General features: G+C 39.8%; 61 protein-coding genes, 1 tRNA gene, 1 pseudogene and 1 other annotated feature. Of the genes and pseudogenes, 40 read left to right on the top strand and 23 right to left on the bottom strand.

The window, feature by feature from the left end; genetic code table 11:
- Positions 1–86 precede the first annotated feature (86 nt).
- The 12 genes from glp to V6C71_21205 all read left to right on the top strand — a co-directional run bounded on the left by glp (position 87) and on the right by V6C71_21205 (position 7,070).
- Positions 87–1,319, top strand: coding sequence for a gephyrin-like molybdotransferase Glp (gene glp / locus V6C71_21260; protein ID HEY9770988.1), 1,233 nt, complete (start codon positions 87–89; stop codon positions 1,317–1,319).
- A 398-nt stretch (positions 1,320–1,717) separates the two neighbouring features.
- Positions 1,718–2,290, top strand: coding sequence for a retropepsin-like aspartic protease (locus V6C71_21255; GenBank protein HEY9770987.1), 573 nt, complete (start codon positions 1,718–1,720; stop codon positions 2,288–2,290).
- A 130-nt stretch (positions 2,291–2,420) separates the two neighbouring features.
- Complete coding sequence (gene rplS, locus V6C71_21250) at positions 2,421–2,834, top strand: 50S ribosomal protein L19 (protein ID HEY9770986.1); 414 nt, start codon at positions 2,421–2,423, stop codon at positions 2,832–2,834.
- A 74-nt stretch (positions 2,835–2,908) separates the two neighbouring features.
- Positions 2,909–2,981: transfer RNA gene (locus V6C71_21245), tRNA-Trp, on the top strand.
- A gap of 256 nt (positions 2,982–3,237) precedes the next feature.
- The gene (gene secE, locus V6C71_21240; GenBank protein HEY9770985.1) at positions 3,238–3,474 is read left to right on the top strand and encodes a preprotein translocase subunit SecE; all 237 of its coding nucleotides are present in this window, start codon (positions 3,238–3,240) and stop codon (positions 3,472–3,474) included.
- A 2-nt stretch (positions 3,475–3,476) separates the two neighbouring features.
- Positions 3,477–4,118 (top strand): transcription termination/antitermination protein NusG, encoded by a 642-nt coding sequence (gene nusG / locus V6C71_21235; protein HEY9770984.1) that lies wholly within the window; start codon positions 3,477–3,479, stop codon positions 4,116–4,118.
- A 2-nt stretch (positions 4,119–4,120) separates the two neighbouring features.
- Entirely contained in the window at positions 4,121–4,546 is a 426-nt protein-coding gene (gene rplK, locus V6C71_21230) for a 50S ribosomal protein L11 (GenBank protein ID HEY9770983.1), read from the top strand.
- An 85-nt stretch (positions 4,547–4,631) separates the two neighbouring features.
- Positions 4,632–5,351 (top strand): 50S ribosomal protein L1, encoded by a 720-nt coding sequence (gene rplA, locus V6C71_21225; protein HEY9770982.1) that lies wholly within the window; start codon positions 4,632–4,634, stop codon positions 5,349–5,351.
- Between the two features lie 32 nt (positions 5,352–5,383).
- Positions 5,384–5,545, top strand: a sequence feature (ribosomal protein L10 leader region).
- 37 nt (positions 5,546–5,582) lie between these two features.
- A complete protein-coding gene (rplJ, locus tag V6C71_21220) occupies positions 5,583–6,107 on the top strand; it encodes a 50S ribosomal protein L10 (GenBank protein ID HEY9770981.1) in 525 nt (174 codons plus the stop codon).
- A 60-nt stretch (positions 6,108–6,167) separates the two neighbouring features.
- Complete coding sequence (gene rplL, locus V6C71_21215; GenBank protein HEY9770980.1) at positions 6,168–6,548, top strand: 50S ribosomal protein L7/L12; 381 nt, start codon at positions 6,168–6,170, stop codon at positions 6,546–6,548.
- Positions 6,549–6,651: 103 nt separating this feature from the next.
- Positions 6,652–6,852, top strand: a complete 201-nt coding sequence (locus V6C71_21210; protein ID HEY9770979.1) for a type II toxin-antitoxin system HicA family toxin — start codon at positions 6,652–6,654, stop codon at positions 6,850–6,852.
- Positions 6,849–7,070, top strand: coding sequence for a hypothetical protein (locus V6C71_21205; protein ID HEY9770978.1), 222 nt, complete (start codon positions 6,849–6,851; stop codon positions 7,068–7,070). Before V6C71_21210 ends, V6C71_21205 begins: the two co-directional genes overlap by 4 nt.
- Positions 7,071–7,138: 68 nt before the next feature.
- On the opposite strand, the gene V6C71_21200 is transcribed toward V6C71_21205, so the two are convergent.
- Positions 7,139–9,835, bottom strand: a complete 2,697-nt coding sequence (locus V6C71_21200; protein HEY9770977.1) for a DNA methyltransferase — start codon at positions 9,833–9,835, stop codon at positions 7,139–7,141.
- A gap of 172 nt (positions 9,836–10,007) precedes the next feature.
- A complete protein-coding gene (locus tag V6C71_21195; protein ID HEY9770976.1) occupies positions 10,008–11,786 on the bottom strand; it encodes a fatty acyl-AMP ligase in 1,779 nt (592 codons plus the stop codon).
- Between the two features lie 208 nt (positions 11,787–11,994).
- Between V6C71_21195 and V6C71_21190 the strand changes: the two genes are divergently transcribed.
- On the top strand, positions 11,995–13,176 hold the full coding sequence (locus tag V6C71_21190) for a class I SAM-dependent methyltransferase (GenBank protein HEY9770975.1): 1,182 nt from the start codon (positions 11,995–11,997) through the stop codon (positions 13,174–13,176).
- A 273-nt stretch (positions 13,177–13,449) separates the two neighbouring features.
- Here V6C71_21190 and amt read toward each other — a convergent pair whose 3' ends face one another.
- The 3 genes from amt to V6C71_21175 all read right to left on the bottom strand — a co-directional run bounded on the left by amt (position 13,450) and on the right by V6C71_21175 (position 17,804).
- Positions 13,450–14,934, bottom strand: coding sequence for an ammonium transporter (gene amt, locus V6C71_21185; protein HEY9770974.1), 1,485 nt, complete (start codon positions 14,932–14,934; stop codon positions 13,450–13,452).
- Between the two features lie 481 nt (positions 14,935–15,415).
- Positions 15,416–15,565: a hypothetical protein gene (locus tag V6C71_21180; GenBank protein ID HEY9770973.1), complete on the bottom strand. Its 150-nt coding sequence runs from the start codon at positions 15,563–15,565 to the stop codon at positions 15,416–15,418.
- A 64-nt stretch (positions 15,566–15,629) separates the two neighbouring features.
- A complete protein-coding gene (locus tag V6C71_21175) occupies positions 15,630–17,804 on the bottom strand; it encodes a glutamine synthetase III (GenBank protein HEY9770972.1) in 2,175 nt (724 codons plus the stop codon).
- Positions 17,805–18,324: 520 nt separating this feature from the next.
- Between V6C71_21175 and apcB the strand changes: the two genes are divergently transcribed.
- The 3 genes from apcB (at position 18,325) to groL (ending at position 21,385) form a co-directional block, all read left to right on the top strand.
- A complete protein-coding gene (gene apcB / locus V6C71_21170; GenBank protein HEY9770971.1) occupies positions 18,325–18,834 on the top strand; it encodes an allophycocyanin subunit beta in 510 nt (169 codons plus the stop codon).
- A 467-nt stretch (positions 18,835–19,301) separates the two neighbouring features.
- Positions 19,302–19,613 (top strand): co-chaperone GroES, encoded by a 312-nt coding sequence (groES, locus tag V6C71_21165; GenBank protein ID HEY9770970.1) that lies wholly within the window; start codon positions 19,302–19,304, stop codon positions 19,611–19,613.
- A gap of 143 nt (positions 19,614–19,756) precedes the next feature.
- Entirely contained in the window at positions 19,757–21,385 is a 1,629-nt protein-coding gene (gene groL / locus V6C71_21160; protein ID HEY9770969.1) for a chaperonin GroEL, read from the top strand.
- A gap of 117 nt (positions 21,386–21,502) precedes the next feature.
- Here the strand turns inward: groL and V6C71_21155 are convergent, their stop codons facing one another.
- Complete coding sequence (locus tag V6C71_21155) at positions 21,503–21,661, bottom strand: hypothetical protein (protein HEY9770968.1); 159 nt, start codon at positions 21,659–21,661, stop codon at positions 21,503–21,505.
- Positions 21,662–21,665: 4 nt separating this feature from the next.
- Here V6C71_21155 and V6C71_21150 point away from each other — a divergent pair, with 4 nt between their 5' ends.
- Together V6C71_21150 and V6C71_21145 are read left to right on the top strand one after the other, a co-directional pair.
- A complete protein-coding gene (locus V6C71_21150; GenBank protein ID HEY9770967.1) occupies positions 21,666–22,394 on the top strand; it encodes a Bax inhibitor-1 family protein in 729 nt (242 codons plus the stop codon).
- 286 nt (positions 22,395–22,680) lie between these two features.
- Entirely contained in the window at positions 22,681–22,848 is a 168-nt protein-coding gene (locus V6C71_21145; protein HEY9770966.1) for a hypothetical protein, read from the top strand.
- Positions 22,849–22,988: 140 nt separating this feature from the next.
- Here the strand turns inward: V6C71_21145 and V6C71_21140 are convergent, their stop codons facing one another.
- Positions 22,989–23,540: an NUDIX hydrolase gene (locus tag V6C71_21140; GenBank protein HEY9770965.1), complete on the bottom strand. Its 552-nt coding sequence runs from the start codon at positions 23,538–23,540 to the stop codon at positions 22,989–22,991.
- A gap of 192 nt (positions 23,541–23,732) precedes the next feature.
- Between V6C71_21140 and V6C71_21135 the strand changes: the two genes are divergently transcribed.
- Together V6C71_21135 and V6C71_21130 are read left to right on the top strand one after the other, a co-directional pair.
- Complete coding sequence (locus tag V6C71_21135) at positions 23,733–24,080, top strand: translation initiation factor (protein HEY9770964.1); 348 nt, start codon at positions 23,733–23,735, stop codon at positions 24,078–24,080.
- A 157-nt stretch (positions 24,081–24,237) separates the two neighbouring features.
- Entirely contained in the window at positions 24,238–25,755 is a 1,518-nt protein-coding gene (locus tag V6C71_21130; GenBank protein ID HEY9770963.1) for a BamA/TamA family outer membrane protein, read from the top strand.
- 131 nt (positions 25,756–25,886) lie between these two features.
- Here V6C71_21130 and V6C71_21125 read toward each other — a convergent pair whose 3' ends face one another.
- Positions 25,887–26,651, bottom strand: a complete 765-nt coding sequence (locus tag V6C71_21125; GenBank protein ID HEY9770962.1) for a DUF2232 domain-containing protein — start codon at positions 26,649–26,651, stop codon at positions 25,887–25,889.
- Between the two features lie 107 nt (positions 26,652–26,758).
- Positions 26,759–27,466, bottom strand: a complete 708-nt coding sequence (locus V6C71_21120; protein HEY9770961.1) for a Crp/Fnr family transcriptional regulator — start codon at positions 27,464–27,466, stop codon at positions 26,759–26,761.
- A gap of 455 nt (positions 27,467–27,921) precedes the next feature.
- Between V6C71_21120 and V6C71_21115 the strand changes: the two genes are divergently transcribed.
- Both V6C71_21115 and pgsA read left to right on the top strand, forming a co-directional pair.
- A complete protein-coding gene (locus V6C71_21115) occupies positions 27,922–28,596 on the top strand; it encodes a sugar transferase (protein ID HEY9770960.1) in 675 nt (224 codons plus the stop codon).
- A 64-nt stretch (positions 28,597–28,660) separates the two neighbouring features.
- Positions 28,661–29,209, top strand: coding sequence for a CDP-diacylglycerol--glycerol-3-phosphate 3-phosphatidyltransferase (gene pgsA, locus V6C71_21110; GenBank protein ID HEY9770959.1), 549 nt, complete (start codon positions 28,661–28,663; stop codon positions 29,207–29,209).
- Here the strand turns inward: pgsA and V6C71_21105 are convergent.
- On the bottom strand, positions 29,158–30,090 hold the full coding sequence (locus V6C71_21105; GenBank protein HEY9770958.1) for an NAD-dependent epimerase/dehydratase family protein: 933 nt from the start codon (positions 30,088–30,090) through the stop codon (positions 29,158–29,160). The genes pgsA and V6C71_21105 overlap by 52 nt on opposite strands.
- A 120-nt stretch (positions 30,091–30,210) precedes the next feature.
- Between V6C71_21105 and V6C71_21100 the strand changes: the two genes are divergently transcribed.
- From V6C71_21100 to V6C71_21090, 3 genes are all read left to right on the top strand, one after another.
- Entirely contained in the window at positions 30,211–30,645 is a 435-nt protein-coding gene (locus V6C71_21100; protein ID HEY9770957.1) for a GFA family protein, read from the top strand.
- A 183-nt stretch (positions 30,646–30,828) separates the two neighbouring features.
- Entirely contained in the window at positions 30,829–32,451 is a 1,623-nt protein-coding gene (gene prfC / locus V6C71_21095) for a peptide chain release factor 3 (GenBank protein ID HEY9770956.1), read from the top strand.
- 125 nt (positions 32,452–32,576) lie between these two features.
- Positions 32,577–33,707 (top strand): geranylgeranyl reductase family protein, encoded by a 1,131-nt coding sequence (locus tag V6C71_21090; GenBank protein HEY9770955.1) that lies wholly within the window; start codon positions 32,577–32,579, stop codon positions 33,705–33,707.
- 357 nt (positions 33,708–34,064) lie between these two features.
- Here V6C71_21090 and V6C71_21085 read toward each other — a convergent pair whose 3' ends face one another.
- The gene (locus tag V6C71_21085) at positions 34,065–34,520 is read right to left on the bottom strand and encodes a GNAT family N-acetyltransferase (protein ID HEY9770954.1); all 456 of its coding nucleotides are present in this window, start codon (positions 34,518–34,520) and stop codon (positions 34,065–34,067) included.
- Positions 34,521–34,585: 65 nt separating this feature from the next.
- Positions 34,586–35,194, bottom strand: coding sequence for an HAD family hydrolase (locus V6C71_21080; protein ID HEY9770953.1), 609 nt, complete (start codon positions 35,192–35,194; stop codon positions 34,586–34,588).
- Between the two features lie 158 nt (positions 35,195–35,352).
- Between V6C71_21080 and V6C71_21075 the strand changes: the two genes are divergently transcribed.
- A complete protein-coding gene (locus V6C71_21075; GenBank protein ID HEY9770952.1) occupies positions 35,353–35,514 on the top strand; it encodes a hypothetical protein in 162 nt (53 codons plus the stop codon).
- Between the two features lie 84 nt (positions 35,515–35,598).
- Here the strand turns inward: V6C71_21075 and V6C71_21070 are convergent, their stop codons facing one another.
- Entirely contained in the window at positions 35,599–36,462 is an 864-nt protein-coding gene (locus V6C71_21070; GenBank protein ID HEY9770951.1) for a shikimate dehydrogenase, read from the bottom strand.
- Between the two features lie 424 nt (positions 36,463–36,886).
- Between V6C71_21070 and V6C71_21065 the strand changes: the two genes are divergently transcribed.
- The 3 genes from V6C71_21065 (at position 36,887) to V6C71_21055 (ending at position 40,770) form a co-directional block, all read left to right on the top strand.
- On the top strand, positions 36,887–39,133 hold the full coding sequence (locus V6C71_21065) for a glycoside hydrolase (protein HEY9770950.1): 2,247 nt from the start codon (positions 36,887–36,889) through the stop codon (positions 39,131–39,133).
- A 126-nt stretch (positions 39,134–39,259) separates the two neighbouring features.
- Positions 39,260–40,339 carry an ATP-dependent 6-phosphofructokinase gene (locus V6C71_21060; protein ID HEY9770949.1) on the top strand — a complete coding sequence of 360 codons (1,080 nt, stop codon included), beginning with the start codon at positions 39,260–39,262 and terminating at the stop codon, positions 40,337–40,339.
- A 131-nt stretch (positions 40,340–40,470) separates the two neighbouring features.
- Positions 40,471–40,770, top strand: a complete 300-nt coding sequence (locus V6C71_21055) for a DUF262 domain-containing protein (GenBank protein ID HEY9770948.1) — start codon at positions 40,471–40,473, stop codon at positions 40,768–40,770.
- A gap of 52 nt (positions 40,771–40,822) precedes the next feature.
- Here the strand turns inward: V6C71_21055 and V6C71_21050 are convergent.
- Positions 40,823–41,071, bottom strand: a pseudogene (locus tag V6C71_21050) (DUF2164 domain-containing protein).
- Between the two features lie 257 nt (positions 41,072–41,328).
- Here V6C71_21050 and V6C71_21045 point away from each other — a divergent pair.
- Entirely contained in the window at positions 41,329–41,463 is a 135-nt protein-coding gene (locus V6C71_21045; protein HEY9770947.1) for a type II toxin-antitoxin system HicB family antitoxin, read from the top strand.
- Positions 41,464–41,569: 106 nt separating this feature from the next.
- Here the strand turns inward: V6C71_21045 and V6C71_21040 are convergent, their stop codons facing one another.
- Positions 41,570–42,184, bottom strand: a complete 615-nt coding sequence (locus V6C71_21040; protein ID HEY9770946.1) for a hypothetical protein — start codon at positions 42,182–42,184, stop codon at positions 41,570–41,572.
- A gap of 151 nt (positions 42,185–42,335) precedes the next feature.
- Positions 42,336–42,461 (bottom strand): hypothetical protein, encoded by a 126-nt coding sequence (locus V6C71_21035; GenBank protein HEY9770945.1) that lies wholly within the window; start codon positions 42,459–42,461, stop codon positions 42,336–42,338.
- 513 nt (positions 42,462–42,974) lie between these two features.
- Between V6C71_21035 and V6C71_21030 the strand changes: the two genes are divergently transcribed.
- Positions 42,975–44,033: a hypothetical protein gene (locus tag V6C71_21030; GenBank protein ID HEY9770944.1), complete on the top strand. Its 1,059-nt coding sequence runs from the start codon at positions 42,975–42,977 to the stop codon at positions 44,031–44,033.
- 41 nt (positions 44,034–44,074) lie between these two features.
- Here the strand turns inward: V6C71_21030 and V6C71_21025 are convergent, their stop codons facing one another.
- From V6C71_21025 to V6C71_21010, 4 genes are read right to left on the bottom strand one after another with little or no spacing between them, the layout of a single operon-like run.
- On the bottom strand, positions 44,075–44,836 hold the full coding sequence (locus tag V6C71_21025; GenBank protein HEY9770943.1) for a hypothetical protein: 762 nt from the start codon (positions 44,834–44,836) through the stop codon (positions 44,075–44,077).
- Between the two features lie 12 nt (positions 44,837–44,848).
- Positions 44,849–46,303, bottom strand: a complete 1,455-nt coding sequence (locus V6C71_21020) for an Ig-like domain-containing protein (protein ID HEY9770942.1) — start codon at positions 46,301–46,303, stop codon at positions 44,849–44,851.
- Positions 46,304–46,307: 4 nt separating this feature from the next.
- Positions 46,308–47,168, bottom strand: a complete 861-nt coding sequence (locus tag V6C71_21015; GenBank protein HEY9770941.1) for a TIGR03943 family protein — start codon at positions 47,166–47,168, stop codon at positions 46,308–46,310.
- Between the two features lies 1 nt (position 47,169).
- Positions 47,170–48,177: a permease gene (locus V6C71_21010; protein ID HEY9770940.1), complete on the bottom strand. Its 1,008-nt coding sequence runs from the start codon at positions 48,175–48,177 to the stop codon at positions 47,170–47,172.
- Positions 48,178–48,395: 218 nt separating this feature from the next.
- Here V6C71_21010 and V6C71_21005 point away from each other — a divergent pair, with 218 nt between their 5' ends.
- The 6 genes from V6C71_21005 (at position 48,396) to V6C71_20980 (ending at position 52,905) form a co-directional block, all read left to right on the top strand.
- A complete protein-coding gene (locus V6C71_21005) occupies positions 48,396–48,743 on the top strand; it encodes a YtxH domain-containing protein (GenBank protein HEY9770939.1) in 348 nt (115 codons plus the stop codon).
- Positions 48,744–48,775: 32 nt separating this feature from the next.
- Positions 48,776–49,192: a DUF948 domain-containing protein gene (locus V6C71_21000; protein HEY9770938.1), complete on the top strand. Its 417-nt coding sequence runs from the start codon at positions 48,776–48,778 to the stop codon at positions 49,190–49,192.
- A gap of 258 nt (positions 49,193–49,450) precedes the next feature.
- Positions 49,451–50,257, top strand: a complete 807-nt coding sequence (locus tag V6C71_20995) for a TPM domain-containing protein (GenBank protein HEY9770937.1) — start codon at positions 49,451–49,453, stop codon at positions 50,255–50,257.
- Between the two features lie 162 nt (positions 50,258–50,419).
- Positions 50,420–51,097, top strand: coding sequence for a class I SAM-dependent methyltransferase (locus V6C71_20990; protein ID HEY9770936.1), 678 nt, complete (start codon positions 50,420–50,422; stop codon positions 51,095–51,097).
- A 113-nt stretch (positions 51,098–51,210) separates the two neighbouring features.
- The gene (locus V6C71_20985; protein ID HEY9770935.1) at positions 51,211–52,191 is read left to right on the top strand and encodes a GntR family transcriptional regulator; all 981 of its coding nucleotides are present in this window, start codon (positions 51,211–51,213) and stop codon (positions 52,189–52,191) included.
- A 21-nt stretch (positions 52,192–52,212) separates the two neighbouring features.
- A complete protein-coding gene (locus V6C71_20980; protein HEY9770934.1) occupies positions 52,213–52,905 on the top strand; it encodes a lecithin retinol acyltransferase family protein in 693 nt (230 codons plus the stop codon).
- Here the strand turns inward: V6C71_20980 and V6C71_20975 are convergent.
- Positions 52,902–53,570, bottom strand: coding sequence for a DUF2834 domain-containing protein (locus V6C71_20975; GenBank protein ID HEY9770933.1), 669 nt, complete (start codon positions 53,568–53,570; stop codon positions 52,902–52,904). The two genes, V6C71_20980 and V6C71_20975, sit on opposite strands and share 4 nt — an antisense overlap.
- Before the next feature lie 113 nt (positions 53,571–53,683).
- Complete coding sequence (locus V6C71_20970) at positions 53,684–55,288, bottom strand: Ppx/GppA phosphatase family protein (GenBank protein HEY9770932.1); 1,605 nt, start codon at positions 55,286–55,288, stop codon at positions 53,684–53,686.
- Between the two features lie 225 nt (positions 55,289–55,513).
- Here V6C71_20970 and V6C71_20965 point away from each other — a divergent pair, with 225 nt between their 5' ends.
- From V6C71_20965 to V6C71_20955, 3 genes are all read left to right on the top strand, one after another.
- On the top strand, positions 55,514–56,395 hold the full coding sequence (locus V6C71_20965) for a 4-hydroxybenzoate solanesyltransferase (protein HEY9770931.1): 882 nt from the start codon (positions 55,514–55,516) through the stop codon (positions 56,393–56,395).
- A 91-nt stretch (positions 56,396–56,486) separates the two neighbouring features.
- Positions 56,487–56,624: a photosystem II reaction center protein K gene (locus V6C71_20960; protein HEY9770930.1), complete on the top strand. Its 138-nt coding sequence runs from the start codon at positions 56,487–56,489 to the stop codon at positions 56,622–56,624.
- A gap of 169 nt (positions 56,625–56,793) precedes the next feature.
- Entirely contained in the window at positions 56,794–57,147 is a 354-nt protein-coding gene (locus V6C71_20955; GenBank protein ID HEY9770929.1) for a DUF4870 domain-containing protein, read from the top strand.
- A 331-nt stretch (positions 57,148–57,478) separates the two neighbouring features.
- Here the strand turns inward: V6C71_20955 and V6C71_20950 are convergent.
- A partial coding sequence (locus V6C71_20950) for a photosystem II q(b) protein (GenBank protein HEY9770928.1) occupies positions 57,479–57,671 on the bottom strand: 193 nt, incomplete at its 5' end.

Here is a 57,671-nt window from a genome sequence, read left to right as displayed (position 1 = left end):
AGTAATTAGCTCAATATCTCAATAATATTGTTGTCAAGTTGCCAACCTTAAACGAAAAGCCTTGATTTATCATCAATTGTTTGCCAATGTTGTCAGTAAGTGAAGCCGAAGGAATCATTCTAAGTTTAGTTAGAGGTTTAGATTCTAACCAAGATACGGAAACAATTAATTTAGAAGCTGCAAACGGACGTATTTTAGCCCAGCCTGTTACGGGTAAACTAGATTTTCCCCATTGGGATAATTCGGCAATGGATGGTTATGCAGTTTGCTACGGGGATGTTCAAGGCTGTAATGCGACCAATCCGATTACTTTAAATGTAATAACCGAAATTGCGGCTGGCGAGCGCCCAAAAACTAAGATTGAACCAGGACAAGCAGCCCGCATCTTTACTGGGGCAATGCTGCCAGACGGTGCAGATACTATCGTAATTCAGGAAAATACCCAAAGAGAGGGCGATCGAGTTACCATCCTCTGTGCACCTGAACCGAAAGAGTTTGTTAGACACCAGGGAGCTTTTTATCAAGCAGGAACACCATTATTGGCAGCAGGAATCACCATTGGTGCGTCAGAAATTGCCGTATTAGCTACCGCTCAATGTAGCCAACTTGTGGTTTATCGTCGTCCCCGCGTCGCAATTTTATCTACAGGAGATGAATTAGTCACTCCCGAACAACTACTGCAACCAGGACAGATAGTTGATTCCAATCAGTATGCCCTCGCTAGCTTTGTGACTGACAATAGAGGGATTCCTTTAAAGTTAGGTATTGTTCGCGATCGCCCAGAAGAATTAAAAAAAGCGATCGCTCAAGCAATTCAGTCAGCCGATTTGGTCTTATCTACTGGCGGGGTATCCGTCGGTGACTATGACTACGTAGATCGCATCTTGGCAGAATTAGGCGGTACGCTTCACATTCGTAGCGTGGCGGTAAAGCCAGGTAAACCCTTAACCGTTGCCACTTTTAATCATAATCATAATTGTCTGTATTTCGGTATCCCAGGAAATCCTGTATCGGCATTAGTTAGCTGCTGGCGTTTTGTCCAGCCTGCATTAAGAAAGTTATCAGGACAGCAAAACTATCTACCCCGTTTGGTTAATGCTATTACCTGTCATGACTTAAAAGCTGCGGGAAGACGGGAAACCTATCTCTGGGGACAACTGCATTTAGTAGATGGTAAATATGAATTTGCTCTGGCTGGAGGTAGTCATAGTTCGGGTAATTTAATCAATTTGGCGCAAACTAATGGTCTAGCGATCGTACCTGTCGGTCAGAAATTGATTGCCGAAGGCGAAGAAGTTAAGGTCATGTTGACCGATTAGCTACAAACATTTTCATTGATCTGCTTGACGAGAAGGCAATAACAAAATTCTATTGTGTTGATTATGCTCTAAACGATAACCATAGTTGGCAAGAAAAATTTCATATTTAAATTTGCCAAAAAGCAAGCTGATATCAAATTAATAATTTTTTTAGTATTTTGAAGCTAAATAAGTTTGGCAAGTCACATATTCATCAACGTTGATATAGAGTAAATAATCTCTCAACTAATTATCTAAATTAAGCAGTATAAAATCTTCGACTACTGGTCAATTGATTAAGTGATCTCCATCTCTAAGAGCATTAACAGAAAAAGATAAGCTAGCTAATAACTCTCATTCTAAAAATAGCTATACATTAGCCAATTGAGCATAATAACTAGTTTTATCTATATTTTTAAATGAAAAAAATATTTAATATCCTCTTGTGGACAGTAATATTTAATTCTTTAGCTACCGCAACTTTGGCACAAAACCATTCGTCCTGCTATATGTTGGATGCCGATGGTAGCTCTATAGATTTAGGTCATCTTTGTCAAAATAATGCTTCTAGAACCAATCGTTCTAGCCAAGATATTCCAGATCAAAACCAATTTCGCGGACAACCTGAAGTTCAAATTGTTCCAATTAAAAGCAGACGTTCTGGTATTCCTATTATCGATGTTAAGTTCAATGGTCAGTATACTTTCGAGATGATGTTAGATACAGGCGCAAGTGGCGTAGTCATTACCGAACAGATGGCAAAAACGCTAAAAGTTAATCATAGCGAAACTGTTTGGGTATCTACTCCTAGTAGTAATTATTTTCAAATGCCTGCGGGTTACATATACTCGATTGGGGTGGGCAAACTTACTCAAAAAAATACCCACGTAATTACTTCGCCTTCAATGGATATGGGATTACTTGGACAAAGCTTTTTCAGTCAATATGACGTAACGATCAAAAGTGATGTTGTTGAATTTAGAGAAAGATAAACAAAAAAATAGAATTGATGAGGTTGCCTAGTTTCTTCAATTTCTCTCGCTTTTTATTCTGTTCAAATTTTCTCTTCACAGATACTGTAAAAAAAGCTATCATGGTAAATCGTGAGTTTTTATACTAGCCATGAATGCTGAAGCAATTATACGTTCGATAGAATCAGAACATCTCAAGTCTGATATACCTAATATTTATGTCGGAGACACTGTAGAAGTAGGAGTCAGAATTACCGAGGGAAATAAAGAGCGAGTTCAACCCTATAAAGGTACAGTAATCGCTAAACAAAACGGCGGTATCAGTGAAACGATTACGGTTCGCAAAATATTTCAAGGAGTCGGAGTAGAAAGAGTATTTTTACTTCATTCTCCGATGATTGACAAAATAAAAGTCGAGCGTCGCGGAAAAGTACGTCGCGCCAAGCTATATTATTTGCGCGATCGCATTGGTAAAGCAACTAGAATTAAACAGCGATTTGACCGCCCAATTGAAGGTCAAGTTAAAAAGTCCGCCAAAGGTTCTGCCAAAAAAGCCGAAGCCTAGAATATATATAGTAAAAAAAACGCTAATGGGGTATAATTGGGAGGCTTTGACTTAAAAGAAGTTAAAGCGAATATGCGTCTTTAGTTCAGTTGGTAGAACGTCGGTCTCCAAAACCGGATGTCGGGGGTTCAAGTCCTCCAAGGCGCGTCAGCTAAAAAGCGCCATCGATTTGCGGTATTAAACTGCTTTATTGATTGTTAACTAATCATTTACTTAATAATTAGTTAAGAGTTAAGCTTAATATATATATAGTCATCAGCAAATCTATGCTTGATTGCAAGCAGGATAATTCAAGCAGTAGGAGTAGTCGAGATTTGATTATTTGATATTGCTTGTAGTTGATCTTTTAAATGACAGTAAAATCTAGATTAGAAATAGCGAATACTCTCGCGAGGCAATAGTTTTGGCTAAAAAAGATATAGTAAAAAAAGAAACCCCCGCTACGAAAGAAGCAGCAGGTGGCAACGGCGCAGCTGAGTTTGCAATTCAAACCAAAGAAGAATTAGGGAAGGTTGTCTGGCCTTCTCGCCAACAATTAATCAGTGAGTCCGTAGCCGTAATTTTGATGGTTATACTAGTATCTACAATTATCTATCTAATTGATCAATTCTTTGCTTGGGGGGCAGGAAAGGTATTTTAGTTATGACCAACACCGCAGATCTACCAGAAGATAATAATCAGCAACCAGAAGAAGAAGTCAAGGTAAACGTAAAAACCAAAGGTAATCCTCGCTGGTATGCCGTACAGGTAGCTTCAGGATGTGAGAAGCGTGTCAAGACCGATCTCGATATGCGAATTCAGACCTTAGAAATAAGCGATCGCGTAATGCAGGTACAGATTCCGCAAACCCCAAGCGTTAAAATTCGCAAAGATGGCTCACGCTATACCAGCGATGAAAAAGTCTTTCCTGGCTATGTTTTAGTCAAGATGCTAATGGATGATGATGCTTGGCAGGTCGTCAAAAACACCCCTAATGTGATTAACTTTGTAGGGGCCGAACAAAAACGCCGTTACGGTCGAGGCAGGGGTCATGTTAAGCCACTTCCTCTATCTCGCTCCGAAGTTGAGCGCATCTTCAAGCAGTCTGAAGAACAAGAGCCAATCGTCAAAATCGATATGGAAATTGGCGATAAAATTGCTGTCCTTTCTGGTCCATTTAAGGAGTTTGAAGGGGAAGTAATCGAAGTCAGCCCAGAAAGAAGTAAGCTTAAAGCCTTATTATCTATTTTTGGGCGAGATACTCCAGTAGAATTGGAGTTTAATCAAGTTGAAAAACAAAACTAAAGATGCCTAGAAAAGTTGTAGCCTTAATTAAATTAGCTTTACCTGCGGGAAAAGCTAACCCTGCACCTCCTGTAGGCCCAGCTTTGGGTCAACATGGTGTAAACATCATGGCATTTTGTAAAGAATACAATGCCAAAACAGCAGATAAAGTAGGACTAGTAATTCCTGTAGAAATTTCGGTTTTTGAAGACAGAAGTTTTACTTTTATCCTAAAAACACCTCCTGCATCAGTCTTAATTAAAAAGGCGGCAGGAATTGATAAAGGCTCAAGTGAACCTAATAAGCAAAAGCTCGCGACCATAACTCAAGAGCAGCTTAAAGAAATTGCTCAAACCAAACTACCCGATCTTAATGCTAATGACATTGAGGCAGCAATGAAAATTGTGGCGGGTACGGCGAAAAATATGGGTGTAGCGATCGCTGACTAACCTTTTCGAGAACACTGAAAATTTTTACTACACATTTTACTGGGGAGAAGCAAACCACTTCGCTAATTACCCAAGGAGAAAAATAATGGCAAAGAAAATGTCTCGCCGAATGCGCGAGCTAGTTAAAAAAGTAGAGGAAAATAAGGTCTATCAGCCTGATGAGGCAATGACCCTTTTGAAAGAAACGGCTACAGCAAAATTTGATGAAACCGCCGAAGCTCATATCAAGCTGGGTATCGATCCTAAGTATACTGACCAACAGTTAAGAACTACCGTTAGCTTACCCAAAGGTACGGGACAAACGGTTAGAGTAGCGGTAATCGCTCGCGGTGAACAAGTCAAAGAAGCCGAAGAAGCTGGAGCAGAAATTTATGGTTCAGAAGAGCTAATTGAAGATATCCAAAAAGGGATGATGGATTTTGATATCTTGATTGCTACTCCTGACATGATGCCCAAAGTAGCTAGACTTGGTCGTGTTTTAGGACCAAAAGGCTTGATGCCCTCGCCTAAAGGGGGAACTGTTACCACAGACCTACAGTCAGCAGTCGAAGCGTTTAAAGCTGGTAAATTAGAATTTAGAGCCGACAAAACGGGCATCGTTCATGTTATGTTTGGTAAGGCATCTTTTTCGGTGGAAGATTTATTAGCAAATCTTAAAGCTTTACAAGAAACCATTGACCGTAACCGCCCTAGTGGTGCAAAAGGTCGTTACTGGCGTACTGTATATGTTTCCGCTTCTATGGGTCCATCAATTCAGATTGATGCTAGTGCTTTACAAGATCTAAATTTGGCGAGCGCAGCCTAAACAATCTCACAAAACACTACAAGTAAATATTAAATATTAAACGACTAGTACCAAAGACAGCGGGCGCGTTAATTCGCTTAATTTCCTGCCGAGGTCAATGTCTATTAGATTTATGCTCTAGTTCTCTAGCTGAGAACAGTCATGAATACGGTAGCAACCTCTGGCAATAAGCTGGAGGTTTTGTCGTTTATGCGATCCAAAAGATCTCAAATACCAAGGAGGTGACAGAGGATGGGGAGAACCCTCGCCAACAAAAAAGAAATAGTAGCCGAACTAAAAGATAGCTTAAGCGACACTCAGTTAGCTTTTGTAATTAACTATGAAGGGTTATCGGTGGCAGAGATTACTGAACTACGTAATCGTTTGCGTCCTATTGGTGCTACCTGCAAGATTACCAAGAACACCCTGATGAACATTGCCATTGATGGTGATGAAAATTGGCAGCCAATGCAGGAATTCTTGAATGATGCTGCTGCTTTTCTCTTAACTGGAGAGGAAATAGGCGCAGCGGTAAAAGCCTATAAAGGATTCCAGAAGGACACCAAAAAAACCGAGTTACGCGGTGGCGTAATGGAAGGTCGCGCTTTAACTAAAGAACAGGTTGAAGCTTTAGGCGACTTGCCTACCAAAGATGAGCTATATGCCAAAATCGCTGGCTCAATTAATGCCTTGGCTACCAAGTTAGCTGTGGGTGTTAAAGAGATTCCTACCAGTCTGGCTAGAGGCATCAAAGCGGTTTCGGAGAAAGAAGAGTAAACATCTTTCTGAAACTATTTACAATACAACTAATTATTAATTGATCACGGAGTAAAGTATATGTCTGCTGCAACTGATGAAATTCTCGAAAAGTTGAAAACTCTAAGTCTTTTAGAGGCTTCTGAACTAGTTTCTCAAATTGAAGAAACCTTTGGTGTAAGTGCTGCTGCTACTGCTGGCGTAGCTATGGCTGCCCCTGCTGCTGCTGCTGAAGCTGAGGAAGAAAAAACTGAATTTGATGTAGTTCTTGAAGAAGTACCCAAAGATAAGAAAATTGCCATTCTTAAAGTTGTTCGTACCATCACTGGCTTGGGTCTAAAAGAAGCTAAAGAAATGGTTGAATCGACACCTAAAGCTCTTAAAGAAGGTGTACCTAAAGAAGACGCTGAAGACACTAAGAAAAAACTGGAAGAAGCTGGTGCAAAAGTTACTGTTAAGTAATTGGTTAATTTAAGTTTAATTATTTAGGGATGTTCTAATGAACATCTCTTTTTTGTTGCTAAATTATTATTGTTAAAATGAAAATTACTCTATCACTATTTAAATGCCCAAGAAAGTTAGAGAGTTAATTAAAGATTTGAAAAAAGCTGGTTTTTCTGAGATGGTGGGTGGAAAAGGCTCACATCGAAAATTTACTCATGTTAACTATCCTGGTGCTGTAACTATCAGTGGTAAATTAGGAAATGATGCTAAAACATATCAAGAAAAGCAAGTTAAACAAGCGATAGAGATAGTTAAATCATGAAAGTAAGCGATCGATATCATAAATGGATCGAATGGAGTGCAGAAGATCGGGTTTATATTGGAAAATGTCCTGATTTAATCACAGGAATACATGGAGATGACCCAGTAAAACTTTATAGTGAACTATGCGAAGTAGTAGAAGAAGTTATTCAGCATTTTGAAGCAGAAGGCAGAATACTTCCTCCCTCTCGCACTCGCCCCATGCAAGAAATTATTTAGTAATTAAGTAATTTTTGACTACATATTTATTTAGATGATTCTGCGCCAATAATTTTTTCTCCTCGTTTTTATTTGGCTGCTAATTCCAAATTCAACTCTAAAAGTTTTGCCAGAATATCATCATCAGGTTTGAAGTTATAAGCCTGCATAACTAATTTATCTAGTTCTTTATGTAGCTGATAAAGTTTACTGGCTGGTTCATGAAAGTATTCGTTATAAAGTTTAGTAATACCCCATTGTTTCTTGGACATTTGTTGTGTTCTGTATTCGTGTAATTCAACAGTTTTGTTATGAATTTGTTCGACGATTGTTTTCGTAGGGGCGTTTCGCGAAACGCCCCTACCCGAACCGCTCCTACAGGGATTTTGTGGGAAAGGAAAGGTTTCAAAACAAGTCGTATTTGTATATCGGGTTCTATCTTCTAAAGTAGAACTCTGCGCTTTTACCCAAAGACGATGAATATTTGAATTTAAAATGCCCAAAATGTAATAATCATCTGAAGCAATAACCATGTTTGCTTCACAAGGTAAAATTGAAACATCAACAGGACTAAAAACCGTATATTTAGTAACTTTAGGAATAGCAAAATAACAAGATAAGCTCGTTAATGCTTTTCTCATTGCTGGTCTTTTTTCACCATATTGCCGCCAATTTACTCTTCTGGCTTTTCGGCGATTTAAATCCCTTTCTGGTTTAACTTTTTCTTTCACTCTTTGAAAAGGTAATTTATAATCACAAGCTTCTTCAATAGACATATCATTAAAATCAATTACCCAATCCTTTGGTAGATGTAAATTAATCAAACTTTTTCCATCTAACATTGGATTTAAAACATATTGATTTTTATGCTCTTTATTTATCCACTCTTTAGCTTCTGCCTCTGAAACGATAAATCCTTTTCCAGATAATTCACAAGCTTGAAATGAATAATTTTTATTTGCTTTTAATTGTTTAGCAAAATTTACCGCAATTTCAGTTTTTAAAGATGTAGAAATTCTCTCGACAGGTAAATCGTCTAAAAATAATTTTTCTGGCTGTTGTTTTGACCAATTAACAATACTAACGTGAACATTAGCTTCACCCGACCAAACTTGAGAAGAAATAGCTTCATGAATATAACCACCATGTTCTACAACATAATCTAAACTCGCTTTACGACTGGTGTTTTGAGAAACAGAATTAGTTCCAACTAAGCCAGCCCTACCATTTGTATTTAAATTATCATTAGCTTTTCTGAACCAATATGTACAAAAATCAACTTGACCTTTTACTTCTTTGAATTGTCCATATACTTTCTCTGTATATTCATCTCCTAATTCCTTCCTTAATTCTCTTCCACCTAAAAAGGGAGGATTGCCGATAATTGCGTCGGCTTTTTCCCAGGGTGTAAATAGAGCATCTTTACAGACAATATTGTTATCTAAAGTATCGAGGGGTAATTCTTGTTCGGTTAAACTTAACTTATCGATCGCAACTTTTTTAGCAATAGTTAAAGTTACTTTCGCCAACTCTACCGCAAACGGATTAATATCCATACCGTAAAACTGCAATGGTGTAACTAAACCGATTTGGACTTGTTGTTTGCTTATTTGCGAACGACGACGGGAGGCTATTTTATCTAGTAGAGACTTTTCGATTTCTTTTAGTTCTTGATAAGCCAGATATAAGAAATTTCCCGAACCACAAGCAGGATCTAGTACCCGATAATTTTGCAGTTCTAACTGTAAAGAATTTAGTTCAGCGATAGTATTAGCAGCTTCTATCTTGGCATCCCAATAGTTACTAATAGTTGGCTTAACAATTTTCATAATGTCGGCTTCGGAGGTGAAGTGCATCCCGTAAGCATGACGTTCTTTTTGATTTGCTGTCCCTTCAAAGATATTGCCAAATATAGCAGGGCGAATCTGTTTCCAGTTTTCCCGCGCTGCTGCATCGAGATAGTTTAATTCTTCTTTAGTTAATTCAATCGGATGAATCGTCGCAAACAAACCGCCATTAAAGTAGTCTACGCCTTTGTATTTACCAGCAGGAGAAATATCTGGGCGATTCATTTCCTGAAACAAACTACCTAAAACATCATAAGAACTTCTACCGCCCAGACAATCTTGAATACAGCCAACAAACATATCGGTTGGTAATAATCCCCGATCTTCGGCAAACATGGCTAAGACACACTGCAAAACTAACCTTTGAGCAGCAAGAGTACTAAAGCCTTCTTTCTCACCCCGTTGTTTCAAAATTTCGCATAGTTCGCCCATTTTACGGGCAGTTTCTTTAGTTACTTCTACCTGATTGTTTTGGAAAATGGAGTTTTTGTCTTCCAACCCCATAAAGCCAAATGCGGAGGATCTTTCAGGTAGTTTCTGAATTTCAATAATGTCTACAGGTTCATCAACCTGGTTATCGAAATCGTAAATCCAAAACTGATCGAAGTTGCACAGCATAACATAGCGAGGACGATTGGGAACGATTCTTGTCCAGTAATTAAATGCTTGTCGGTAGTGTTTGCCTAAATCTTCTCCCTGCTTCTTCATTTCAATTAAGACTCGCGGTTTCCAGACTAAATCGGCCAAACCTGTTTTACCTTTTTGACTGCCTTTTTTAATGGCAACCTCGTATTCTGCACCAGCCTGTAATGCACCTTGATGTCCAAAAGCCTGAAAAAACCGATCTAAAAATACCTGTGCCTGACTTCGTTCTTTACCTGAGATGTATTGCAAGCGGTAATTGACAAATTCATGCAGACTCTGGGGTGTGGCGACCATATATCTAGTTGGATAACTGATATAAATAGCGTTCCCGTTGGTTCGATTAAATTTGTCCGAAAAAGTACGTGATTTAGATCGCTGTTGCTGATTGTAAAGCAAATGCGATTGGGCTTCGCCCAGGCTTCGCGATCGCCGAACTAGACAGAATTATTTAAATAAGGCGATCGCTTTAAACGGGTAAACCCTCTAAAGTATTAGCAAGAAATTCTGTGCGACAGGCATGACGTTGAATTTTACCACTAGAGGTTTTCGGTAAACTACCAGGCTTTAGTAGCAGAGTTTTATATACCTGTAGGTCATGGTTTTTAGATATCTCTCGTCGAATCAATTGAGTTAGATCCTTAACCTGGATCATTTCTGCGGTAGCCGACTTGCCATTAGATTTAGCACTAGAACGATTACTACTCCAGTATTGACGCTCAACTTCTGCCAGAACAACTAACTTTTCTTCTCCTTGAATATCAACCGAGAAACTAGCTACGCAACTTGGTCTAATCCAAGAAGTAGTTTCCTCTACGGTCTTTTCGATATCTTGGGGATAATGATTACGTCCTTTAATGACAATCATATCTTTGAGACGACCTGTAAAAAACACCTCTCCTTCATCCAGAAAACCCAAATCACCCGTACGCAAAAAAGGTCCATCGCCAGTGTCTTTTAAATAAGCATTAAAAGTGGCTTCAGTTATCTCTGGCTGTCTCCAATAGCCTTGGGCAATACTAGAACCAGATACCCAAATTTCGCCAACTTCTCCTGGTTGACAACTTGCCAGGGTTTCGGGATTAGCGATCGCAATTTTTTGATCGCTCAAGCTTCTGCCACAGCTAACCAAGGTATGGGGATGAGCTTCATTGACCTCGGCGAGCGCAATTTTATTTTGTTCTAAGGCTTTTCCTTGAACAGTTTTAGTCACTACCGCTGCATTTTTCGAGCCTCCAGAAATAATCAGCGTGGCTTCTGCCATGCCGTAACAGGGATAGAAGGCTGAATAGTCAAACCCATAGGGGGCATAGGTTTGGGCAAACTTGGTTAGAGTCTCATGGTTGATTGGCTCTGCACCATTAAAAGCCACCTGCCAATTACTTAAATCCAATCCTCGAAGCTGTTCTGGTTTAAACTTGCGAACACATAGATCGTAGGCAAAATTAGGCCCCCCGCTAGTGGTAGCTTGGTAACGAGAAATCGCCTTGAGCCAGCGTAAAGGATTTTGAAGAAACATCAATGGCGACATTAAAGTCACGGGAAAATCACCAAACAAAGGCTGGAGAACACCACCAATTAAACCCATATCATGATAGGGTGGCAACCAAATTACCCCTCTGCTTTGGGAAGAATGCCTGAAGCAAAGATGGATTGCTTCTAGGTTATGTAGCAGATTTCTATAGGCGATTTTGACCCCTTTAGGTTCTGCCGTTGAGCCAGAAGTATATTGGAGAAAAGCGATGTCATCATTGTCAATATCAGGTTTGTACCAATCTGAACCTGCATCGCTGTCTATGGTATCTGTGGTAATCCAGCGTAAATTTTGTAACTCAGGAGTACTTTCTAACTGACGTTCTAAACCTTTTAAGGTATCGCTACTGGTTAAAGCGATGTTGGTTTGAGCATTTTGTAAAATATTGTGAATGCGGTTCAAGGAACGATTGGGGCGTGGAGGATAAGCGGGGATAGCGATCGCTCCCGCATAAAGACAACCAAAAAAAGCAGTAATATAGTCTATTCCCGCCGGAAATAGCAATAAGACTCGATCTTGAAGAGAACTAACTGATTGAAGTTTTGCAGCGATCGCCTTGGCTTTTTGTTCTAGTTGTCCATAGGTAAGGCTAACCTCTTCTGTTTCTCCATCAACCAGAAAATTATAGATCGCCTGATCGGGCTGCTCCATCGCGCGAATCTGAAGTATGTCGACCAATGTAGCTGCTTTAAGCTTGTTTTTTAAACCACTCATTCACTTTTGATTGTTTAAATCGATTTACACCATATCTTATTATTCAGAATTCAAGTATAAATAAACTCAGAGCATAGTCATATCTGAAGTAATTAAATTCCCCCACAGCTTACATTAATCAACGCCAAAACCAAGTATTGATGTGACACCTTGAAAATAGTCCTTTTGTTTAGATAATGAGATTTAGTTTCTAGCTAGCAGCAATTTAATGATGAATTTGTCAAAATTTTCCAATTCTCAAAGATTACAGGAGATTCTTTTTGCCAAAATTAACGATTCGTCCCAGGAGTGGATTACTTTTGCTCAATATATGGAATTGGTTTTATACCATCAAGAGTATGGTTACTATAACTCGGGAATAACTAGCATCGGAGTTCAAGGAGACTTTTTCACATCTTCTTCTTTGGGTAAAGATTTTGGCGAACTGCTGGCGGTACAGTTCCAACAAATGTGGCAAAATTTGGGCTGTCCTAATCCTTTTTATTTAGTTGAAATGGGTGCGGGAAATGGAGAACTTGCCCAAGATATTTTAAATTGGTTGCACAAAAGTAACGACCGAGGGTTAACTCAAGCTTTGAGATATATTATCATCGAGCAGTCGCCAGCTTTAATTGAGGTACAGCAAGAATTACTCAAATCCTTTGACATTAACCTTACCTGGAAAGCTTGGTCCGATCTTGCCCAAGATAGTATTGAAGGGTGTTTTTTTTCCAATGAACTAGTTGATGCCTTTCCCGTACATCTGGTTACCAAAAATGAAGCTCGATTAAAAGAAGTCCATGTAACTCTTGAGTCAGGCAAATTAACTGAAACTGTTGATTCTATCTCTACAGAAAAATTAGCCCAATATTTCGAGTTCGTTGGTATTGATTTATTACAAAAACAGTATGCTGAAGGTTATCGTACTGAAGTAAATCTCAAAGCTTTGGACTGGCTAGAAGCGATCGCCACCAGACTTAATCGGGGATATATTTTAACCATCGACTATGGCTACACTGCCGACAAATATTATCGCCCTGCTCGTAAGCTAGGAACTTTACAGTGTTACTATCAACATCGTCGTCACGATAATCCCTATGTTAATTTAGGCTATCAGGATCTTACTGCTCACGTTGATTTTACTGCCTTAGAACGCCAGGGAGAATTACATAACCTGAAAAATATTGGCTTGACTCAGCAGGGGTTATTTCTCATGGCTCTAGGTTTGGGCGATCGCTTAAACGAACTATCTAGTGGTAAGTATAATATTTCCGAGATATTTAAACGCCGTGATGCTTTACATCAATTAATCGATCCCACAGGGTTAGGTGGTTTTGGCGTCTTAATTCAGGGCAAGAATTTAACCGAATCACAGCAATCTCTACAGGGTTTGACAATGCCAGCAATGTAAAACAAATATCATTGCGGCGAAGACTAAATAATAGTTGCGATGAGCCTAAAGGCATCGCTAAGCTACGCAATAGCAATAATTAAGTTAACGGTACTCCGCTTTGAAAAGGAAGACAAGACGGGCGAGGTTGCCTCGCCCGCTTGATATGTCCGTGCGAAGCCTGCTCACAAGGGGCTGACTCTTGAAGTCAATTTAAGAGCTTGCTTGCACCGCATAGTTTGGTGTACGCCCCGCCGCATTCTGGGGTTAAATCAAACTTCAATTGATTGAAATTTAGAATTCAGATCTTTCTGAGGGGTTCATGCCGATAGGAACACCGCCACTACCAGCAGCTAAAACGTCAGCTTCTTTAACAAAGCCACTGTATGCTTCCATACCATGTTCGCTGATATCTAAACCAAGCCTTTCTTCATCTTGATGAACTCGAATACCAACAGTGAATTTAAGAATTGACCAAACAATAGCACTAAAGATAACGGTAAAAGCACCAATGGATACAATACCAATAAGTTGAGTCAGAATATTAGCTGTACCAAAAATACCTACAGCTAAAGTTCCCCAGATACCACAAACTAAGTGAACCGAAGTTGCACCAACGGGATCGTCAATTTTGATATTGTCAAAGAAAGCAACTGAGAAGACAACAATAACACCTGCAATCAAACCAATGATTACCGCATCAAAATAGCTAACATCAGCACAACCCGCAGTAATACCAACTAAACCAGCCAGAATACCGTTAATAATCATCGATAAGTCTGGCTTCCCATCTTTAATCCAGGAAGTAAAGGTTGCTGCCACACCACCTGCTGCTGCTGACAAATTAGTAGTTACGGCAATATAAGGAACATTAGCTGTTGCTGCCAATTCTGAACCTGGGTTAAAACCAAACCAGCCAATCCAAAGAATTAAACAACCTAAAGTAGCAAAGCCCATGTTGTGTCCAGGAATAGCACTAATTCTACCGTTCTGGTACTTACCAATTCTCGGCCCTAAAATTGCTGCACCGACTAAAGCTGCCCAACCTCCAACCGAGTGAACCACAGAAGATCCAGCAAAGTCGGAAAAGCCCATTTCAGCTAACCAGCCGCCATCCCAGACCCAATGTCCAGTAATAGGGTACGAAAAAGCTACTAGTAAAGTACTAAAGATTAAGAAGGCAGTGAATTTAATTCGTTCTGCTACTGCGCCAGAAACAATGGTTGCAGCCGTTGCCGCAAAGGCTACCTGGAACAAAAATCCGATTGCAGGAGGAACTGCTGCGGGGTAAGGATCGTCACCATAGGCAGCGGCATTACCATTAAAGAAAAATCCGCTAGTACCAATAAAAGGACCACCGTCACCATACATCAGAGCGTAGCCAACTGCCCAATAAGCTAAGGTGGCGATCGCAAAGACAATTAAGTTTTTAGCTAGAATATTAACCGCGTTTTTCTGCCGGCAAAAACCTGCTTCTAACATTCCAAATCCAGCATTCATAAAGATTACTAGAATCGAACAAAACAGCAGGAAGATGGTATCTAAAACAACCCGTAGTTCGTCTAGGTTAGCAGGTGCTTCTAACCCTTGTGCCGTAGCTGCCGTATTCCACACAACAACTATTATCGCAGCCAAAGGAATACATATAAACCATGAAGGGGAGAAAGACTTGAAGACTGTTCTCAAAGGTCTAGGAAGCAGGCTTTTAACCTGTGTTCCACTACTCACGGTATTTTTACGTTTGAGTGTTTTTGTAGTTTTTAAGAATTCGGAATTCATTTACACGTCGATTAAATTAGAAAATATAGCTAATTTGTCTACAATGACAAACTCGATTCTGTCTAGTTTGTGATTTTTTTTGCTTTTTTGCCGTATTTTTAAATACAGTTATTTATTGCATAAATATTGTATAATCGTTATCTTTTTTGAAATTAAAAATTAAAATTCAATTAAATTTCAATTGAATTTTAAAGCAACTTTTTTATACGGAACTAAGGCAAAAACTGTCACTCATGTATCGAATTGGTCTGTTTATTTAGTTCATCTTTACAGATAATACATAATATTTTGAACTTAGGTGAATAAAATTTTAGCTAAACCAATTCAACTCTTTAGTCAAGTGGCTAGTAACAACTATAAAAATTAGATTTGATCATTTACTAGCAACAGTTTTACTAGCAACAGTTTTTGATAATTATGAAGAAATATAATAGTTCTTTTTATATTTATTGAATTTCCAATTTTCAATAAAAATTAACAATTACATTGTTAAAATTGCACCATGAGCTAAAGTTGCGATCGCTAAATCAATTAAGTTTTTAGCCAGAATCCTTTTTTTAGCATTCAAAATCCAGCATTGATAAAGATTACTAGAATCGAACCAAGAAGGTGAACGGTACTCCGCGGTCACAAATAGCCACAAAAAAAGGTCGCATCTAAAGCGACCCTACGGGAATTAAAAAAACTAGCTAATTCTATTTGATGAACAGCATTTCTTGATAGGTTGGTAGAGGCCAAAGATCGTCGGCTACTTCAGCCTCTAGAGCATCAACGTCTACTCTGACATCATCCATCATCGGGCGAATTGTAGTAGCAAAATATTTCATATGTTCCTCGGTACTGCTAAAGTCTTCTTTTGTTAAAGCAGAACCTAATTTAGACACTTTAGTCATCATCGAGTTAGTTAACTCTGCAACTGTCTTGATATTATCCTTGTCAAGACTAATGCCCATCTCTTCCAAACCACCAACAGTAGTAGCAATATCAGCTAAATGTCGCATAGCAGCGGGATAAATTGCTGTTTTTGCCATATCTACTACCAACTTGGCTTCTACCTCAACTGTGAGTATGTACTGTTCGGCATACACTTCATAACGACTTTCTAACTCCTTGGCAGAAAGTACACCAGTCTTGGCAAAAAGTTCTTCGACATATTTCTCGGTTAATACTGGTAAAGCATCAGCACTAGTAGGCAAGTTAGCCAAACCTCTCTCTTCTACTGCTATTTTATGCCATTCTTCAGAGTAATTATCGCCCCCAAAAATGACCACACCGTGTTTCTGCATTACTTCTTTGATCACGGTAACTATTGCTGGGTTTAGCTCTGTACCTTTACTCAACTCACCTTCTAGAAGATCGCCAACAAAAGCCAAAGAATCTGCCAGCATTGTGTTTAGCGCAATCAATGGGCCCGAAACCGACTGACTAGAACCTACAGCGCGAAATTCAAAGCGGTTGCCAGTAAAAGCAAAGGGAGAAGTTCTATTGCGATCGCCTGCATCTTTAGCTAAAGGAGGTAAAGTATCGATCTCCAACTCCAATTTTCCGCTATGGCTGTACTGATCGCTAATCTCTCCCGTAGCAATTTGGTTAAATAGTTCTTCTAATTGAGAACCCAAATAAACCGACATAATAGCAGGAGGCGCTTCGTTAGCTCCTAAACGGTGATCGTTGCTGGCATTAGCAATTACTGCCCGCATCAAAGGTCCATACATGTGTACCCCGCGAATTACCGCAGCGCAGAAGATCAAAAACTGTGCGTTTTCATGGGGAGAATCGCCAGGATCTAATAAGTTTCCCTGAGTAGCATTACCCACAGACCAATTAACGTGCTTACCAGAGCCGTTGATGCCCGCGAAAGGCTTTTCGTGAAGCAAACACACAAAACCATGTTTCTTAGCAGTCTGACGCAATAAAGTCATAGTTAGCTGCTGATGGTCAGAAGCTACGTTAGCTGCTTCAAAATAGGGAGCAATTTCAAATTGCCCAGGAGCTACCTCGTTATGTCTAGTTTTGGCGGGAATGCCCAAACGATACATTTTCTTTTCTACGTCCTGCATGAAGACCTGGACGCGCTCGGGGATCGCTCCAAAGTAATGATCGTCAAGCTGTTGACCTTTTGCAGGAGGCTTGCCGAATAAAGTTCTGCCAGCTAATAATAAATCGGGACGACTGTTAGCAAATAAAGCATCTACCAAAAAGTATTCTTGTTCTGCACCACAGCTAGAATTCACTGGAGCAACATCATCATAACCCAAGAGCTTTAGCACTCTAGTTGCTGCCCTGTTCATTGCCCCAATTGAGCGCAATAAAGGAGTCTTTTTATCTAAAGCTTCTCCTGTCCAAGAAACAAACACAGTGGGAATACAAAGAGTTACACCGTTATCTGTTTCCATGAGGTAAGCGGGACTGGTTACATCCCAAGCTGTATATCCTCTGGCTTCAAAAGTAGAGCGAATACCACCGCTGGGAAAAGATGAACCATCAGGCTCACCCTGCACCAATAGCTTACCTGCAAATTCAGAGATCGCGCTGCCATCGCTTTGAGTGGAGATAAAACCATCGTGCTTTTCGGCAGTGGCATTAGTCATGGGATAAAAGACGTGAGCATAGTAAGAAGCGCCTTTAGAAATTGCCCAATCTTTCATCGCTGATGCCACGGTATCGGCAATGGAAACGTCTAGTTGTTCTCCTGCTTCAATAGTTTTTTTTAAAGATTTGAACACGGCCTTCGGCAAACATTGCTTCATTTTGCTCAAGCTAAAAACGTCTGCTGCCCAAAGATCTTCTAAACGTGATGGAGGTCCGACAGGAATTGGTTCGCGGTCAGTAATTTGGTAGATTGCTTGTGTGCGAGATTCGTATCCCATGACAGTTGTATTCTTCTTGCAAAATATGTTTAGTTCAATTGATCCTACTTGTTAGCAATCTAGGAAAATGTAACATACGTAACAAAATTGTTTTAATTTTTAATTGGCTAAAAATCCTCCACTTTTAAATCTTTAGTCAAAATAATTTTCTTAGATTTTTACATGACAAACCACGCCATAAATACTGATGTGAAAATTTATTGGCAATTTCGACTCGGTATTAACCACATTTTCGCTTCACATTTATAAGATTGATGGTCATGGCTCAATCAAAAGCAAGGTAAGTAATTGTTTCAAAGCTATTGATATATAGATTAAAGTTAAGCTTTGTTTTAAATTTGCTTAGGTGTAGAGCGAATTAAAAACTAAGATGTCAAAATTTAAAGTGAACCGTAGTCGTCGCTACAACTTGTGGGATTATTAATAAAAGTAGCTTAAGACATAGCTGAAAGAATAAGGCTGTTATTATCAGCCAAATTAAATAAATTAAATAAATTGCTGTTGGGAGAAATAAGGGAAGATGCGAGACGCAGTTACCAATTTAATCAGAAATTACGATATTGCCGGTCGTTATCTAGACCGTAATGCGATCGATAGTCTCAAAGACTATTTTACCTCTGGTACTGCCAGAGTCGCTGTGGCAACTATAGTTAGCGGGAATGCTGCCACAATCGTACGAGATGCAGGGATTAGACTATTTGAAGAAGTGCCAGAACTAATCAGTCCTGGAGGTAACGCCTATACCACCCGTCGCTACTCTGCTTGCTTACGTGATATGGACTACTATCTACGCTATGCTACCTATGCTTTAGTTGCGGGAAGCATGGACGTTTTAGATGAAAGAGTATTACAGGGTTTGCGCGAGACATACAACTCCTTAGGAGTGCCAATTGGTCCTACCGTAGTGGGAATTCAAATTATGAAAGATATGCTCAAGGAAATGGCAGGCAACGACGGGGTTGAAAATACTAATTTTATTGATGAGCCTTTTGAATATATGACTCGCCAGCTAAGCGAACTTTCTGTCTAGCTTTCTTTTCAAGAGAAATTTGATAATTCTTGTTGAGCGCTATTTTTATCGCCCTAATTCGAATCTAAGTTGAGGGGCGATTTTTTGTGCAATATATTATCTGGCTTTTCATCTTTGATCCCCAATTTTTATAAATCATTACAGTGCTTACAACGTAATGAATAGACGAGTTTGTACGGTAAACCACACTAATAAGACTGTTGCCATAGGTTACGTAGTTTAGCTAAATTAGCACTCGGATGGTGAGAGTGCTAATCTAAATTATATAGACCAGCAATTGGAACATAAAGGGCTTGTCTGTAAACCGCACCAAGACCCATATGTCCATCGTCGTCAGGCGATGTTGTGACCTCTGGCAACTTTCACATCTCAGTAAGCATTATTCAACAGCGTGATTCAATAAACTTGGGAAATCCAAGCATTATCCGCAGTCAAAATTTAGTCTTTAGTTATCTGGAGAATCCTGCATGGCAGCTATTAGTATTAACGTTACAACTGTAAAGCCTTTAGGCGATCGCGTATTCATCAAAGTCAGTGCCAGTGAAGAAAAAACTGCTGGTGGAATTTTATTACCCGATGCAGCTAAAGAAAAGCCTCAAGTCGGCGAAGTTGTAGGTGTTGGCCCTGGTAAGCCTAAAGATGATGGTGGTCATACACCTTTAGAAGTAAAAGTGGGCGATAAAGTTCTTTACTCCAAATACGCGGGAACTGATATTAAGCTAGGTGGCGAAGATTATGTCTTGCTATCTGAAAAAGATATTTTGGCAGCAGTCTCTTAATTTGTCTTTTGATTAAATTACTAGATGGTCACTCTTACATATTGTTTTGTTGTGACTATTGACAAGTAGCCACTACAAAAGCTTTACAGCACAAAGAATTTAATCTATCCGTAGTTCATTTCTATCGAAGGCAAATCAAATATATGGCTAAATCTATTATCTATAACGACGAAGCCCGTCGTGCGCTAGAAAAAGGAATCGATTTATTGGCAGAAGCGGTAGCCGTTACCCTTGGTCCTAAAGGACGCAACGTAGTCCTGGAAAAAAAATTTGGCGCGCCCCAAATTGTCAATGATGGAGTAACGATCGCCAAAGAAATCGAGTTAGAAGATCACATCGAGAATACAGGCGTATCCTTAATTCGTCAAGCAGCTTCTAAGACCAACGATGTTGCTGGAGACGGAACTACCACGGCGACAGTTTTGGCTCATGCCATTGTCAAAGAAGGCTTACGTAACGTGGCAGCAGGGGCAAACCCAATTGCCATTAAGCGTGGTATTGATAAAGCAATTGAGTTTCTCGTCGGCAAAATTAAAGAGCAGGCTCAACCCGTGGGCGATTCCAAAGCGATCGCTCAAGTAGGAACAATCTCAGCAGGTAACGATGAAGAAGTCGGCAACATGATTTCTCAGGCGATGGATAAAGTCGGCAAAGAAGGTGTAATTTCTCTAGAAGAAGGTAAGTCTATGACTACTGAACTAGAAATCACCGAAGGGATGCGCTTTGATAAAGGCTATATCTCTCCTTACTTTGTGACCGATACCGAACGCATGGAAGCAGCTTTAGAAGAGCCTCTAATTCTAATTACCGATAAAAAAATCAATCTGGTACAAGACTTAGTTCCTGTATTAGAACAGGTAGCTCGTCAGGGAAAACCTTTGGTAATTATTGCTGAAGACATTGAAAAAGAAGCTTTAGCTACCTTAGTGGTTAACCGTCTCAGGGGTGTGCTAAACGTGGCAGCTATTAAAGCTCCTGGTTTTGGCGATCGCCGTAAAGCAATGCTAGAAGATATCGCTGTATTAACTGGTGGACAAGTAATCTCTGAAGATGCAGGTCTAAAATTAGAAACTGCCACTGTCGAGACGCTCGGTAAAGCTCGTCGGATCAACATTACCAAAGACAGCACGACTATTGTTGCCGAAGGTAATGAAGCAGGGGTTAAAAGTCGCTGTCAGCAAATTCGCCGTCAAATAGAAGCAAGCGATTCTTCTTATGACCAAGAAAAACTACAGGAGCGTTTGGCTAAACTTTCTGGTGGTGTAGCGGTAATCAAAGTTGGTGCTGCGACTGAAACCGAAATGAAAGACCGTAAATTGCGTCTTGAAGATGCGATTAACGCAACTAAAGCAGCGGTTGAAGAAGGTATTGTTCCTGGTGGCGGTACTACTTTAGCTCACCTGGCTCCCGGCTTAGAAGAGTGGGCAAGTGCCAACCTCAAAGATGAAGCCCTAACTGGTGCAACTATTGTGGCTCGTGCTTTGACTGCTCCTTTGAGAAGAATTGCCGAAAATGCAGGTCAAAACGGTGCTGTAGTTGCCGAAAGAGTTAAAGAAAAAGACTTTAACATTGGCTTTAACGCTGCTACGAATGAATATGTCGATATGTTTGAGGCTGGTATTGTTGACCCGGCCAAAGTAACTCGTTCTGCACTGCAAAACGCTGCATCGATCGCGGGAATGGTATTAACTACTGAATGTATTGTGGTTGACAAACCCGAGAAAAATAAAGGTGCTGCTGCTGCTGGCGGTGGCGGTGATTTTGATTATTAATTTTCAAGCTATCAGTTAGTAGCTAATTGCTTGGAATCAAAAGCTATCTCATCCAATATGGGATAGCTTTTTTGATTGAATGAGAATAGAGCCGATCTGAATTCTTGCAACGTGAATTCACGATTGATGATTAATTAGAGCGATCGCCTTGAGCAAAAAATCTCGCCTGTAATATTCGGTAATCCGACACCACTTTAAGATTGTTATCTGAATTAAAATCAAAATAAACAAGCAGGCAATAAGTAAGTTTAAACTATCAATATAGATTTCAGTCACAATTATGAGTAATACTAGTAACTTTAAAAAAGCAATGCAGGAGGTTCAAGGACAGTCAGTCCTCGGTCCAAATGTCATTACCAATGCACTTCCTTATTTAGGTGGGGGGTTAGTCTTAACCGCTTTAGGAACTTATGGCGGTTTGGGTGTAATTGCCTCTCGTCCTGATTTATTTATGCCCACCTTTATTGGGGCAATCATTGCCGAATTAGTTCTCTTTTTTGTAGCTCGTGGAGTTGCTCAACAGGGAAATAATAGCACCGCTTTACCTTTGCTTGCTCTCTACAGCCTCTTGTCTGGCTATACTCTTAGCGGTATCGTTTATCTAGCTTTAAGTAATTCTGGAGTGGGTATTCAGGGAGTTGGTATTGCAGCACTTGGTTGCGGTGTCACTTTTATCGCAGGACGCAAAATTGGCTCTAATCTATCGGATGAAGATGGGTTGGCTTTAGCGCAGACGGTGCGTCTTGGGGTTACAGCCTTATTAGTTGTCTTGGTAGGACAATTACTATTTTCTGTCTTTGGAGTTTACACTCCTAGCTGGTTAGAAGTTGCTATTTCTGGAGTTGGGGTTGCCCTCTTTGCAGGTGTAGCAGTAGTTGACTTTTATATTTTGCCTCGCACATATAAAGATGAGCAATATTTACCAGCTGCTCTTTCAATGTATCTAACCTATATCAACCTCTTTGTATTTATTCTCCGTTTGTTGATTGCTATGAACAGCCGCGATTAATTTTTGGCAGTTAACTAATTTTCATTAAACAATTACTTTGCCGTTTCTAGTTAATTCTAGAAGCGGTTTTTTTAGAGAAAACTCCGAGGATTGCTGTTTTATAGGTCTTAGATTCTGGTATGAATACTGAAGTAGTTTTTATTTAGCGTGATTAGACTGAGTTTAATACAAGCCTTAATCTATTAAGTCTTTATACTTTAACCGAGCGACTAAATTATTTCGAGCGGAAGTTAATGCTGAAGACATTAGTTAGGGTCAACTAATTTTAAAACTTGGTTTAGTAACAATGCGTTGGAAATTATTCGTCGAGTTTTGTCTAACAGTTGCAATTGTTTTTATTGTGGCGGGAGATGTATTTTTACCTCAACCTTACAGCAATGGTAGCCAGCAATTGAAAGTTAATCTAAATCAATTTTTGATTAGTCTATTGGCTCGTAAATCAATTTTTGACTAGTCTATTGCCTCGTAAAGCAATTATTGACTTTGACCCTAAAATCCCTCTTTATAGTTAAAGCCAGACTACTTAGCAAGATCATTAAAAATTGCGATCGCATCAAAAAGCAAAAGAATCGATCGCCCATGACAAGTGAGCGATTACCGTTTTAAATAAGCTCGCGCTAGATAAAAACAGGCGATCGATTTTCCGTCTATCGGTTCACCTGATAGAATTGCTGTCTCCAATTCTGCTTCACTCATCAATACCACTTCAATATCTTCGTCTTCGTCTTGTTCAGGTGGAGTTTCCAACTTTTCTAAATCTTGTGCCAAAAAAGCATAAATATATTCATCAGAATATCCTGGTGCTAGGATAAATTTGCCCATATCCTGCCATTTGCTAGCTTTATAACCCGTTTCTTCCTCTATTTCTCGCTTAATTGTCTCCAAGGGAGATTCCTGGGCTTCTACCGTCCCCGCTGGAAATTCTAATAATCTACCCTCTACAGTAAAGCGATACTGCTTGACTAAAACAAACTTACCATCAGCAGTTACGGGAACAGCTAAAGCTCCCCCAGGATGACGAATACATTCCCATTCTCCTGTAACACCATTGGGTAAACGCAGTTTAATTACCTCATAATCAAATTTGCGTCCTTTGTACGATAGCTTTTGCTCTAAAATTTCTGGAGGTTCGTTACTTACGGACATGATATTTACTGGTATTCCCTCGATTGCACAAACATCATATCTTGGCAGTGCTGATTTGAGTTGAAGAGTTGATGATTTTTAGCTAGAGGCTATAAACTCTAGATGAGAAATCGATTGACAAAATTAAGTTCTACTTCTCAACTTTTTACTTACACCAACAATCGACATTTATACCTATCAACTAACAAAAACATGGCTGAAAAACGTAAATCAAATCAAAATCGTATTGCTTATCAAGAATTTGGCAACAGTGATAATTCTCAAGCGTTAACTAGAGGAGTTCCTGATTTACCACCCAACAAACAGGATCTGAGAATACAGGCAACGCGATCGGGGCGTAAAGGTAAAACCGTCACTATAATCGCTGGATTTCAACACCAGCCTGAAACTCTGGTTAAACTTTTGAAAAAGTTAAAAAGTCAATGTGGTAGTGGTGGTACGGTCAAAGATAACACTCTAGAGATTCAGGGAGAGCATAAACAGCAACTATTAGAAACTTTAACGAAATTAGGTTATAAAGCTAAAATTAGCGGTGGCTAAAGCTAAATAATCAGAACTTGAGATCAAGAACGATCGCTCTTGTCTGAGAAAATACAGGTATTGCTAAATTCTTCACCTAGTTAAAGGATCGATTGCCTTGTCTCGAAACACAACTTTAAATTCAAAAATTAAGTATTTGGCTATTTGCTCGGTTTTGATGAGTTTTAGCACAGTATTCGCAGCCAGCAGTGTTGTGGCTCAATCAGCATCTAATATAGTTGAATCAAATAAACCTAAGCAGAAAGAGCGATCGCGCCCTCCCGTATTTTCAGGGCAAAAAGTTCGTTCGGAAGCTGTTGTTCCTGTGGGAAATAACAAAACTACCATTACCGATGTTGTGGTGCGCTATGTGGATGAGAATGGCAATCTGACTACAGGCAAAACTAATCCTGACGTGATTACCAGAGAATTTGCTCTCCAACCTGGAGATAATTATGATGCTCGGTTAGCCAAAGAAGGTTTAGAGGGAGTTTTAGATTTAGCGATTATTGAGCGTGCTAGTCTTACTCTAGAAACAGTTGCAGACAATCAGGCGGTAATGGCGATCGCAGTTCAAGAAAGCAGTAATTTTTCCCTTGGCTTTGGTTTAACTTTACCGCCTCCTACAGCTCTCCAGGGGCCAGTTAGACCTACTAGTGTCAACGCAGTATCTGATAGTGCTAGTGGTTTTGGCGGCGGGGTTCAGGTAGGTTTGATCAACCTCGGCGGTAACAATCAGGAAATAGATTTAGGTGTAGAAGGGGGAGCGCAAAATTTTGGGCTTAATTTAGGATATAGAAAGTTTTTTCAACACGATCGCGGTATTGGAGTCAACTTATTCAGCCGCAGGGCAGTAGAACCCGAATTTGATGAGAGCGATCGCGATATAGATTTGCCTGATGATGACGATCCTTGGATACATCGTCTCGGCGGTGGAGTAGAGTATTTTCAACCACTAGGAAAAGATTTTCAAGGTGCGATCGGCGTTTCTTATCAACGAGTAGCCGTCAGAGATGGAGCGTTTTCTGACAATACTGAACCGCGAGATGAATTAGGTAATCGTTTGATGGTAGATGATGATGGAGATGATTTGCTGACGTTAAATTTTGCTGCGGTATTGAATCGGCAAAACAATCCCAGAAATCCTACTCGTGGCTACAAGCTGGAGTTTGGTAGCGATCAATATTTTCCGATCGGCGAAGCTGACATTTTAGCCAATCGTCTAGCTGCTAACTATACTCAATACATTCCTCTTCCCTTATTTGGCTTTGCTAAAGGGGCAAAAACCTTGGTTCTCAATGTTCAGGGAGGAACTATTTTAGGGGATGCAATTCCCTACGATGCTTTTATTTTAGGCGGTTCTAGTTCAGTGCGAGGTTATGACACTGCCAAAATTAGTACCTCTCGGAGTTTTATTCAGGCTACTGCTGAATATCGCTATCCTATTTTTGGTTTTAACCTGTTCAATAATGATATTGATGTAGGAGGGACATTATTTATTGACTATGCTACCGATTTAGGTTCTGCTGATGCGGTAATTGGTCAGCCTGCTATTGTTCGAGATCGCTCAGGAGATGGCCTAGGCTATGGTCTAGGCTTACGTGCCTTAACTCCTATTGGTGCTGTGCGGACAGAATTTGCCCTTAATGATCAAGGAAATACTAAGTTTATTTTTACAGTCGGCGATCGCTTTTAAAATCTTTTAAGATGTATTTGTTTTACCCTAAAAGCACAAATTATTGCTTTTTAGCTCTTAGCTATTTGTCCTTACATTAAAGGTTGGTTCAACGCTTAGCTCTCAGATTTATTATCATCATGATCTATCGTCTAATAGTCTAATAAAACTCTAACCCATTCAGGAGGACGAGAAATAGGATTATTTAAACGATCTAGCAACATCAAAGCCACTAAATGTACTGCAAATAGATAAACTAAATTCTGGACAATAATCGATCCTATAGCCAGAGTTTGAATCAAGGCAAAATCTGGCTGTGCCAAGATACCTAACTTGAAGAAAATCCAGTCTAGCAGCTGGGTAATTTGAGTAATCGCGTAGATCCAAAGGTTTTCTCCAACCAAAATAGAAGTCAGCCAAAAACGAAAAAATAGTCCCAATGAGCCAATACCAGCACCCAAGCCAATTGAAAATAGCCAGCTTACTTTACGCTGCCAACAAGCCCCTAGCAGTACTCCCATAAATCCGTAAGGCATCAGAAAGATAACGCTTCGAGTAGGTCCCATTAAAACTAGCAACAGTAATCCGGACACAATTGCTGCCATCCAAGAAGCACGATTACCTCGCCTCAAATAAATAAGCGCAATGGGAATGGGAAAGAAAACTTTTAAAACCGGTCCCAGAGGGAAGTAATAATTAATTAGCCATACCAGACTAGCAGCGCTAGCTAAAAAAGCAGTTTCTACCATTACTATCGTATTAGTAGCAGTCTTAGTCTGTTCGTTCGTTTTTTTGGAGGAGGATGCTGTGTAAGCTTGAATTATCGGCTCAGAATCTCCATCGACCCAGTTAATCTCGTTCTCATCAGCCTGATTAATAGCGTCAGATAATGATCGTTTATGGTCTTCTGTAGACATAGGGTTATTTAATTAGTTAAACCAATAAAGATATTTGATAGGTCTGATACTAATCTGATACTAATATGAGAGACGAGTGTAATATCGCTGTAGTTAGTTTGAATATATTAACAAATTGTGTCTTCTAAAGCAGGAAGATCGGGTATACGCATTGAATCTGCGTTTCTTTGAATCAAACCTTTCTTTTCTAGTTTAGTCAATACTCTGGTAACAGTTTCCCTCGCTAATCCACTTAAACTACTTATTTCTCGATGAGGTAAATTGGGAATTTCTGTGCCTTTTTCGCCTTCTGTTCCCTGTCCCTCTACTAAAAACAAGATAGCATCAGCAACTCTTGAAATACTGCTAGCTTCTCGTAATTGAAGTCGTCGGTTGACTTGGCGTAATCGCTTTGCCATTAATTGAACCAAACGAACTCCTGCCATGGGTTCAGTATTAATCAGATTAACAAAATCTTCTGCTGGTATTCTACCAATTAAAGTTTTGGTTAAGGTAATAGCATCTGTTGAACGCGGCATTTTATCCATTGCTGCCATCTCACCAAAAATTTCGCCTCTACCCAAGATATTAAGAGTAATTTCTTTGCCATCTAGGTTGTAGGTACGAATTTTTACCCATCCTTCTAAAATAAAATACACTGAGCCACCCCAATCATTTTCTAAAAGCAATACTTGATTTGGCGGATGAGAGATGGTCACAAAATGAGTCGCTATTTTATGAATACTATCTTCTGGTAAATCAGACATAAACGGAACTAATTGAATTAGTTCTTCATGATTAATATTGGACTCTAGATAACGAGATTGGTCTTCCATGGAGAAGTCGATCTTAAGTTCGCTGTAAATATATCCTTTGTATCATTAAAAAAAAAAAAATAATTGAATTTATAGCAAGCAATCAAAAGAAACGAGGCTTTTTGTAGGATTATTGATAAATTTTTTTTTCTAACTTCGTTAGCGCAAAAAAGGAAGTTGTGTAATGTGCTTTTTAATGCGAAATAACTATTTAAAATAGTTCTAAAACTTAATGAAATTAATTACAGCTAATCCGAGCTAGCACTCGCTCAACAGAATTTTAATTGTTTTGATTACATAACTAAGCTGCAAAACAATTAAATTACATACAATCTTTAAAATCAACAATTTTTTGTTAAAGATTCAGTAAAGAGAACCTTGATTTGTGGCAATAGAGAAGTCCAACCAAATAGTATTACAGAAAGAACATAATAAAACAGTATTAATTATAAAATCTAGCTATTAAATTCTTTTTTATGACTTATCCTGCCAATTTGCATCCTCGTGATATGAGAGTTCTGCCTTTCCGTACTGAATCTCAAGTTCATCCATCAATAGATAGCAAAGCTAAACGAATATTAGATATATTCGGCGCAATTATTGGTCTGGTTATTACAGGAATTGTTGCCATACCTGTGGCGATCGCCATGCAGCTCGATAATCCTGGTAGTATTTTTTACAGTCAAGTTCGTTGTGGTTTTGAGGGAAAGCCGTTTAAGATTTGGAAGTTTCGCTCGATGATTGTTAATGCAGATCGAAAACAGCATTTAGTAAAAAATCAGGCCAAAGGACAAATTTTTAAAAACGAAAACGATCCGCGCATTACCAAAGTTGGTCGTTTTTTACGCCGTACAAGCTTAGATGAATTCCCCCAATTTTGGAACGTTCTTCAAGGTGATATGAGCTTAGTCGGTACTCGTCCACCAACTATTGAAGAAGTTGCCATGTATGAAGATCATCATTTTAAACGTTTGAAAGTAAAGCCTGGTATTACGGGTGAATGGCAGGTCAAAGGTCGCTCAGCAGTATTAGACTTTGAGGATATTGTGCGTATGGATCTTAATTATCAAAAAAGATGGTCTTTGCTCTACGACATCAATTTAATTATACGTACCGTTGCTGTAGTTTTAATTCGTAAAGGAGCTTGTTGAAGCTAGAATTTGAAAACACTGTGATTAATCTTCCAGGTTTTACAAATTAATATCAAGATGTTTTATGAATCTTCCTACTTGGATTACTTTATCTCGTCTAATCGGACTGCCATTTATTCTTTACTTGCTTCACTCCCCCACACCAGACAATCGTTGGCTCTGTGTGGGGATTTTTGTGGTCGCAGCAGGGACAGACTGGGTAGATGGCTATCTGGCTCGTCAATTAAACCAAGTGACAGAATTAGGTAAATTCCTCGATCCACTTGTAGATAAGCTTTTAGTATTGGGTACATTGTTAGCTTTAATTGAACTTCAGCTAGTCCCTGCTTGGGGGGTATTTCTAATTCTAGCCAGAGAATTAGCGATCGCAGGATGGCGCGTCAACCCCAAACTTACAGGAAACAGCAGCATTTCAGGGGCAAATATTTGGGGAAAGCTTAAAACCGTAATGCAAATTATTGCGATCGCTTTTTTAATTGCTCCCCTCTCTTCACAGTGGGATCTTCCCAGCACCGTTTTGTTTTGGCTAGCAGTCGCATTTAGCTTAATCTCTGGCTGGATTTATATTTTGCCTAATATTTCTTCATCCAACAAAAAATCTATTTTTGAGTGATCTCTTGCCGAGGCGAGATAGTCATTTTGGAAAGAGTCTTTCAAACCCGAAACTAAATCATACTTCGGTTGCCAATCCAAATCAGTTTTCGCCTGATGTATATCTGCAAAGAAGTGCTGTTGACGTATCGGAAAAGCCTTGCGTTTACCAAAGTCAAATTTAGCAGGATCGTAATGAACTAGCTTCACTTCAGATGATTTACCCGCAGCTTCAGCACAAGCATAAGCTAACCCGTCGAAAGTGACGTAGCGATCGCCTGAAATATTATAGATTTTACCAATAGCAGTTTGATTATCTAAAACGCTAGCCATTGCCAAAGCTAAATCTTGAATATGACCAAACTGGGTAATATACATTCCGTTACCTGGAATAGGGATTGGGCGATCGCGTACAATGCGATCGAAGAACCAGGCTTCTAAATCGTTGTAGTTTTGAGGTCCATAAATATACACTGGGCGAATAGAAGTCCAGGGAATACCCGACTCAGCTAAATAAGCTTCCGTATGATGCTTGCCTTTGTGGCGACTGTTGGGATCTACAGGATCGCCTTCAATATGTGGCATTTGAGATGATTTAGCGTATACTCCAACAGAACTTACATAAACAAAATGCTTGACCTTAGCGTTAAAAATTTCGACTAAAGGTTGAGTATCGCTTAATTCCCGTCCATTATTATCAAAGATCGCATCAAAGCTTTCCCCTGCTAGCTTTTCTTTTAGCTGGCTTGCATCCTGGCGATCGCCTTTAATCTGCTTTACTCCCTCTACTGGCGCGGGATGATTACCCCGATTAAATAGTACAACCTCATGTCCTTGCTCAAGTAAAATTTTAGTCAGGTAAACTCCAATAAAGCGAGTCCCCCCCATCATTAAAATTCGCATTGCTTATCTCCTCTAAATACTTGTGTGATAATTTTGGACTAACTCTCATCCTAAAACTTATCGGCGATCGGTAAGAAATGGTGAGTGATATATTTTTTTGATTAATCATAGAGGGAAAACTTGGCTCATCTCAAAGGGGAATGTTTATGTGGCAAAATTCGCTACGAATATCAGGGTGCAACTGGTAACTTAGTTCACTGTCATTGTTCTAAATGTCGCAAGTGGCATGGCGCAGCCTTTAGAAGTCGTATGGTAGTTAAACAAGATGGCTACGAACTAATTCAAGGAAAAGAGTATTTGGCTCGTTATCAAGCTACACCCAATGTAATTAAAACTTTTTGCCAAAATTGTGGTTCGAGTTTAGCCACTATTTATCCTTGGCGAGATAATTTACTCGGCTTGCCTATTGCAGGGTGCGAAGGAGAACTAGATGAATATCAAGAATTTCATATTTATACTGGCTCAAAAGCTAAATGGTGGAGAATTACCGATGATTTGTCTCAATATGAAAATATGCCCGAAGATAAGACAATTGTTCACTGTATCGATGAATAGAAACTAAGAAAAAGTGATGTCGCGATCGCTTTTGGCCACTGCTCAAATAAAATAAATACAATGCTAGAGCCTCCAATTTTTTGATGCCATGATGTAAGAATTTTACTTGCTTCGTCTTTGATAAATATTATGGATCTTGACAAGCGATATAATATCTTTAACAATTGACGCTAAAAGTATTCCATGCCCGCAGAACTCCAGACTGAAATCGAACAGGCTGTATCTAGTCGCCGTAATTTTGCTATTATTTCCCACCCCGACGCAGGAAAAACCACCCTAACAGAAAAGCTCTTGCTTTATGGGGGTGCAATTCACGAAGCGGGTGCGGTTAAAGCCCGTCGAGAACAGCGTAAGGTTACTTCCGACTGGATGGAAATGGAACAGCAGCGGGGAATTTCGATTACCTCTACAGTATTGCAGTTTATTTATGACAATTTTCAGATTAATCTTTTAGATACTCCTGGACACCAAGATTTCAGTGAAGATACTTATCGTACCTTGGCTGCTGCGGATAATTCGGTGATGCTGATTGATGCCGCTAAGGGACTTGAGCCACAGACTCGTAAATTGTTTGAAGTCTGCCAACTGCGATCGCTCCCCATTTTTACCTTTGTTAATAAGCTCGATCGCCCAGGAAGAGATGCTTTTGAACTCATTGATGAAATCGAGCAGGAATTGGGCTTACAGACTTATGCAGTCAATTGGCCGATCGGTATGGGCGATCGCTTTAAAGGCGTATTTGACCGTCGCGAACGTAAAATTCACCTATTTGAACGTCGTTCTCACGGCAGTAAGGCAGCCCAAGATACGGTAATCGAACTAGGCGATCCTCGCCTTGAAGAATATCTCGAACAAGAGCTTTATTTTCAGCTAAAAGAAGAATTAGAAATCCTTGATGAGATTGGAGCAGAATTTGACCTAGAACAGGTTCACGCAGGGAAAATGACCCCGATTTTCTTTGGCAGCGCCATGACCAACTTTGGAGTAGAGCTATTTCTTAAAGCCTTTTTAGAATATGCACAAAAACCTGAATCTCACAATTCTTCTATTGGCGTAATTGAGCCTACTTATGAGGAATTTACGGGGTTTGTCTTTAAACTACAGGCAAACATGGATCCTAAACATCGCGATCGCGTGGCGTTTGTGCGCGTCTGTACGGGGAAGTTTGAAAAAGATATGACGGTGCAACACGCTCGTACTGGTAAAACTGTGCGCTTGTCTCGTCCTCAAAAGCTATTTGCTCAGGGTAGAGAATCTCTTGATGAAGCTTTTCCAGGGGATATTATTGGTTTAAATAATCCTGGAGTATTTGCGATCGGCGATACGATTTACAACGGTAAAAAAATAGAATACGAGGGTATTCCCTGTTTTTCGCCTGAAATTTTTGCTTATCTCAAAAATCCTAACCCCTCTAAATTCAAGCAGTTTCAAAAAGGGATTAAAGAATTGCAGGAAGAAGGTGCAGTACAGGTAATGTATTCTACCGATGAATTTAAACGCGATCCTATTTTGGCAGCCGTAGGACAGTTGCAGATCGAAGTAGTGCAGTTTCGGATGCAAAACGAATACAACGTAGAAACGGCGATCGAGCCTTTACCCTACAGCGTAGCCCGGTGGGTACATGGTGGTTGGTCAGCCTTAGAAAAAGCGGGTCGAATCTTTAATGCGATCGCCGTTAAAGATAACTGGGGTAGACCAGTCCTGCTGTTCAAAAACGAATGGAACCTACGCCAAATTCAACAGGATAAGCCAGAGCTTCAGCTAAAATCTATCGCTCCTGTAGGTTCGGGAATGCAGCCAGATTAAAAGAAGCAGAGCAAGGAAGATGATTAGTAACTGATGACTAATTACTAGTTTGTTGCACATTTGTTTTGCTTGATTTAATGTGTTAAAGGTTTTAAAACAATCTTTATTAAACAAGGTATTGCTATATGTTTGACTGTATTATCGTAGGTGCTGGTCCTGCTGGAAGTAGTGCTGCTTATCATTTGGCGAAGCAAGGACATTCAATTTTAGTAGTAGACAAAGCGGATTTTCCTCGTACTAAATCCTGTGGAGGTGGTGTTTCTCCTGCGATCGCTCAATGGTTTGATTTTGATTTTTCTCCTGTAGTGCAAAATCATGTTTCCCAGGTTAAATACACTTTTAAAATGGGCGATCCTGCTGAGGTACAGCTAAAAGATGTTACTCCAATGTGGATGGTACAGCGCGAGCAGTTTGATAATTTTTTGATCGAGCAAGCTATAGGTCAAGGAGCAGAATTCAAAAGCGGAGTGGAGGTTAAAGGAGCTATTTTACAGGGTGATACTTGGCAAATTCAGACTAGTGCAGGAACGTTTGAAGGCAAGTATTTGATTGCAGCAGATGGAGCTAATAGCACCGTAGCGAAGCTATTGGACATGAGTAACACTTCAACTATTGCAGGAGCTAGTTTACAAGTACCAGGAGCAGTGAGCGATCGCCGTAAAGTAACGGCATTTTTTGACTTTGGGTCTTTAAAGAACGGTTTTATGTGGTGTTTTCCTAAAGCTGACGGCTATTCGTTTAGTGCTGCTTATGTACGTAATCCTCAAGGGAAGACTGATGAGCTAAAAAAACAGTTAACTAAGTATGCAGAATTATTTAATTTATATGCCAGTCAAGGAGAATACCAAGAACATCCTTTAAATCTATGGCATGAAAATCGCACCCTACACAGCGATCGCGCTTTATTAGCGGGAGAGGCAGCAGGAATAGTCGATCCTTTGATTGGGGAAGGCATTCGACCAGCTATGTTTACAGGAGTAAAGGCAGCAGGAGCAGTTATCGGCGCGCTCAAGGGAGAAGCTAATGCCTTAGCCGACTACACAGAGTCGATAAATCAGGAATGGGGAACGAATTTAGCTAAAGCTGACTTCCTGGCAGGTTTGTTCTATAAAGCACCTAAAATTGCCTATAAAGTAGGGGTTAAACGTCCTGCTGCGGGTCAGTTGATGGGTAAAATTCTTTGTGGCGAATTGAGTTATTCTCAAGTTGCCGATAAAGCGACTCAGAAATTAAAGTTTATTCCAGGGATAGGGTGAATAAAGGTATGAGGGATAAGGATAAGGTATTCTAAAATGCTCAATGCTTAATGTCAAAGTCCCAAATATATCTTTTGTAATGGTTCGGACAGTTTTTTTAACGAACTTATAAGGCTTACAGAACAAGGGTTATCAAAATTCGGCTTTTTTTATTATGTTCGCTAACGATAGATACGAATTCTATAGCCTTTCAGCCTTTGAAATCATTCAAATTTTGTCCGAACCATTATTTTAGAAAGTGTTTATAAAATAGACATTAACGCCCCCGTTCACCCGCCGCCAGTAGCCTCTGCATCACAATAATAAACTTGTGGCGGTCGGTGTGCAACGGGCTTGTATGCGGCTGATTAGATTCTTTCACTTGTGTTTCTCCATGAACACGAACGACAAATTTTTATTTATCTCCGCATTCTTGAATATCCTATACCCAAGCCGCTCATAAAGATGAATATTGCGATCGCTCTTGGTTCCCGTGAACAGTTCAAACCGTTGCACTTGACCGAAACATGACTCAAACGACTTGATTAACGCCGTGCCGATGCCTTGTCCTTGATGATTGGGATGAACAATTAGCCGCTCAATATAGCAAGTATTTCCTGCTTGATAACCTCTGACTGAACCAATAATCTTGCTCTCAACTTGAGCCTTCAAGAAAACTTTACCAGTGAAGTTAACCTCTAATTCTTCCATCGTTTGAATCAGCGGTGGAATACTAAAGTCCTTGTACAGCTTTGCTTCACTCTGATATGCCAACTTTTGCAGTTCGAGAATGGCTGCTGCATCTTCAGTTGAAGCATATGTGATATTTTTCATTATCTAACAGTATCGCTTTCTGCAACATCAGGCGCAATCAGCATAACGTAGAGGTGACCGACATGTTAGGCGGCACCTGAGTCAAATCTAGTTAGCCCATTGAGTTTTCTTCCAACGGGAACAAAGTTCCACCCAAGCGCCTTTGCAGCGGCGGCATCCCAATGGCCGTCCCCATAGTAAGTAATGGTGGAAAAGACGCCATTGAGTTGTCGCAGCGCGTAAAGCATTATTTCCTGCCTCTGGAAATGGTCATCGGACGTAGCCAACGGAACGCCTGTCACAGGAAAGCCCGACATCGATAGCTTTAGTAGCGCCGATCCGCGCCAGCCTCCTGTAGCGTACGCAATCCGATGTGTGGGTGAATCGTGCAGACCCTCCACAAAGGCCTTGGCACCCGGAATCTCTGCAAACGGTCCGTGGTCAAAAACATGATGACGAACGCTGGCAACAAACCGGTCTCGAACTGCCGCTACTGTGTCTATCGTTGCGTCTATAGAGTTGTCATTAAGAATCTCGGCCAATATCCCAGCAGCAGTGAATTGGGTGTACATACTCCAAGTCGGACGCAAGTTAACACTGCCAAGTACATCGCGGACTGCTGCCAAGTACAACGCGTCGTCATTCGCGTCGGATTGCAGAAGCGTTCCATCAATGTCAAAAATGACTGCCTTCATTGTTGTGACGCCTAACTATTTATTATGCGGAAACTTTCTGAATATCTACCCTGTAGGGGATAAATTAAAGAATTTTTCCGTATATCTACTTCGTATGGAATGATATCACGAAACTTTCGGTATATTCGACGGTGATATCGCGACTTTTTCAGGATATCATGTCAAATAAGTATAATATCGCGACTTTTTCTGAATATCATTCTGTGGAAAAACCGACTAAAAAACTGCTTGAACAGGTTAGCGATGTCATTCGTCTCAAACATTATACTCATGTGTTAAATCGAGGCGGTAGAGGGGTTATAAGTCCTCTCAATCCTTAAAAAATTTCGGTTATTTAACTATAGAGCAGCGATCGCTTAAATCTCAACTTTGATCGCTCTTAAAAAAGATTTTTTATATTTACTTTATAAACAGTTTTTTAGGGAATTTCGCATCACTTCTACAGGGACTGGTTGCTGTAGCCAAATTTTGAGAGCAGCTACTCCCTGTTGCACCAGCATTTCTAGACCGTCGATCGCCGTTGCTCCTTGAGCTTGAGCTAGTTTAAGAAACTGTGTCGGGTTAGGAGTATAAATTAAGTCGTAGGCGATCGCATTTGATTTAAGTTTCTGCATCAATGATTCCTCGACAGGAGAAGCATCTACATGAGGTGACATTCCTACGGGAGTTGTATTAACCAGTAAATCCGCAGCAGCAATTAAGCTAGTTAAATTATCCCAGTTATGTATTTTCAGTCTTGAAGTAATATTTGGCGCGTGTGACCAACTTTGATAAAATCGCGCTAACTTATCGGGATTACGTCCAACAATATGAATCTCTTGGCAGCCCAGGTTAGTCAAACCAGCAATTACTGCTCTAGCTGCACCACCGTTACCCAAAATCACAGGAGTCATCTGTGTCCAGTCGTGGGTCATAGTTTTTAAAGGAGCAATAAAACCGACCGCATCAGTGTTTGTACCTTTCCAACCAGAGGCAGTACGCCAGACGGTATTAACCGCACCAATATTAGCTGCATCAGCGGAAATTTCGCTCAGCAGAGGAATTATCTCTTGTTTATGAGGAATAGTGATGCTAAATCCAACTAAATCGACGGCAGTGAAACCAGCGATCGCTTGAGCTAAGTCTCCCTGCTTAACTGGAAAAGGTACGTAGATATAGTCCAGTCCTAAACGCGCGATCGCTGCATTGTGCATTACTGGAGATAAGGAATGTTCTACAGGATCGCCGATAATCCCAAGCAGTTTAGTTTTTCCTGTGATTAGTTGCATCAAATTTAACTATTGTTTGCTGGCTGATAAATAGTTTCTACCTATTAAACCCTATTAAACAATATCTCATGCCACAATGTAGCTTAAATTTGTTTGCTTACAGGCGAAATAGTTTTTTTCTCAAATAGTCTCGATCCCTTCCTAAATATCGATGTAATTATCCCCAATACCTGAGGCTCAAACTTAATCTAATTCAGATATTGCTCCCAGTTTTTTCTTTTGTCTTAAGAATTATGGTTAAGAATAAAGATCTATATTAATCTGGAGTGGTGCATACTCATCAAATAGTTTTTTGATTTGAAGTAAGTGTTTATCTGCGGGTGGCTGTTCTGTTTTTCTGTATGTATTCTGTATGTATGTCGCTCACTAACATTTGACCTTAATACAGCACCTATTTTTTACTTCGCTAATCGCCGATTGATTTATGTCTCATCCCCTTTACGTAGCTTTTGTTTGGCATCAACATCAACCCCTATATAAGTCTCGTGAAGCAGACTCGGATGCTTGGGGACAGTATCGTTTACCTTGGGTTAGGTTACACGGGACAAAGGATTATTTAGATCTAGTTTTGATGCTGGAGCGTTATCCTAAGCTGCATCAGACGGTAAATCTTGTGCCATCTTTGATGTTGCAGCTTGAAGACTACGCCGAGGGCGAGGCGATCGACCCTTATTTGGCTCTGGCTTTGACTCCTGAAGCACAACTGAAGCCAAAAGATAAGCAGTATATTATTAAGCACTTCTTTGATGGTTATTTTCATACCCTAGTAGAACCCCATCCTCGTTATGCCCAACTGTATCATCAGCAACAGGATAAAGGTGCTGCCTGGTGTTTAAAGAATTGGACGCATCAAGACTACAGCGATTTATTAGCTTGGCATAATTTAGCCTGGATCGATCCTTTGTTTTGGGATGATGCCGAGATTGCAGGATGGCTCAAGCAGGGTAAAAATTTTACTTTGAGCGATCGCCAGAGAATATATTCCAAACAACGAGAAATTATTCAGCGGATTATTCCCCAGCATAAGAAAATGCAGGATCTCGGACAGTTGGAAATTATGACTACTCCCTATACCCACCCGATTTTACCTTTATTGGCAGATACGAATGCTGGGCGAGTAGCTGTGCCGAATATGTCTTTACCTCAGAGTCGTTTTCAGTGGTCAGAAGATATTCCCCGTCACCTCAGTATTGCCTGGGAAATGTATTTAGACCGTTTTGAGCAAGAGCCTTATGGTTTGTGGCCTTCGGAACAGTCGGTTAGCCCAACAATTTTACCCTATATCACCCAGCAGGGTTTTAAATGGATTTGTTCTGACGAAGCAGTATTAGGCTGGAGCATTAAGCATTTCTTCCATCGTGATGAGGCGGGTAATGTTTTTGAGCCAGAATTACTTTATCGTCCTTATCGTCTGGAAACTGAACATGGCGATTTGGCGATTGTTTTCCGCGATCATCGTCTGTCGGATTTGATTGGCTTTACTTACAGCGGCATGAGTCCTCGTCATGCTGCTACGGATTTGATTGGGCATTTAGAAGCGATCGCTCGTTCTTTAAAATCTCATCAGTATAATCCCGATACTGCTTTGCAAAAACCTTGGCTGGTAACTATTGCCTTGGATGGCGAAAACTGCTGGGAATACTATCCCCATGATGGTTTACCTTTTCTTGAAGCCTTATATGAGAGATTAAGCCGTGACGAAGATATCAAGCTAGTCACTGTCAAAGAGTTTATTAAACAGTTTCCCCCGACAGAGACAATTCCTGCTCAACAGTTACACAGTGGCTCTTGGGTAGACGGTAGCTTTACTACCTGGATTGGCGATCCTGTGAAAAATCGCGCTTGGGATCTATTAACAGCAGCCAGAGAAACTTTAGCGAGGCATCCAGAGGCGACAGAAGAAGCTAATCCCAAAGTTTGGGAAGCCTTATATGCTGCGGAGGGTTCGGATTGGTTTTGGTGGTTTGGCGAAGGACACTCTTCCAATCAGGATGAAATGTTCGATCGCTTATTTCGTGAGCATATTGCTGCGGTTTACCACGCCTTAAACGAGGCTGTACCAAGTAATGTCTATCAACCTGTAGACAAGCATGAGATCAAAGGCGATCGCCCTCCTCAAAGCTTCATTCATCCGATTATTAATGGTATTGGTGATGAACAGGATTGGGATCGTGCAGGTCGAATCGAAGTTGGTGGTGCAAGGGGAACAATGCACCGCAGCAGTACAGTACAGCGATTATTTTATGGTTTAGACCACCTTAATTTTTATCTCCGCCTAGACTTCAAAGCAGGAGTTGAACCAGGCAAAGATCTTCCAGGAGAACTTCATCTGCTTTGGTATTATCCTGGCGTTACTAATCATAATAGTCCTGCGCCGATTGCTAATTTGCCCGATGAAGCACCCCTCAACTATTATTTTCATCATCATTTAGGTATTAACTTAGTTACTGAAACAGTCTGGCTACAAGAGTCTGATACTCATGGTCAATGGCATATTCGTGCCTGTCGTGCCGAGGCAGCTTTTAATCAATGTTTAGAAATAGCCGTTCCCTGGGCAGATTTACAGATTGAACCAGATTATTCTTTGGAAATACTGGCTATATTTGCCGATCACGGTGAATTTCGTAGTTTTGTGCCCGAAGAAAAGTTTATTCGACTACAAGTGCCTTAATATAGGGAACAGTTTTTAACTTTCTTTTTAATCCTGAGTTCTTATTTCTAGAAACTTTATTAACTTTGTAGCCTTGGTTACCGTTAAGCGGAAAAATTAGAGAGTAAATCAATTGAATTTGATGAAATGCCAGAGAGAAAACGGATTGGTATTTTGACCAGCGGTGGTGACTGTGCGGGATTGAATGCGGTGATTCGGGCGGTAACTCGCTGTGCCGTAGATATTTACGGTTGGGAGGTATTAGGAATTTGCAAGGCAACTCATGGCTTGATGTCTCGTCCTCCTGAAGCAATTCCTTTGGATATTACTCAGGTCGATCGCCTCTTGACGATGGGAGGAACTATTTTAGGCACTACCAATAAAGGAGACCCCTTTGCTTTTCCCATGACTAATGGTGAATTACGCGATCGCTCCAACGAGATTATTGAAGGATATCAACAGCTAGACTTGGATGCGCTGATCGGTATTGGTGGAGATGGTAGTTTAGCTATTTTGCGCAAACTGGCACAGCAGGGGGGAATTAACTTGGTGGGTATTCCTAAAACCATTGATAATGACGTGGGTATTACCGAACGTTCCATTGGTTTTGATACGGCGGTGAATATTGCCACAGAAGCGCTCGATCGCCTCCATTTTACTGCCGCCAGTCATAGCCGAGTGATGATCGTCGAAGTGATGGGTCGAGATGCAGGACATATTGCCCTCAATGCGGGAATTGCGGGGGGAGCAAACATGATTATGATTCCTGAAATTCCCTACAAGATTGAAAATATCTGTGAACATATCAAAAAAAGACAGGCTAGAGGACAGGACTATTCCATTGCCGTCGTCTCCGAAGCCGTCTGTACTGAAGCAGGAGAGGTGCTAGAACAAGGTCATTTTGCCGATTGTCGCCTAGGGGGTATTGGGCAATACTTAGCCGAACAAATTACCGAAAAAAGCGGTGCAGAAACGCGAGTTACTGTTTTAGGACATACTCAACGAGGCGGGATATCTTCCCCTTTAGATCGCATCTTGGCTTCAGCATTTGGGGTAGCAGCAGTAGATCTAATTGCTCAGGATAAGTACGATCGCATGGTGGCATGGCAAGATAGGCAAGTAACGAGTATTCCTATTACTGAAGCGATTGAAAATTATCGTGCCGTAGATCCTGAAGATACTTTAGTTAAGACTGCTAGAGGCTTGGGTATTTGTTTCGGAGATTAATTAAACTGGAGTATTGTTTTTAGGGATAATTATTTAGTCGAAGTCTAATTAAAACTAGCTAATGTTTCATCTAACCTGATTTTGGGAAATCTATTTATAGAGAAACCCAAAATAATATTTTTTGAGTAATTATGACGGCGATTACAATTGAAGGTGCGGGATATCCAATCAGAAAAGTCTTTAGTAATGATTTTGTTTTTAAAATTCCCAATTATCAGCGTCCTTATGCTTGGACAACTGAAGAAACAGAACAGTTATTCATAGATTTGATTGACGCGCTAGGAGATGAATCAACAGATATCCATAAAATTACTCCTTATTTTTTTGGCAATATTGTTTTAATCAAGCCGATAAATAAATCGAAATCTAAAGTTGTCGATGGACAAAAGAGATTGACGACTTTGACGATACTTTATCCTTTTACTATTTGATTATTCACTTTAACTTTCTTGAAATTTACCATTGCTTTTCAGCAACGCCACTTTACTTTTGCCAATAATTAAACTCTGGTTTGTAGCAAGTATTTTCAAGATCGCTTAATTTATCTTCCATAAAAGATCTTGCATGGATAATTGCTTGATTATAAACGCTAGGACAGATTTCTTGTAAACAAAACTCAAGAAATAGTCAAGCCTTGAGATCGCCAATTTCTTCATCGAGTTTTTCTTCAAAGTATCGCTTGATTGATTCGCTCAACTGCTGTTTTTTAACTTTAGATAATTTTATAGTCATGTCTATTTAAATAGGTAGATCACATGGGTGAAATCACTATTTATTATAGTGAAATTGGCAATATCTTCTTTAGAAGTGCCAATTAAGTAAATTGGTTTTCCAACATTAAATTGTTAGTTAATATACCTTATTTAGTATAAAGCATAGATTTGGAAGGCGATCGCATTCTTGACTTGGGGGAAGAGACTATTGACTATAGATTCATCAAAGCTCTTTATAATTGAAAATATGATTTTTAGTTTTATATTGAGTAACTAATGAACTCCCTGCAAAATTATACAGTCGTTATTCGTCCCGACGATAATAATACTTTTGTGGCATATGTTTCTGCAATTGAAGGATGTCATGCTTGGGGAAAAACTTCGCCAAGCAGCAAGAGCAGAATTAAATAATCTTTTCGCTATGGTCTTAGAAGAATATCAAGAAATGGGGCGTTTGCGATAATTAAGTAGACAAAAACGATCGCTTCTTTAAATATTCTCAAGAGGTATTGTAGTTTTATTTAAGCGATAAATCAGACCAAGTTTGCAGATAATTCATCGCTAATTCTGCTGGAGTATCATTTTTGAGGATAATCTTGTGATCAAATGTTTCATAGAGATTTTCCAAAATAGCTATATCTTCAAAGATTAAGCGATCGCGAAATAGATTTGCCAACTGGGGCAACCTAATTAGTTTTTGCCACCAGCTAAAATCTATATCTGTGTAACTATCTAGGCATAATCTAACTTGCTGGGGCGACTCTGAATACATGGTGACAATGCCCACAATTATTTTTCCTCGGTAATCTAAGGTGACAACTGCCAAACTTGGTAAAAAGGTATTGAAACTTTGAGCAAATACTTTTTCTACCAGCAGGTTCATTTTATGATTTTTGACTGCGCGATCGTTTCTTTTATGTAGAATAAGCTGCCAGGATAATTGATGCTCGTTTTGAGTCAGATTGTTTATTTCTATCTCTTTAGACAGCATGGTATCTTTGTGAGTACCCGCAAAATGTTCTCCGTCGTGAATGTTCCAAATAGCTTGAGCAAGATTACAATTAACAGATTCCCAGCGAGAGTAAATATGATTTAATCCCTCTAACTGTAATTCTGAATAGCCTTCTGGCAAATTAGGAACATTAAGATAACTAGGAATAGGCAGTTTAAATTCAATCGGTTGAGCTACTAAGTTTGTGTTCTTTCCTAGCTTGAGCTATATCTGTCAATATGCTAGGTACTTGAAGCAACTCAGCAGTTTTAACTAAGGCTTCTAATTCTTCTTAATCGATTAGTACAAAGCTTTTATTATTTTTGACGATTGTTACTCCTTCAGCTTCGATATTAGCTCGTTGAATAATTTCCTCAAAGTTTTCACTGGCGTAGTCTGCGGTAACGTGATATGCCATGGGAGTTTTGTGTTTCTTGCTTCTTGCTTAGTTAATTATATGCTGTCTCCAATTTTGACAAAATATATATAGCAATCAGATTTTAAGTGTAATTGCTTTTTGATAGTCAGAGCGATCGCTATAATCGCTTTACTTACTATGTTTTTCGATCGATGCGCTAGAAATAATTGGCGATCGCTGATAAATAGATGGCTTCTCTTTATTTAACAAAATTGACTTGAAAAGATCGGGGTAAATCTTTCTGCATATTTAAAGGATCTACTGCCAGGATTAATAATTTAATTTTATTAACTCGTGACCACAAAATTTTTCAATATCGAAGCAAAGGTTATGTTTATTGTCTCGAAGTTTAATTAAGTTGCTATCAATCATAATACCCTGAACTTCTTAACTGCTAACGCTCTCGACTTTGCTAGCTGTTGCTTGTTTGGCATAATAGCTTAAGTGAAGATCGTTTCGATAGCGCGTCTCGATCTGTGTTAACCTGCTTTTTACTCCTATATTTTGCCCTGCATGAGTGAAGCTAGCCTAGTTAATGAAAATGGAATTTCTAAGGAAGAGATTGTTGCTGCTTTAGAGATTCCCGCAGATTTTAATTTTGATTTGCCAGATCCAGAAGATGAAGCCATTCAAGAATCGGAGTTTCAACATCAATTGGATACGATTTGGAAAATATGCGATCGCTTCGATCTTCAGACAGATATTTGGCGTGGACGGGTATTACGCTCGGTTAGAGATCGCGAAAAGAAGGGTGGGGAAGGTAGAGGAGCAGGGTTTCTTAACTGGTTGAAAGATCGAGAAATTACTAAATCTCAGGCTTATGCTCTGATTCAACTGGCAAACAGTGCCGATACGCTATTGGCAGATGGAGTTTTAGATGCTGAAAATATTAATAATTTTAGTAAACGGGCATTTGTGGAAACCGCTAAATCTGCCCCAGAAATTCAACAGCTAGTTAGTGAAGCTGCTCAAAAAGGCGATCGCATTACTCGCCGTGAAGTCAAGCAGCTAGGAGATGAATGGACGGCAATGAGTTCAGAATTACTCCCTGACGAGATTAAAGAAAAGGCAGCCGAAGGCTCGTTACCTGCCCGTCATCTTGCTCCTTTAGTCAGGGAAATGGAAAAGTTACCCGACTCTCATTTGATCGAGATTAAAAAAGAAATTGCCGAAAGCCCCGATATTGATACGGTCAAAATGATGACTGCTGAGGCAAAAAACCTAGCAAAATATCTTGATGCCGCTGCCCAGGTGCAAACTTTGCGGGATAAGGCAGTAGATATGGAATTAGCCTTAGAAGAAGCTCTCAGATTAGACTGTATCAACACTGCTGCGGATTTAGTTAAGCAAGCCACTACTCTAGAACAAACTGTAGGCAAACTTTATACTACCTGGAAACGCATGAGTAACGCTGCCGATCGCCTGTATGTAGAAACGGGGGCATCTAATCCTCATTTGCGATCGCTTTTAACCTGTTTGGAATCTCTGACTAGTGAAATTATTGAAGTGCCATTAGATGAAGCAGGAGAGCAAATTGTCCGACTGAAGGTTATGAGCGAAGAAATCAATTAATGATTAGATGACAAATATCGCTATTGTGAATTAACTAAAAGCTAATCGCGAAGCGGGTATAGATACCATCTTCCATAAGAGTTAAATAGCGGACTATCCGTTTCACATCGATCATCTTGTATCCACTCTATTTGATAGGTTGGCGATGCAATATCAGGTTGAAAGGTATGTCCGTCTTGCAAAATGGGCGATTCAGTTAAACGATAGTAATTAAATACATTCATTACATAAATCGCTAAACCAGTATCTTGGCTAAAATCTAGCGCCACATCAGCTTTACTAAAGTTGTGCATCCCACAGGAGTAGTAATAATCGTCTCCTTGGATTAACGCTACAAACAGAGAATAGATATCAAACACATCATCGGAATCATAATTAGCTAACCACCTGTCCTTTTCATGGGCAATTCCTGCCGACTCTACTTTAATCGCAAATCCCCCAATCTCGAGCAAAACTTGAGCAAATTTAGCAATTTTGAGACAAGCATCGTATCCTGTATTGGTAGAGATTAGATAAATAACTCGATGATGATTTATTTTTTGTAGCGTGGTGGCATTAATTTTATTTCCTGCAATTTTAAAAGCATCAGCCAGACTAGCATCGCGATTGAACTGTGTCCACGCGCGATCGCTTATGCAGTTTACTTTGCAGATATCAATTTCACAACTTTCATTCGTGAATTGCGATCGCAAGACTCGACCAATAAACACATAATCCATACCATACTTATTTTTTAAAGCAGAAGCAATTTCCTGTCTAGTATTTAAAGCGATTGGTATACAGATTACAATTTTACTAGTCATTTAACACCATTTTCACGGTAACCACTGGGGACGAAAACCCATAAAGGGCAATTGTTCGGCATTAGATATAGAATTTGCTTGTTCGTCAGAAGGGATCAGCAACCAAAGACTTTTATTACTTTGAGAATCGGTAACTGAATTAGAAAGCGATCGCTCAAAAAGAATTCCCAATCCATCTGGTGCAATACTCAATTTACTATCTTGATAGTCTGTCAAAGATACAAGAGTTCTAGTTTGCTTAGTTTTGAGATCGATTTCGGCTATGTAAGGTTGTTCAATATATTCCTTTCCTGTTTTCAATTCGGTTAACCAACAGTAGAGATGGGTTGCTGTGGGATCGAACTGACAATTTTGAATTGAACCAGCGGTATTTAAGAGTTCTTTTTGGATTCCCTGAGTGTTGACATAGAATAGCGATCGCGTGTAGCGTAACTTGGCTTTATCGGTATTATAGTCAATCATTGCTGCTCCCGTACCATCAGCAGTAAAGTCTAGAACTTGACCAAATCTAGGCAAGAAGTCTAGAGGTTGAGCATCGGCTTCTAAAGGCAATAAAGCAATACCTTCGCCCTGTGCCACTGCTACAGTTTGACTATCTGGTGCAATTAAAAAATCGCCAATTTGCTCGTCAGTTATTAGTTGTGCTGGCTGATGATCGACAATCATCCATAAGCCGTATTCGGTAGGGTTGTTACGGTTAAGTCTCTGCACCACAATTGTCTCGCCATCTTGTGCTAAATCAAACTTGTTATTTTGATACTTCTGATTATCTAAGATTAATTCTACTCTTAGGTTATTCGCTGGTTTAACATTCAAACCTGTATTTACCCTGTAGAGTTGCAAATTTTGAATTCCCTTGATACCTAGCTTGGTGTCAGCAGCAGAAAATAGAATGCGATCGCCTTGAGAATAAGGTTCAAAATCAAATACGGTTAAATTATCAGGAGTAAGTATTTGTGGTTGCTGTTGCGTCCAATTAAACAGAATTAACTTTCCTTTTTCTACCCCTTGAGTACCAATATAGGCAAAAGCGCGATCGCGACTACGAAATTCGCCCTCAAAAGGCGCGATTGTTTTTCCTGCTTGTTTTTGATTAGTGAATCTGTCTGTTGCACCTGCTAATGATACCTGATAAGTTTCCCCGTAGGGTGCAGGAGATTTTAAAGTATAAGCCAGTCTTAAACCAGACCAGCTAATCTTACCAGCCAGAGGAGGCGTAATACTTAAATTTTGTTCCACGCTAGCATGATCCATGGGGCGATTAAAACTCAAGACAAAAGCGCGATCTTCCCTGCCTATAGTTTTATTTTGCCAATTAAAATCACTGACTTTCGCCCCAGAATTAAAAATGCAGTTGCGATCGCAAGCACTATCGCCCCAGATTAATAATCCCATAATTAAAGCCAAGACTATAATTAAGCCGATCGCTAGCCGATCGATTGGTTGTAATTGCTTTTCTGTCTTCATAGGCTTATTTGTAACTATAAGGATCGGCAGGAGTAGGAATAGTTGTAATTGATTTGGCTGCTAAAACCACAGAACGTTTTTTGGTGACGTTGGAGTCTAAGCGATCTCTACTTGATATTGTTTCTGCGATCATTTCACCTTGAATTTCTAACCAAGTGTCGGGAGGATAATCACTACGGTTAGTTGCTAATTGGACAGGAATGCCAATGGGATATGCATCCACCGCACAACAGGTAATCACAAACCGAGACAGCATGAGGTAATTATCGGGAAGTTCCTCTAAATGCAGCACAAAACCACTGACATTAGCTGGTTGCCCGCTATAAGCATCGGGTTCGGGATAGGCGTTAATTGTCCTAATCCAATCAATTAGCGATCGCGCCTCGGGCTTAGTTGCCACACGGAAAGCCTGGGGTTGAGAACTACTCAGAGAAATATCGCTAATTCCCCGTTTAAGGGCAGTTTGACTGGTTAGAACTTGGGGCGGAATTAATAACCCAGCGATCGCAACTATTAACAATAAGCTGCTGCCAAAACCAGGCGGCAAAAGACTAATATGTTCGCTGATGTTTCCATAGTTACCAGCCAAAATTAATTTTACTTTGAGCATACCTAAAGCCATCAACAGGATTCCGCTACCTAATACCAAGCCATAGTAATTTGGGTGAATCAATAATTTGTACTGTCCTGTGATGGCATATTTGAGTAACAAAATTCCCCAACTTAATAAAGCCAATCCATCTATCCAGACTAAGGGGAAATTATGTTTATTTTGGGGAGAATTAGATCTTATTGGCTTATCTGGAATCATTATGTATAACAATATTTCTGAGTCATTACCGTCGGCACAGTACCAATTAACCATGTTAGAAAAAGTAACTGTAGGCTAAAGTAAAAATAAAAGTTAATTGAGCAATTAGCGTCAGAATATAAACAATTATCTTCGGTTTAAAAATTGATGCCATCAAACCAATACTCTTGATGTCTATAGTAGGACCAAATACTAAAAAAGCTAATAAAGAACTACTAGTAAAGGTAGAAGCAAAAGACAAGGCAAAAAAAGAATCAACTGTCGAACAAATAGAAACAATTGCTGCCAACAACATCATTGCCAAAATAGAAGTTATCGTATCTTGACCAAGACTTAAAACCAGTTCGCGAGGGACAAAAACTTGAATAATTGCCGCGATCGCACTACCAAAAACTAACATTCCACCCAGTTCACTAAATTCTTGTAGTACGTTATTTAAAAAAAGTGGCAATTTAGATTTTAAATCTGATGTTTGTTTCTTATCTACCGTTGTTGACCAATAACTTGCCAAAGGTAAAGATTGACCTTGTTCAATTATAAAACTACCAGACTGCAACAACGGCGATATTAATTGAGCTGTTTCTGGGCGCTCATAATTAACTGGCTTTAATTTTTTGGCAAAGGAATCTTGCAGCAGGAAGCGCACGTCTGTTTGAATACTAAAAACATAGCCAACTGTAGTCGCAATCGTCCAAGAAAACAATACTCGAAAAATTACGATACTAGGGCGATCGCCAAAAGCCACCCAAGTAGACCAAATTACGATGGGATTAATCGTTGGTGCTGCTAATAGGAACGATATGGCAACGGAAGGAGAAACCCCTGTTAATAATAATCTTCTAGCTACAGGAACATTCCCACATTCACAGACAGGAAATAAAAAGCCGACACAGCTACCTACAACTGCGCCCAAAAAAGGATTTTTTGGTAAGCGGGCAATTAATTGTTTTTCATTAACCAAAAATAATAGAGAACTTGAAAGCAATACTCCCAGCAACAAAAAGGGCATCGCTTCCACCAGTAAACTTAAAAATAAAGTAAAGGCGTTATGTAGTTGATTCATTAAAGTAGCCAGACATATCTATCGTTGATTGTTATTTTAAAAACATGATGATTTTGCTTGATTTATCTATAATCTAGGTATCAGATTGAATTTCACTGCATTTGCTATTCTACCCGATAGTTTTATCAAGATAGTTGCATTGAATCGAGTGCTAATTAATAGCTCGATCGCTGAATTCAACTGGTAAGCTTAACTTAATCAAATCGGGAAGAGATACTATGTCGAAGCAAAATCCCACAGGAGTTCTTATCGGCGGATTGATGATTGGTAGTGCACTCGGCACAGTATTAGGACTGCTAATTGCACCACGTACAGGCAAAGAAACTAGGAAAGTTCTGAGAAAGTCGGCTGATGCTTTACCAGACATAGCCGAAGATTTAACCGCCAGTATTCAGTTCCAGGCAGATCGTCTATCCGAGGCTACCTTAAATAATTGGGAAGGTACGTTAGATCGCTTGAAAGACGCGATCGCTGCTGGGGTTGAAACCAGTCGTGCAACTACAAGAGCCACCAAATTGAACACCCCAAATCAAAATCTCAACTCGTCTATCACCGATCGCCTCTAAAATTGAAAGATGCGCTTTCACGCTCAATTTTTATGATAGACCCTTTATTTTGGCTAGGATTGTCTCTGCTGCTGGTTTCATTTAGCCTGTTTGCTGTTTTACTGGTTACTATTCCCACTTTGCAAGAAGTGGCTAGAGCTGCCCGTAGTGCAGAAAAATTATTTGATACTCTTAATCGAGAGTTTCCACCTACGCTCGAAGCAATTCGCCTCACAGGTAAAGAAGTGGGCGAACTTACTGATGACATTAACCAAGGAATCAGCAATGCGACGGGAGTAGTTAAACAGGTCGATCGAGGATTAGTTAATGCCAAGCAACAGGCACAGCAAGTGCAGCAAAGCAGCCGTGGATTAGTAGCAGGAGTTAGGGCTGCTTGGAAAGTATGGCGTAATCCTCAGAACATAAATACTCCAGTTTCAGCTAAATTAAGCGACCGCGGAATGCGGTGAACGCATATGCGGAGCGGTATCCTTTAGGAGGCTTCGCCTTTTTAAGGCGGAGTACCGTTCACTTTTCTCCCCCCAGATCTCAGCAAAAGTCACAGGATAAAATTTAAGTAATTATTTAGCCATTGTTTTTATTGATATATAGTGTCCAGCACTACTAATTACTGATAATCTTAGAATAAGGTAAATAAATGTAACGAAAATAAAAGTAGTTTTATTAAACCGAAATTGTATACTAAGAAATTTTTAAATAAAATAGTCATGGCAAATAAGTTTATACAGCGATCTCTGCTGATGTTGGGGGTTTGTTTACTAGTTTTGGCTACCTGGTTCACTTCACCAGCTTTGGCAGTCAACAACCCAGAATTATTACCCGATGAAGTAACTCCTGTAGTAGATTTAGCCAACTTTTTACCAACACTACAAGAAGAATCGCTGATCGAGAACTTAGAAGAATTTGAGGCAGAAACAGGCTGGAAAATGCGCGTATTGACTCAATACGATCGCTCTCCTGGCCGTGCGGTCAAGAAATTCTGGGGTCTTGACGAAAAGAGTATTTTGTTGGTAGCTGATGGCAGAGGGGGCAACCTGCTAGCTTTTAGTATTGGCGACGATGTTTATGAATTGTTACCACGTAATTTCTGGATTGAACTACAGACACGCTTTGGCAATATATATTACATTCGAGAACACGGTGAAAATAATGCCATTGTCGAAGCTTTAGAATCAGTCAAAGGATGTTTACAAAAAAATGGTTGTACTGTCGTACCTGGGTTACCGCAAGAGCAGTGGATTTTAACTTTAATTAGCTCGATCGTGGGAGGAGTCATTCTAGGCGTTGCCGTTATTCCTCGTAATAAAGATCAGGTGATTGCCTGGCAGTGGGGTCTAATTATGTCCCCTCTGTGGGGAATTCTCTTTATTGCTTTTGGTATGGGACCTGTAGTAATTCGTACGCCAGAATTTTTGCCTTTATTTCGTAACATTATTGGCTTTATGCTGGGCGCAGTGGTTGCTTTCTTATCCCCTACCTTTATTAATACTCCCACTTCGGATTCAGAAACTTAGATCGACGAATAAAAGCGCGATTACCCTTCGGGTAACCTAAAGGACTAGCTTCGCGATCGCTTTAAATGATTGAGGGTAGGATGTGTTTGTGCAACAATTTAGCGAAAAGCAGTAAATTAAAATCAGCAAACACACTATTTTGAGCAGAATATCTTGATAAGTATGACTGAAGCAAATAAAAGTAGAGTCCAAAAACTTGCTCAACAATCATTTACGCATAACGACCCTACAGGGTGGTTTGAAGAGTTATATAGTCAGGCTAACCAAGACGAGTCGGCTATTCCTTGGGCAAACTTGACGATTAATTCTAATTTAGCTGATTGGATTGAGCAACATGACGTTCAAGGACAGGGAAAAACTGCTCTAGTTGTGGGGTGTGGTTTGGGTGATGATGCTGAAGCTTTAGTAGGGTTGGGTTTTAAAGTAACTGGATTTGATATTTCACCAACGGCAATTGATTGGTGTCAAAGACGCTTTCCCGATTCTCAGGTAAATTACTTAGTTGACGATCTATTGCAGCCGAGTCAGATAAACCAACGCCAGTTCGATTTTATTCTCGAATCCTATACTCTTCAGTCTTTACCTGCTCAAGTTAGACCCCAGGCAATAAAAACGATTAGCCAACTTCTTGCTCCTCAAGGAACATTACTGGTTATCTGTCGTGGAAGAGATGCTCAAGAGCCAGCAGCTACTATACCTTTTCCTCTGACACAGGAAGAATTAACTTATTTTGCAGAATTGGGTTTAAAACAGATCAAGTTTGAAGATCACATTTACCAAAAGAAAAGCTTAGTTAGATACTTTCGCATTGAATACAAATTAGAAGTCGCTAAAAATTAATCTGAATCAAGCTAAATCACCTTGAGCATAAAAGATTATTAATTATTTAAAGTAAGAAACAGATTTTGCGCCTACAATAGCGCACATAAAAGTTTTCCTGTACGCTTATTTCAATGCTGAACTTCCAAATCCAGTCAGATAGCGACGTGCCAGCCTCTAAGCAACTGTTTGCTCAGATCCAATTTGCGATCGCTTCAGGACAGTATCCTCCTGCTCATCGTTTACCCAGCACCAGGCAATTAGCCATGATTACAGGGCTGCACCGCAACACCATTAGCAAAGTATATCAACAGTTAGAAGAAAGCGGACTAGTAGAATCGATCGCCGGGTCGGGTATTTATGTAAAACTTCACGAACGAGAAAATACGATTAAATCGGACTCTCCTGTGGCTGCTTCCGTCAACGCCATTAAAGAAAGTATCGACCGGGTTTTAAAGTTGGGCTGCACTATAGAACAAGTCAAAGAACTATTCATTGAAGAGATAGACTGGCGCATCAGCTGTAGCGAAAGAGTTGTAGTTACCGTTCCCCAAAGAGATATTGGCGCGGGCGAGATGATCCAGCAGGAATTACAAGATTCATTGTCTATTGAGATTGAATTAATTGAATTAGAAAAGCTACCCCAGATTTTGGCAGAAATTAATTTTGGGACGCTAGTAACCAATCACTATTTCATTCAAGAAGTTTTAGCAATTGTTCCACCTAACTCTTTTCGAGTAATTCCGATTGATATGTATGATTTTAATAAAGAATTGCAGATCGTTAAGGCTTTGCCTTCACAAGCTTGTTTGGGCATTGTTAGCCTCAGCGAAGGTACACTGAGCGTTGCTTCGAGTATTGTCAACAGCCTTAGAGGCGATGATTTGCTGGTGTTGACTTCTTCATTGAGCGATCGCGATCGGCTACGAGCTGTAATTCGGGCTGCTCATACGATTATTACTGGCTATACGAGTTACGATCTAGTAAAAGCGGAAATTATGGCGATGCGAGAGGATTTGATTCGGATTCCTGATGTAATTAGTACTGATAGCTATATTGGCGAGAAGTCAATCAATCTATTGAAACGAGAGTTGGGAATCAGAAATACTCAATAATTGAATTTAAGTGAATATCTGATGGCGAAAGGCGATTGTATCTACGTATATCGAAATTTAGGGCAGTTGCAGGCACTGTATAAACATTATGGTATCGATTGCGGTGATGGTACTGTAATTCATTATCGTAAGCCTAGCGAAATTATCGAACAAACTTCTTATGCACAATTTGCTCGAGGCAATCGAGTATATCTGGCTGAATATAGCGATGGATTTGGCTACATTCCTGATGTGGTAGTAGAAAGAGCCAAAAGCCGAGTCGGAGAAAATGATTATAATTTGTTATTTAATAACTGTGAACATTTTACTAGCTGGTGTAAAACAGGGATTAAAGATAGTAAGCAAGTTAGAAACTATTTACCCGTTATTAGCAAGCTTGACATTTCCCAACTATATGAACCGATTAAACAAGCAGTTAAAAGTAGAAATAATAATACCTCCGAACAACTAACAGCAGAAGCCTTAATCGATATCAAGTCTGTTTGGAATCAGGTACAGCCTAAATATCAACAAGCGATCGCCGAGGTACAAATCTGGTCAAAGGTAGCTAAAAAAGCTTTACAACAAAACCGTGAAGATTTAGCTCGCGCTGCGATCGCCAAAAAATTAAACTATGAACAGCAGGCTAGTAAATTGGAACTAGAATTGAGCGAACTAGCCGAGTTGACGGAGAATATTGTTCGTAGTCAACAGGAATTAAAATTAAACAGTTAGCTAGCCGTTGATTGTGAGATAACTGTTATTTCTGGTAATTGTGGGCGAAGACACCAATAAATCAAAGCTCCTAACAAAGGTACTAATGCTACTGGCCAAAACCATTTATCTGTATTTATGCCTCGGCGTTTCATATCGTCTCCTAACATGGCAGGAAATAAAAGACACAATAAACAAAAATCAAGGCTCATTACATGAACAAACTGATTGGTTTGCCATTGATTGACAAAATCTAACCAGTTTCCCTGAGTTAAACCCCAGACTAAAAGCACGACGATGCTTATCGATGAGATAATTGCCATCAGACGTGAATCGAGAATCTTGAGCAACCAGTTTTTGTGTCCATTCCAGGCGGTATTCGATTGACGTAACGCGAAGTATGGCAGCAAAGCAAATGCACCAACTCCAATCGACACAATAAAAAAAGGGTAGGGCGAGATTTTTTGCTCGGTACTGTCAAATAAAATAAAAGCAGCATAAACCACAGGAAAAACGCCCATGATATAGAAAATTGCGATAATTATGGGATTAATTCCTGACCAGTTGCCAACAGAAAGATCGACAATTAAAGCTAAATTTCCTTGTTGTGTTTTAAAAAAAGAAGCAGCAACTGCGTAAATTACCAAAGCTAACCAAATTAAACCGAAAGAAAGTTTTTGCTTCATTTCATCAATAAGTAATTATTAGTTGTTTACATCTATTTATCTAAATCTTAGCAACTGTAGTTTTTCTCGATCCTTACATTTTGAAGACTACCAGGTAATTAAACCGTAAAAGACTAAGTATTGAGACTGGCAACAGGCAGCTTTTGAGAGATAGTTGCAACCAATTCGACGCCGAATTCTTCTTCAAAGGCTTCTTTTTTGTAACTGAGATTCCACAACTCTAGGGAACACTTATCACCTATCTCCGTAGGCTGGATCTGGAAATCAACAGAACGGTTATTTTCATCGTACTGACAATTTACTGAAGCGATCGCCCCCTTGTTTCTTCGCTCTAAAGCTACTGCTAATCGTAGAATTGCGCTTAGCTGTCGCACCATTAGCTGATAGTCCTTGTGTGGTAGTTTGTAATAAGGCTCGTGTTTTTTCTTCGGCTTGTTTCTGCGGTGATAGCGGGCAATATTAGCAATTAATTCTAATTCTAGTTCGGTAAACCCAAGTAGTTCGGCATTGCGAATTAAATAGTATGAATGCTTGTGATGGGAAGAATGACTGACATAAACTCCACAGTTGTGTAAAATCGCGGCGGACCATAATAGTTCTCTTTCTGCCGCACTCCAAGAGTGCAATCCCTGTAGCTGATCGAAAATGCTCAGGGCAAACTTAGCTACCCTTTGACCATAATTTAAATCTACATGATATTTTTGAGCAATTTTAATTACGTTGCGATTTTTGACCTCGTTTTGGTAACGTAATCGACTATTAATCAAACCGCGAGTCAACATCCAATCAACAATCATGCCTTCTCGCAGCGATCGCTCACAAATGGTAATCGAATCTAATTTAAGCAGAGTCATTGCTTCGAGCAGAATAACTGCTCCTGGTACGATAATTTCGGCTCGTTTTTCAGATAGACCCGACACATCGAGTCGTTCTTTGTAGCTCATTTTCGCTAGCTTCTTAACGATTTTTTCGATGTCTTTATAGCCAATTTCATAGCCATTGAGAGGATCGGGAACGACACCTAATTCATCTTTAGCGTGAATTACAGCGATCGTCTCAATCGTGCCAGAAGTACCAATCGTGCGAGGAGATTCGTTGAGCTGTAAATTTTGCCAAATCTCATCGACAGGACGCTCTAGCATTCCCCTAACATATGCTCTCAGTACTTTTAGTTCACTGTCACTAATCGGATCTGTGGTCACAAATTCTTTGAATAAACGAACCGCACCAATTTTAGTGCTGCTCAAAAAGCGAGGTTCATGAATATCGGCTAATATTAGCTCGGTTGAGCCACCACCAATATCAATAATGATATGGGGTTGTTCGTTAAAGTCCATGCCCGACAACACACCCAAATAAATCCGTCGAGCTTCTTCTTTTCCTGAAATAAGATTAACTACTATGCCTAATTGTGCTTCAATCTGACGTAAAAAGTCTTCTCCGTTGGGGGCTTCCCTTGTCGCACTTGTGGCAACGGCAATTATTTGTTCGGCTTTAAGACTAGTTGCTAGTTCGTGACATCGTTTTAAGGTATTAAGGGAACGCTTAATCGCTTCTGGGGTTAGTTTTCCTGTTGTCAAATCGCGATCGCCTAAACGAACCGTATCTTTTTCTTTAGCAATTACGGTAAAGGCAGGGAGTGAAGGATCTATTCGCACAATTACCATGTGAATTGAGTTAGTGCCGATATCGATCGCTGCAATAATCTGTTGGTTCATGGTGATTGTAAGTGCGATAATTGTCTTTTGGAGCAGATTTATCGATAAAATTCAGCTACAAAACTCTTAAAAACTAATGATATTCTTGAAGCCAAGCATTAGTATCTAGATGCTTTTATAATCTCACGTAATTTTGCTCGAAGGAACAGATAGGCTTAAATTTTTATTAATATTTATTAATATTAGGCTCGAAATTATTGGGCAGCAAGCAAAAACTTATTTAACATGACTCAATATCCATCGACTGGTGAACCAACTTGGCAAAAAGTAATTCGTCTTTTGCGCTGGGACAAGCCAGCAGGAAGATTAATTTTGATGATACCTGCCTTGTGGGCAGTATTTCTCGCCGCCGAGGGGACTCCTCCCCTAGCATTGGTAGGAGTAATCATTTTAGGAACTCTTGCTACTAGTGCAGCAGGTTGTGTAGTTAACGATTTGTGGGACAAAGATCTTGACCCCCAGGTAGCTCGAACCAAGTCTCGTCCTCTAGCGTCTCGCGCTCTTTCGCTCAAAATTGGAATCGTTATTTTTGCGATCGCTCTTGCCTGTGCTGCCCTACTTGCTTTTTATCTCAAACCCCTTAGCTTGTTACTTTGCTTTGCTGCTGTCCCTTTTATTGTCTTCTATCCTTTGGCTAAAAGAGTTTTTCCCCTGCCTCAGTTAATTTTGTCTCTGGCATGGGGTTTTGCCGTGTTAATTAGCTGGACGGCAGTAACAGGAGAGATTGAATCTGCAACCTGGTTACTTTGGGGTGCAACGGTAGCTTGGACACTTGGTTTTGATACGGGATATGCTTTGAGCGATCGCGAAGATGATTTGAAAGTTGGGATTAATTCTAGTGCGATCTTTTTTGGCAAATACACTTCCGAGGCGATCGGCATTTTCTACTTGATTACTGTTGGTTTGCTTGCTTACCTAGGCCTCAAATTGGCTTTAGGTTCGGCTTTTTGGTTTAGCCTATTACTGGCTACGGCTGGCTGGGTTTGGCAGTATATAAACTTACGCAAGTCTCACCTTCCGCGCTCTATGTATGGTAAGGTTTTAAGGCAAAACGTTTGGTTGGGTTTTATTTTGTTAACTGGAATGATTTTGGGTTATTTAACCTAGAAAACAAATACTGTTGCTCAAAATCTCTTAACCAAATTATGATAATATTTTTAATATATTTTAAGAAAATTGTTGGAAGGTATAAAGATATATGGAAGCTGCAATGATCTTGGCAGATTTGCCAGAAGCTTATGCTATGTTCAAACCTTTGGTAGATGTGCTACCTATTATTCCTGTATTTTTCCTTGCTTTGGCTTTTGTTTGGCAAGCAGCAGTAGGATTTAAATAAAATAGTTGCGTTATATTTTAATTATCGAGCATCCATAGTAAACAAATTGGGTGCTTTTTATTTGCTTCATTGACCAACAAAGGCTAGTAAAATCCCTACTTCTTAAACTATTTAGCAAACGCTAATATTTAACTATTCAGCATTGTCTATTTACACATCAAGAGAAAAAATGCAAACAGAATCTAATTTGGACAAGCGAAAACTGCTTTCAGCTTTAGCACACGGCTCAGTTTTTATTAGCGCGCTAGTTTTATCTATAGGAATTCCGATCGCCATTCTTTCTGTTTCCGAAGATATTGTTATTAAAGATAATGCCAAGGAGGCAATTAATTTTCACTTAAATGTTTGGTTAGTTGGGGGCATTATTGCCATAATGTCATTTTTCTCTTTCGGTTTGGCTGGCTTTGTATTAGGTCCTATTTGGCTTGTTTTACACTGGGGTTTTTCAATTTGGGCAGTTGTTCAATGCCTAAATAACCCAGATCTATCTTTCCGTTATCCGTTTATTTTCCGAGTAGTTTAATGGGCGCAAATGCTGCTTGCCAAGCAGCATTTTGACGCAGGCGTGTTTCACTAATTTATACAGTAAACATAAACCAAATACCGACAATAAAAGCAATATAAGCGATCGCCACAAGAGTATAGGCTGCGGTATTAGTAATCATGGCTAATTATTTCTCAACTGTTCTATATTTCAGCCACAAATGTTAACATCTCTTTTTTTTCTATAGAGGTATATTTTTATACAAGTATTTGATACTTGCCTGATTATTTTGTGTGAGAGCTAAAAAAATCAGCAAAAAAAAAGGCTCTCCAGGTATATGGAGAGCCTTTTTTTTATAAGGTAAAAGTTTCTAAGCGTTGATAGCAGGAGCGCTCAAAGCTACAGGAGCTTGTTCGCCACTGGCTAAATCTAAGGGGAAGTTGTGTGCATTACGCTCGTGCATTACTTCAAAACCGAGGTTAGCTCTGTTGAGAATGTCTGCCCAAGTGTTGACTACACGTCCTTGTGAGTCCATTACCGACTGGTTGAAGTTAAATCCATTT

Origin of the sequence: Coleofasciculaceae cyanobacterium (assembly GCA_036703275.1) — a bacterium.
In the GTDB taxonomy this organism is placed as follows: Bacteria; Cyanobacteriota; Cyanobacteriia; order Cyanobacteriales; family Xenococcaceae; genus Waterburya.
This window is presented reverse-complemented; position numbering and strand designations above follow the sequence as displayed.

Bases quoted from the DNA above. Each gene is read 5' to 3' on its own strand.
- V6C71_20960 (HEY9770930.1), top strand. From the start codon at position 56,487: ATGGAAGCTGCAATGATCTTGGCAGATTTGCCAGAAGCTTATGCTATG.
- V6C71_21065 (HEY9770950.1), top strand. From the start codon at position 36,887: ATGTCTCATCCCCTTTACGTAGCTTTTGTTTGGCATCAACATCAACCC.
- V6C71_21135 (HEY9770964.1), top strand. From the start codon at position 23,733: ATGGCTGAAAAACGTAAATCAAATCAAAATCGTATTGCTTATCAAGAA.
- V6C71_20980 (HEY9770934.1), top strand. From the start codon at position 52,213: ATGGCGAAAGGCGATTGTATCTACGTATATCGAAATTTAGGGCAGTTG.
- nusG (HEY9770984.1), top strand. From the start codon at position 3,477: ATGACCAACACCGCAGATCTACCAGAAGATAATAATCAGCAACCAGAA.
- V6C71_20985 (HEY9770935.1), top strand. From the start codon at position 51,211: ATGCTGAACTTCCAAATCCAGTCAGATAGCGACGTGCCAGCCTCTAAG.
- V6C71_21090 (HEY9770955.1), top strand. From the start codon at position 32,577: ATGTTTGACTGTATTATCGTAGGTGCTGGTCCTGCTGGAAGTAGTGCT.
- rplA (HEY9770982.1), top strand. From the start codon at position 4,632: ATGGCAAAGAAAATGTCTCGCCGAATGCGCGAGCTAGTTAAAAAAGTA.
- prfC (HEY9770956.1), top strand. From the start codon at position 30,829: ATGCCCGCAGAACTCCAGACTGAAATCGAACAGGCTGTATCTAGTCGC.
- V6C71_21085 (HEY9770954.1), bottom strand. From the start codon at position 34,520: ATGAAAAATATCACATATGCTTCAACTGAAGATGCAGCAGCCATTCTC.
- V6C71_21190 (HEY9770975.1), top strand. From the start codon at position 11,995: ATGATGAATTTGTCAAAATTTTCCAATTCTCAAAGATTACAGGAGATT.
- V6C71_21130 (HEY9770963.1), top strand. From the start codon at position 24,238: ATGAGTTTTAGCACAGTATTCGCAGCCAGCAGTGTTGTGGCTCAATCA.
- rplJ (HEY9770981.1), top strand. From the start codon at position 5,583: ATGGGGAGAACCCTCGCCAACAAAAAAGAAATAGTAGCCGAACTAAAA.
- V6C71_21015 (HEY9770941.1), bottom strand. From the start codon at position 47,168: ATGGTTAATTGGTACTGTGCCGACGGTAATGACTCAGAAATATTGTTA.
- V6C71_20990 (HEY9770936.1), top strand. From the start codon at position 50,420: ATGACTGAAGCAAATAAAAGTAGAGTCCAAAAACTTGCTCAACAATCA.
- V6C71_21030 (HEY9770944.1), top strand. From the start codon at position 42,975: ATGAGTGAAGCTAGCCTAGTTAATGAAAATGGAATTTCTAAGGAAGAG.
- V6C71_20955 (HEY9770929.1), top strand. From the start codon at position 56,794: ATGCAAACAGAATCTAATTTGGACAAGCGAAAACTGCTTTCAGCTTTA.
- amt (HEY9770974.1), bottom strand. From the start codon at position 14,934: ATGAATTCCGAATTCTTAAAAACTACAAAAACACTCAAACGTAAAAAT.
- V6C71_20970 (HEY9770932.1), bottom strand. From the start codon at position 55,288: ATGAACCAACAGATTATTGCAGCGATCGATATCGGCACTAACTCAATT.
- pgsA (HEY9770959.1), top strand. From the start codon at position 28,661: ATGAATCTTCCTACTTGGATTACTTTATCTCGTCTAATCGGACTGCCA.
- V6C71_20995 (HEY9770937.1), top strand. From the start codon at position 49,451: ATGGCAAATAAGTTTATACAGCGATCTCTGCTGATGTTGGGGGTTTGT.
- V6C71_21010 (HEY9770940.1), bottom strand. From the start codon at position 48,177: ATGAATCAACTACATAACGCCTTTACTTTATTTTTAAGTTTACTGGTG.
- apcB (HEY9770971.1), top strand. From the start codon at position 18,325: ATGCGAGACGCAGTTACCAATTTAATCAGAAATTACGATATTGCCGGT.
- V6C71_21145 (HEY9770966.1), top strand. From the start codon at position 22,681: ATGCGTTGGAAATTATTCGTCGAGTTTTGTCTAACAGTTGCAATTGTT.
- V6C71_21060 (HEY9770949.1), top strand. From the start codon at position 39,260: ATGCCAGAGAGAAAACGGATTGGTATTTTGACCAGCGGTGGTGACTGT.
- V6C71_21005 (HEY9770939.1), top strand. From the start codon at position 48,396: ATGTCGAAGCAAAATCCCACAGGAGTTCTTATCGGCGGATTGATGATT.
- V6C71_21020 (HEY9770942.1), bottom strand. From the start codon at position 46,303: ATGAAGACAGAAAAGCAATTACAACCAATCGATCGGCTAGCGATCGGC.
- V6C71_20965 (HEY9770931.1), top strand. From the start codon at position 55,514: ATGACTCAATATCCATCGACTGGTGAACCAACTTGGCAAAAAGTAATT.
- V6C71_21075 (HEY9770952.1), top strand. From the start codon at position 35,353: ATGTCAAATAAGTATAATATCGCGACTTTTTCTGAATATCATTCTGTG.
- V6C71_21175 (HEY9770972.1), bottom strand. From the start codon at position 17,804: ATGGGATACGAATCTCGCACACAAGCAATCTACCAAATTACTGACCGC.
- V6C71_21080 (HEY9770953.1), bottom strand. From the start codon at position 35,194: ATGAAGGCAGTCATTTTTGACATTGATGGAACGCTTCTGCAATCCGAC.
- V6C71_21105 (HEY9770958.1), bottom strand. From the start codon at position 30,090: ATGCGAATTTTAATGATGGGGGGGACTCGCTTTATTGGAGTTTACCTG.
- V6C71_21125 (HEY9770962.1), bottom strand. From the start codon at position 26,651: ATGTCTACAGAAGACCATAAACGATCATTATCTGACGCTATTAATCAG.
- V6C71_21150 (HEY9770967.1), top strand. From the start codon at position 21,666: ATGAGTAATACTAGTAACTTTAAAAAAGCAATGCAGGAGGTTCAAGGA.
- V6C71_21205 (HEY9770978.1), top strand. From the start codon at position 6,849: ATGAAAGTAAGCGATCGATATCATAAATGGATCGAATGGAGTGCAGAA.
- groL (HEY9770969.1), top strand. From the start codon at position 19,757: ATGGCTAAATCTATTATCTATAACGACGAAGCCCGTCGTGCGCTAGAA.
- V6C71_21070 (HEY9770951.1), bottom strand. From the start codon at position 36,462: ATGCAACTAATCACAGGAAAAACTAAACTGCTTGGGATTATCGGCGAT.
- glp (HEY9770988.1), top strand. From the start codon at position 87: ATGTTGTCAGTAAGTGAAGCCGAAGGAATCATTCTAAGTTTAGTTAGA.
- groES (HEY9770970.1), top strand. From the start codon at position 19,302: ATGGCAGCTATTAGTATTAACGTTACAACTGTAAAGCCTTTAGGCGAT.
- V6C71_21025 (HEY9770943.1), bottom strand. From the start codon at position 44,836: ATGACTAGTAAAATTGTAATCTGTATACCAATCGCTTTAAATACTAGA.
- V6C71_21210 (HEY9770979.1), top strand. From the start codon at position 6,652: ATGCCCAAGAAAGTTAGAGAGTTAATTAAAGATTTGAAAAAAGCTGGT.
- V6C71_21115 (HEY9770960.1), top strand. From the start codon at position 27,922: ATGACTTATCCTGCCAATTTGCATCCTCGTGATATGAGAGTTCTGCCT.
- V6C71_21045 (HEY9770947.1), top strand. From the start codon at position 41,329: ATGAACTCCCTGCAAAATTATACAGTCGTTATTCGTCCCGACGATAAT.
- V6C71_21200 (HEY9770977.1), bottom strand. From the start codon at position 9,835: ATGGTCGCCACACCCCAGAGTCTGCATGAATTTGTCAATTACCGCTTG.
- rplS (HEY9770986.1), top strand. From the start codon at position 2,421: ATGAATGCTGAAGCAATTATACGTTCGATAGAATCAGAACATCTCAAG.
- V6C71_21120 (HEY9770961.1), bottom strand. From the start codon at position 27,466: ATGGAAGACCAATCTCGTTATCTAGAGTCCAATATTAATCATGAAGAA.
- V6C71_21140 (HEY9770965.1), bottom strand. From the start codon at position 23,540: ATGTCCGTAAGTAACGAACCTCCAGAAATTTTAGAGCAAAAGCTATCG.
- V6C71_21195 (HEY9770976.1), bottom strand. From the start codon at position 11,786: ATGAGTGGTTTAAAAAACAAGCTTAAAGCAGCTACATTGGTCGACATA.
- rplK (HEY9770983.1), top strand. From the start codon at position 4,121: ATGCCTAGAAAAGTTGTAGCCTTAATTAAATTAGCTTTACCTGCGGGA.
- V6C71_20975 (HEY9770933.1), bottom strand. From the start codon at position 53,570: ATGAAGCAAAAACTTTCTTTCGGTTTAATTTGGTTAGCTTTGGTAATT.
- V6C71_21000 (HEY9770938.1), top strand. From the start codon at position 48,776: ATGATAGACCCTTTATTTTGGCTAGGATTGTCTCTGCTGCTGGTTTCA.
- V6C71_21035 (HEY9770945.1), bottom strand. From the start codon at position 42,461: ATGGCATATCACGTTACCGCAGACTACGCCAGTGAAAACTTTGAGGAA.
- V6C71_21055 (HEY9770948.1), top strand. From the start codon at position 40,471: ATGACGGCGATTACAATTGAAGGTGCGGGATATCCAATCAGAAAAGTC.
- V6C71_21255 (HEY9770987.1), top strand. From the start codon at position 1,718: ATGAAAAAAATATTTAATATCCTCTTGTGGACAGTAATATTTAATTCT.
- rplL (HEY9770980.1), top strand. From the start codon at position 6,168: ATGTCTGCTGCAACTGATGAAATTCTCGAAAAGTTGAAAACTCTAAGT.